Annotated in this window: 46 protein-coding genes and 2 pseudogenes (2 of these 48 only partly in view); 26 read left to right on the top strand and 22 right to left on the bottom strand. The window is 65.5% G+C overall.

Translation table 11 applies throughout. The annotated features are described in order from the left end of the window. Positions 1-574: the 5' portion of a hypothetical protein gene (locus tag Y958_RS31730; RefSeq protein WP_145727961.1), read on the bottom strand. It extends 572 nt beyond the left edge of the window; the window shows 574 of its 1,146 coding nt (coding positions 1-574); the start codon lies at positions 572-574; its stop codon lies off the left edge, out of view. A 1,340-nt stretch (positions 575-1,914) separates the two neighbouring features. Between Y958_RS31730 and Y958_RS29355 the strand changes: the two genes are divergently transcribed. Continuing rightward, positions 1,915-5,190: a glycosyltransferase family 9 protein gene (locus Y958_RS29355; RefSeq protein ID WP_186291662.1), complete on the top strand. Its 3,276-nt coding sequence runs from the start codon at positions 1,915-1,917 to the stop codon at positions 5,188-5,190. A 7-nt stretch (positions 5,191-5,197) separates the two neighbouring features. Then, positions 5,198-6,658, top strand: a complete 1,461-nt coding sequence (locus Y958_RS31725; RefSeq protein WP_145727960.1) for a hypothetical protein — start codon at positions 5,198-5,200, stop codon at positions 6,656-6,658. Here Y958_RS31725 and Y958_RS29340 read toward each other — a convergent pair. After that, on the bottom strand, positions 6,655-7,620 hold the full coding sequence (locus Y958_RS29340; RefSeq protein WP_088875466.1) for an IS481 family transposase: 966 nt from the start codon (positions 7,618-7,620) through the stop codon (positions 6,655-6,657). The two genes, Y958_RS31725 and Y958_RS29340, sit on opposite strands and share 4 nt — an antisense overlap. 223 nt (positions 7,621-7,843) lie before the next feature. Between Y958_RS29340 and Y958_RS31720 the strand changes: the two genes are divergently transcribed. Next, the gene (locus Y958_RS31720) at positions 7,844-8,950 is read left to right on the top strand and encodes a hypothetical protein (RefSeq protein ID WP_145727959.1); all 1,107 of its coding nucleotides are present in this window, start codon (positions 7,844-7,846) and stop codon (positions 8,948-8,950) included. On the opposite strand, the gene Y958_RS29335 is transcribed toward Y958_RS31720, so the two are convergent. From Y958_RS29335 to Y958_RS31715, 10 genes and pseudogenes are all read right to left on the bottom strand, one after another. Further along, a protein-coding gene (locus tag Y958_RS29335) for an IS630 family transposase (protein ID WP_088875465.1) occupies positions 8,902-9,962 on the bottom strand; the annotation gives its coding sequence in 2 pieces (ribosomal slippage) (positions 8,902-9,470 and positions 9,470-9,962; 1,062 coding nt in all). The genes Y958_RS31720 and Y958_RS29335 overlap by 49 nt on opposite strands. A 109-nt stretch (positions 9,963-10,071) precedes the next feature. After that, a protein-coding gene (locus tag Y958_RS29330) for an IS630 family transposase (protein ID WP_088875464.1) occupies positions 10,072-11,132 on the bottom strand; the annotation gives its coding sequence in 2 pieces (ribosomal slippage) (positions 10,072-10,640 and positions 10,640-11,132; 1,062 coding nt in all). Between the two features lie 400 nt (positions 11,133-11,532). After that, positions 11,533-12,720: an IS91 family transposase gene (locus Y958_RS29325; protein ID WP_088870551.1), complete on the bottom strand. Its 1,188-nt coding sequence runs from the start codon at positions 12,718-12,720 to the stop codon at positions 11,533-11,535. A 12-nt stretch (positions 12,721-12,732) separates the two neighbouring features. Then, complete coding sequence (locus Y958_RS29320; RefSeq protein WP_088870550.1) at positions 12,733-13,593, bottom strand: site-specific integrase; 861 nt, start codon at positions 13,591-13,593, stop codon at positions 12,733-12,735. A gap of 39 nt (positions 13,594-13,632) precedes the next feature. Further along, positions 13,633-14,238, bottom strand: a complete 606-nt coding sequence (locus Y958_RS29315; RefSeq protein ID WP_088870540.1) for a plasmid pRiA4b ORF-3 family protein — start codon at positions 14,236-14,238, stop codon at positions 13,633-13,635. Continuing rightward, the gene (gene tnpC, locus Y958_RS29310; RefSeq protein ID WP_088870541.1) at positions 14,235-15,881 is read right to left on the bottom strand and encodes an IS66 family transposase; all 1,647 of its coding nucleotides are present in this window, start codon (positions 15,879-15,881) and stop codon (positions 14,235-14,237) included. The genes Y958_RS29315 and tnpC overlap by 4 nt, the downstream gene beginning before the upstream one ends. A gap of 45 nt (positions 15,882-15,926) precedes the next feature. Further along, complete coding sequence (gene tnpB, locus Y958_RS29305; protein WP_088870542.1) at positions 15,927-16,274, bottom strand: IS66 family insertion sequence element accessory protein TnpB; 348 nt, start codon at positions 16,272-16,274, stop codon at positions 15,927-15,929. Beyond that, positions 16,271-16,705, bottom strand: a complete 435-nt coding sequence (tnpA, locus tag Y958_RS29300; RefSeq protein ID WP_088870543.1) for an IS66-like element accessory protein TnpA — start codon at positions 16,703-16,705, stop codon at positions 16,271-16,273. The genes tnpB and tnpA overlap by 4 nt, the downstream gene beginning before the upstream one ends. A 703-nt stretch (positions 16,706-17,408) precedes the next feature. Next, positions 17,409-18,464 (bottom strand): annotated as a pseudogene (locus tag Y958_RS29295) (IS5 family transposase); the annotation flags it as partial. Next, a pseudogene (locus Y958_RS31715) lies at positions 18,465-18,731 on the bottom strand (integrase core domain-containing protein); the annotation flags it as partial. 152 nt (positions 18,732-18,883) lie between these two features. Between Y958_RS31715 and cobW the strand changes: the two are divergent. The 6 genes from cobW (at position 18,884) to cobJ (ending at position 27,397) form a co-directional block, all read left to right on the top strand. Next, positions 18,884-19,933: a cobalamin biosynthesis protein CobW gene (gene cobW / locus Y958_RS29290; RefSeq protein ID WP_088875462.1), complete on the top strand. Its 1,050-nt coding sequence runs from the start codon at positions 18,884-18,886 to the stop codon at positions 19,931-19,933. A 154-nt stretch (positions 19,934-20,087) separates the two neighbouring features. Then, complete coding sequence (cobN, locus tag Y958_RS29285; RefSeq protein WP_088875461.1) at positions 20,088-23,777, top strand: cobaltochelatase subunit CobN; 3,690 nt, start codon at positions 20,088-20,090, stop codon at positions 23,775-23,777. Further along, positions 23,774-25,123 (top strand): precorrin-3B synthase, encoded by a 1,350-nt coding sequence (gene cobG, locus Y958_RS29280; RefSeq protein ID WP_088875460.1) that lies wholly within the window; start codon positions 23,774-23,776, stop codon positions 25,121-25,123. Before cobN ends, cobG begins: the two co-directional genes overlap by 4 nt. A gap of 14 nt (positions 25,124-25,137) precedes the next feature. Next, positions 25,138-25,803 (top strand): precorrin-8X methylmutase, encoded by a 666-nt coding sequence (locus Y958_RS29275; protein ID WP_088875459.1) that lies wholly within the window; start codon positions 25,138-25,140, stop codon positions 25,801-25,803. A gap of 5 nt (positions 25,804-25,808) precedes the next feature. Further along, on the top strand, positions 25,809-26,603 hold the full coding sequence (locus tag Y958_RS29270; protein ID WP_088875458.1) for a precorrin-2 C(20)-methyltransferase: 795 nt from the start codon (positions 25,809-25,811) through the stop codon (positions 26,601-26,603). Beyond that, on the top strand, positions 26,600-27,397 hold the full coding sequence (gene cobJ, locus Y958_RS29265; RefSeq protein WP_088875457.1) for a precorrin-3B C(17)-methyltransferase: 798 nt from the start codon (positions 26,600-26,602) through the stop codon (positions 27,395-27,397). The genes Y958_RS29270 and cobJ overlap by 4 nt, the downstream gene beginning before the upstream one ends. Here the strand turns inward: cobJ and Y958_RS29260 are convergent. Beyond that, positions 27,376-28,116 (bottom strand): cobalt-precorrin-6A reductase, encoded by a 741-nt coding sequence (locus Y958_RS29260; protein WP_088875456.1) that lies wholly within the window; start codon positions 28,114-28,116, stop codon positions 27,376-27,378. The two genes, cobJ and Y958_RS29260, sit on opposite strands and share 22 nt — an antisense overlap. Positions 28,117-28,145: 29 nt before the next feature. On the opposite strand from Y958_RS29260, the gene cbiE reads away from it, so the two are divergent. The 3 genes from cbiE to cobM are packed head-to-tail and all read left to right on the top strand — an operon-like array spanning position 28,146 to position 30,534. Then, complete coding sequence (cbiE, locus tag Y958_RS29255) at positions 28,146-29,384, top strand: precorrin-6y C5,15-methyltransferase (decarboxylating) subunit CbiE (protein ID WP_088875775.1); 1,239 nt, start codon at positions 28,146-28,148, stop codon at positions 29,382-29,384. Next, positions 29,381-29,776: a cobalamin biosynthesis protein gene (locus tag Y958_RS29250; protein ID WP_088875455.1), complete on the top strand. Its 396-nt coding sequence runs from the start codon at positions 29,381-29,383 to the stop codon at positions 29,774-29,776. The genes cbiE and Y958_RS29250 overlap by 4 nt, the downstream gene beginning before the upstream one ends. Further along, complete coding sequence (cobM, locus tag Y958_RS29245) at positions 29,773-30,534, top strand: precorrin-4 C(11)-methyltransferase (RefSeq protein ID WP_088875454.1); 762 nt, start codon at positions 29,773-29,775, stop codon at positions 30,532-30,534. The genes Y958_RS29250 and cobM overlap by 4 nt, the downstream gene beginning before the upstream one ends. Here the strand turns inward: cobM and Y958_RS29240 are convergent. Beyond that, a complete protein-coding gene (locus Y958_RS29240) occupies positions 30,513-31,655 on the bottom strand; it encodes a cobalt-precorrin-5B (C(1))-methyltransferase (protein ID WP_088875453.1) in 1,143 nt (380 codons plus the stop codon). The genes cobM and Y958_RS29240 overlap by 22 nt on opposite strands. Here Y958_RS29240 and cobA point away from each other — a divergent pair. Next, positions 31,654-32,442, top strand: a complete 789-nt coding sequence (cobA, locus tag Y958_RS29235) for a uroporphyrinogen-III C-methyltransferase (RefSeq protein WP_088875452.1) — start codon at positions 31,654-31,656, stop codon at positions 32,440-32,442. The genes Y958_RS29240 and cobA overlap by 2 nt on opposite strands. After that, complete coding sequence (locus Y958_RS29230) at positions 32,435-33,769, top strand: cobyrinic acid a,c-diamide synthase CobB (protein WP_088875451.1); 1,335 nt, start codon at positions 32,435-32,437, stop codon at positions 33,767-33,769. The genes cobA and Y958_RS29230 overlap by 8 nt, the downstream gene beginning before the upstream one ends. A gap of 268 nt (positions 33,770-34,037) precedes the next feature. Here Y958_RS29230 and Y958_RS29225 read toward each other — a convergent pair whose 3' ends face one another. After that, the gene (locus tag Y958_RS29225; RefSeq protein WP_244909748.1) at positions 34,038-34,451 is read right to left on the bottom strand and encodes a helix-turn-helix domain-containing protein; all 414 of its coding nucleotides are present in this window, start codon (positions 34,449-34,451) and stop codon (positions 34,038-34,040) included. Between Y958_RS29225 and Y958_RS29220 the strand changes: the two genes are divergently transcribed. The 10 genes from Y958_RS29220 (at position 34,450) to Y958_RS29175 (ending at position 43,432) form a co-directional block, all read left to right on the top strand. Beyond that, positions 34,450-34,803 carry a hypothetical protein gene (locus tag Y958_RS29220; protein WP_088875449.1) on the top strand — a complete coding sequence of 118 codons (354 nt, stop codon included), beginning with the start codon at positions 34,450-34,452 and terminating at the stop codon, positions 34,801-34,803. The two genes, Y958_RS29225 and Y958_RS29220, sit on opposite strands and share 2 nt — an antisense overlap. A 122-nt stretch (positions 34,804-34,925) precedes the next feature. Then, the gene (locus tag Y958_RS29215) at positions 34,926-35,333 is read left to right on the top strand and encodes a hypothetical protein (protein WP_145728005.1); all 408 of its coding nucleotides are present in this window, start codon (positions 34,926-34,928) and stop codon (positions 35,331-35,333) included. 134 nt (positions 35,334-35,467) lie between these two features. Next, entirely contained in the window at positions 35,468-36,274 is an 807-nt protein-coding gene (locus Y958_RS29210) for a metallophosphoesterase (protein WP_088875447.1), read from the top strand. A gap of 3 nt (positions 36,275-36,277) precedes the next feature. Then, on the top strand, positions 36,278-37,807 hold the full coding sequence (locus Y958_RS29205) for an AAA family ATPase (protein ID WP_088875446.1): 1,530 nt from the start codon (positions 36,278-36,280) through the stop codon (positions 37,805-37,807). A gap of 278 nt (positions 37,808-38,085) precedes the next feature. After that, positions 38,086-39,081: an NAD-dependent epimerase/dehydratase family protein gene (locus Y958_RS29200; protein WP_088875445.1), complete on the top strand. Its 996-nt coding sequence runs from the start codon at positions 38,086-38,088 to the stop codon at positions 39,079-39,081. Further along, positions 39,078-39,953: a glycosyltransferase gene (locus Y958_RS29195; protein WP_088875444.1), complete on the top strand. Its 876-nt coding sequence runs from the start codon at positions 39,078-39,080 to the stop codon at positions 39,951-39,953. Before Y958_RS29200 ends, Y958_RS29195 begins: the two co-directional genes overlap by 4 nt. A gap of 69 nt (positions 39,954-40,022) precedes the next feature. Beyond that, positions 40,023-41,246 (top strand): ISL3 family transposase, encoded by a 1,224-nt coding sequence (locus tag Y958_RS29190; RefSeq protein ID WP_088875443.1) that lies wholly within the window; start codon positions 40,023-40,025, stop codon positions 41,244-41,246. Beyond that, on the top strand, positions 41,243-41,551 hold the full coding sequence (locus Y958_RS29185; RefSeq protein WP_088875442.1) for a hypothetical protein: 309 nt from the start codon (positions 41,243-41,245) through the stop codon (positions 41,549-41,551). The genes Y958_RS29190 and Y958_RS29185 overlap by 4 nt, the downstream gene beginning before the upstream one ends. After that, positions 41,544-42,179 (top strand): hypothetical protein, encoded by a 636-nt coding sequence (locus Y958_RS29180; RefSeq protein WP_088875441.1) that lies wholly within the window; start codon positions 41,544-41,546, stop codon positions 42,177-42,179. The genes Y958_RS29185 and Y958_RS29180 overlap by 8 nt, the downstream gene beginning before the upstream one ends. Continuing rightward, positions 42,176-43,432: a glycosyltransferase gene (locus Y958_RS29175; RefSeq protein ID WP_088875440.1), complete on the top strand. Its 1,257-nt coding sequence runs from the start codon at positions 42,176-42,178 to the stop codon at positions 43,430-43,432. The genes Y958_RS29180 and Y958_RS29175 overlap by 4 nt, the downstream gene beginning before the upstream one ends. On the opposite strand, the gene Y958_RS31710 is transcribed toward Y958_RS29175, so the two are convergent. From Y958_RS31710 to Y958_RS33135, 5 genes are all read right to left on the bottom strand, one after another. Beyond that, positions 43,387-44,634, bottom strand: coding sequence for a hypothetical protein (locus tag Y958_RS31710; protein ID WP_145727911.1), 1,248 nt, complete (start codon positions 44,632-44,634; stop codon positions 43,387-43,389). The two genes, Y958_RS29175 and Y958_RS31710, sit on opposite strands and share 46 nt — an antisense overlap. Further along, positions 44,621-45,454, bottom strand: coding sequence for an MBL fold metallo-hydrolase (locus Y958_RS29165; RefSeq protein WP_088875438.1), 834 nt, complete (start codon positions 45,452-45,454; stop codon positions 44,621-44,623). The genes Y958_RS31710 and Y958_RS29165 overlap by 14 nt, the downstream gene beginning before the upstream one ends. Positions 45,455-45,456: 2 nt before the next feature. Beyond that, entirely contained in the window at positions 45,457-46,056 is a 600-nt protein-coding gene (locus Y958_RS32655; RefSeq protein WP_244909747.1) for a 3-oxoacyl-[acyl-carrier-protein] synthase III C-terminal domain-containing protein, read from the bottom strand. A gap of 541 nt (positions 46,057-46,597) precedes the next feature. After that, entirely contained in the window at positions 46,598-47,518 is a 921-nt protein-coding gene (locus tag Y958_RS29155; RefSeq protein WP_088875436.1) for a relaxase/mobilization nuclease domain-containing protein, read from the bottom strand. After that, positions 47,511-47,873 (bottom strand): plasmid mobilization protein, encoded by a 363-nt coding sequence (locus Y958_RS33135; RefSeq protein ID WP_425600700.1) that lies wholly within the window; start codon positions 47,871-47,873, stop codon positions 47,511-47,513. Before Y958_RS33135 ends, Y958_RS29155 begins: the two co-directional genes overlap by 8 nt. A 400-nt stretch (positions 47,874-48,273) precedes the next feature. On the opposite strand from Y958_RS33135, the gene Y958_RS29150 reads away from it, so the two are divergent. Then, on the top strand, positions 48,274-48,567 hold the full coding sequence (locus Y958_RS29150) for an MDR/zinc-dependent alcohol dehydrogenase-like family protein (protein WP_088875435.1): 294 nt from the start codon (positions 48,274-48,276) through the stop codon (positions 48,565-48,567). 34 nt (positions 48,568-48,601) lie between these two features. Then, positions 48,602-48,790, top strand: coding sequence for a hypothetical protein (locus tag Y958_RS31705; RefSeq protein WP_145727912.1), 189 nt, complete (start codon positions 48,602-48,604; stop codon positions 48,788-48,790). Positions 48,791-48,949: 159 nt separating this feature from the next. On the opposite strand, the gene Y958_RS29145 is transcribed toward Y958_RS31705, so the two are convergent. Together Y958_RS29145 and Y958_RS29140 are read right to left on the bottom strand one after the other, a co-directional pair. Continuing rightward, positions 48,950-49,231 carry a hypothetical protein gene (locus Y958_RS29145; RefSeq protein ID WP_088875434.1) on the bottom strand — a complete coding sequence of 94 codons (282 nt, stop codon included), beginning with the start codon at positions 49,229-49,231 and terminating at the stop codon, positions 48,950-48,952. Between the two features lie 331 nt (positions 49,232-49,562). Next, positions 49,563-57,671, bottom strand: the 3' end of a protein-coding gene (locus Y958_RS29140; protein WP_145727913.1) for a hypothetical protein. It continues 8,994 nt past the right edge of the window; the window shows 8,109 of its 17,103 coding nt (coding positions 8,995-17,103); the start codon falls outside the window, past its right edge — the gene reads right to left on this strand; its stop codon occupies positions 49,563-49,565.

The raw sequence follows: 57,671 nt of genomic DNA, 5'->3' as shown, positions 1-57,671 counted from the left end.
ATTCGCAGTCAGTTCCAATACTTTCAAAAGAATTGACCTCAAATAGATCTTGCCGATTTGGCTTATCAGGAAAAAAGTTATCCGGGATATATTTTTGATCTCGTATCTTCACGCTATTCTTAATATCAACCTGACCTCCAATCGAAACAGAAATCCAAAATAAGCAGATACTTAAGTTACGAAAATCCCCATGCCCGCTATCACTTGGCCGCGAGCCATCCGGATGGTATAGTCGAATTTCATTTTCAAGCCTATCACTCAACATGCCAGGGCCAATCGGCATCTCAAGTGTGCGTGACTCCAAGGAGTCGAGCTCAAAATTGCCAACTTCAAAATTGTTCACAAAGATCTTCAATCGCTGAATTGGCCGGTAGCGGTTAACAAAGCTGGCGATCCGGACTCGCAATGTGCCAGCGGCGGGAGCAGAAACGGAAGGAAGCATAATTATAGATTCATTGGCCACGGCCCAAACCCGGTCAGCCTCAATCCAGGACCACCCCTCGCGCAAGTGATCCTCGCAGCCGCTGCCGCGAGCGATTTTTATATCAAAGGTATTGGCCAATTGCGTAGCCATTGCATTTAATCCTTCGCTCGACAAGGCTCGTTGAATCAAAAATCTAATAGCGAACTAAAATTGCACGCGCATCCCGGAGTTTAGTCGCATACCTCACAGCGTTATGCCCCAGCCCCCCCCCCTGACGTCAACCTCCACAGTCGCGATGCCTGCAGAAGAATGGTCTGGGCGGCGGCCTCTAGCGTTTGCATTGATCACGTCCTGGAACAGGGAGTAACTGACAGGCGGCGATTGCGTCACCACTTACCTTCGCGCAAAAGGCATCGCGCAGCATAATAAGCACACGGCACTGCCCATGGTGGACAATGGTGTCATCGACGCCCCTCCGAAAGGGCTGGTTCTCGAAGACCATTTGTCTTGCGGAAGGGACATGATGTCGCGGCTCAAGTGCATTGGCAGTTACCTTGCCCACGTCTGATCCACCGGCAGCGCAATTGCCCTCAAAGGGCTAACCCTTCCGCGCCACCATTTTATAGATGGCCATCATAGTGCGTCGCACCAGATCAAGCCGAAGCGAAACCGAAATCGACCCGCCCACCCCGGCAGATGCTGGCCATCCACGTAGCGGACGCCCTGCCTGTTATTAGGCTCCTCGCCCAGGTTTCTTTATCGATTCCATTCAAGCCATGATATTTCTTAACACCATACATCGCAATATGATCCTATGGATTTGCCTCGGATATCATTGTCACGCCTGCCTTACCCCCTCGAACCGGAAAAGAGGGAGTCACATCCCGTTCATACTGGGCGCAGATAGACCCGAAGAGCGTCCTACGCCAATATGTGCTGGAGAAAAGCCTCACCCTTCGTTATTGTTAATTTTAGATGGCTTTTATGGGTTTACCATGATTGTTTTGGGTTATTTTATTGCGCTGCACATTTGTGGGAATTCTCGTAAAAGTGGCTCCAGCAATTAAGAACACAAGGGGAGCTTGAGCTGTAGAAAAAATGAGCCCCTGAGGTATCTGGGAACCCTGTCAGGCCATTATGCGCGTCGCGTTAAATTATTTATTCAGGGAATTAGTTAGAAAATGTCAGGAATCGACCAAAATACTTCTACCAATCTCGGAAAATTCCAACTTGAACGACACCCAGATCGGGAGGGTTGCCTTAATTACTATGGCGAAGTCGTTTCTGTTGGTGGCTGGGCCGTACTTCCGGATGGCCTGCATTCTTTTGATGTTTTCTACAACGAGGTTCTTTTAACCTCCATTAGGCCAAACGGAGAACGCAAGGATGTCCAGACGGCGTTCCCTCTCCTCCCAAATGCTCTAATTTCAGGTTTCAAAGCAGAGATCAGCCTTGCCGCCGTGCCGGCCGAAGCGCGTGACGGAGCCGTCTTGTCTTTCCGCATGCGGCGATCCGGCGAGATTCTGCACGAAGCGACAGTCACCCTAGTTAAGGGGTTGCCCACCGGGGAATTCCATCTGGACAACGCGCGGTTCGACAATGGGGTGCTGCAGACATCCACTACTAACATCCACCTAGTGGGCTGGGTGGTGGCACAGGAAGCGATCCGTTCCATCTCCGCCCACCTGGGTGACGACACGGTCATGCCTGTGCAGTTCGGCATTCCCCGCGCCGACGTCCTGGCTGTGCGCCGCACCAACCCCAACGGCCTGAACACCGGCTTTTCCCTGTTTATTCCGGAATTGCCGGAAGGAACCCTGGATCTGAAATTCCGGATCGAGCTGAAGACGGGCCACGTGTTGGAACGTGGCTATACGATGAAGGCGACGCGGTCGGCCGAGGATAATCGCGCGGCGTGCGCGCGCACCTACGCCGAACGCCGTTTCTGGGAACTGGTCGCCGCCCGCCGCATGGCCGGCGATGGTGAACGATCCCACCCGCCGGACACTGACACGCTGTGGGCGGTCGTCATTCTGCAGGCCGATCGCGCCGACGGCCAGTCGGTCGACACGGCCGCCGCCTTTGAGGCGACCTTGGCCTCGGTGCGGAAGGTCCATTCCGGCGGATGGCACATCCAAGCCCTAGTCCCGGCGGAGTTCAGCGAGGCGGGTGGTCCCGCCGACCGGATGGCGACCGACAAGGGCGATCTGGTTTATCGCGACACCACCCGCCTGCGGTCCCTGCTGGCCGGATTGGCCACACGGCGGACGGGGGCGACCTTCGTCAGCTTCCTGACGCCCGGGGAGACGCTGGACCGTATCGCGCCCGCGGTGCTGGCGGCCCATGGCTGCGGCGACGACATTGATCTGCTGTATTGGGATGAGCGGGCCACGATCGCCGGCCGGCCCAGCCTGTTGCGCAAGACGCCGGGCGCCCCCTTCATCACCGCCTTCCATATGAATTTCGTCGGCCGGGGATGGGCGGCGCGTCTGACCAAGGCCACCTTGGCCACCCTCGCCGCCGATGGGCTGGAGTTGTTCATCGCGGGCCATCCTCTGGACCGCTTCTACCATCAGCCCCAGCGCTGCCACCACGTAGCCGAATCCCTGTCCACCACCCTGTACGCCAGCGATCTGCGCGACCTGTCGCCAGTGGAGCGGGAGGCGCGGTCGCGCGTTCTGGCCGGCATCACCCCCCGTTATGGGGCCATCCTGCCGCTGGAACCTGGTACGGACTTCAAGGGCGCCGGGCCGGCACCCCTGCGGCTGGCGGCCGATCTGAAGGCAGCGCCCCCCCTGGTATCCATCATCATCCCCACCAAAGGTGTCCGGGGACGGGTATTCAAGTGCCTGGAAGATTTACGGTATCGCACCAGCTATAAGGCGATCGAGATCGTTGTCCTGGACCACATCGACTTCAAGCCGGAAACGTTGGACGACAAGAATCGCCTGCGGGACCTGGCGGATATCGTCATCCCGGTCGTCGGGCCATTCAACTGGTCGCGTTTCAACAACATGGCTACCGCCCTGTCCAGCGGCGACGTCTTCGTGTTTCTGAACGACGATGTCGAAGTGGTCGATGAGGATTGGATCGAGCAGTTGCTGGCCTATTTGAATCTGCCGGCCATCGGGGCTGTGGGGCCACGCCTGCTGCTGGCGGGCGGACGTATGGTGCAGTCGGCCGGCGTTTCCCTGATGAGCCACGCCGGCTGGGCGCGCAACGACTTCGCGTTCAGCACCGCCGACCACCCTCTGGCGACTAGCGTCAACCAAGTGCCGCGCAACTGCACCTCGCTGCTGGGCGCCGCCATTGCCGTGCCGCGCGACCTGTTCCTATCCATGGAAGGGTTCGAGGAAGGCCTGGCACTGACCTTCAACGACCTGGACTTCCACATGCGGTTGCGCGACCGCGGGCATCAGGTGGCGGTCGTTCCGCAGGCCGAATTGGTGCACCACGAGAAGACGTCGCGCGCCGAGTTGGTGGAAAGCGAGATGGAGCCCTTGTATTGGGAGCGATGGCGGGCACACCATGCCGCCGGCGACCCGTACTGGCACCCGGATCTGGAACGTGAAAGCGGCATTTACAAGGTGGATCCCGAACCGGTGGAGACTATCTGGTCCGCCGGGATTGCTGGCGTGCGCAGTGAGGTGCGGCGCATGCTGCTGCTACGCATGGATCATGTCGGTGACTTCGTTTTGACACTGCCCGCGTTCCGCCAACTCCGGAACGCCTTTCCCAAGGCCAGCATCGAGGTGGTGGTGGGGGCCTGGAATCGCGACCTCGCCGTCCAGTCCGGCCTGTTCGACGTGGTGCACGTTTTTAATTTGTATGCCGCGCGTTCCGGCGATGGCCGGGCCTTGGGGTCGGACGCCGCCGCGGGAGAGCTGTCGAACCTTTTCCACGGCCAATCTTATGATTTAGCTGTGGATTTCCGTGCCGACGGCGACACACGCTTCCTCCTGAAACATATTGCCGCGACCACCCGTGCAGGCTATTCACAGGGGGTCAGTTTCCCCTGGCTGGATGTCTCCGTGGAGTGGGAAGGCAATTTGCCGCAATGGCGGAAGAGCGCTAACGGCGCCGTGCAGATGCGGCGTCTGGTTTCGGCGCTGGAATTGGCCTTCCCCGAGGCGGAGACGACGTCGCCCTCCTTCTGGGGTGACGGTCAGCCGAAATCATTCGCCGGTGACGAACGCCGCCTCATCGTGCTCCATCCCTTCGCCGGCAACGATATCAAGATGTGGCCGGCCGCCCATTGGGCGGGCCTGGTCTCGATGATGGTGGCGGCGGGCTTCACGGTGGAAATCGTGGGGACGCCGGCGGAAAAGGCCGCCTATGCGACCATGGTCGACGACCTTGTGGCGGTGGGCGCGACGGACCGTATCGGGCAATTCACCTTGCCGGAGCTGGTCACTTACATCGGTGGTGCCGATTGCTTCGTGGGGTCGGACAGCGGACCCAAGCACATCGCGGCCTCTACCGGTATTCCGACGGTGGCGGTACAATCCGGGTTTGTGGATCCCGTCACCTGGTCTCCTTTCAACGCTTTGGGCGTCAGTGTTGTCAAACGCGTATCCTGCGCGCCCTGTTATTTGGATGATGTCCGACTGTGCGGCCGCAACCATGATTGCATGCGGAAGATCTTCCCGGCTCAGGTCTTCCGTCATGTGGCCTCGCTGAGTGGCCGCGGCCGTGCCGCCAGCCAACAGCCGGCCCGGACGCCCGTGACGCCGCCGGCCCGCCCGCGCCGATCCTTTGCCTCCTGAACCAACCATGACTACAACGAATTCGAGCAAGCGAAGGGACATCACCGTGACGACCGCCGGTACGACTCGGGCCAAAAAAAAAGTAATTGAAAGCACCACGGCGAAGTCCGCGCCCTCGCTGCAGGTGGTTGAGACGCTGACATCGGCCATAGGGTCGAAAGCCGGGAAGGCAAAGGTCGGCGCGCCCGTCGCACCTCCGGTTCAAACCGTCGCCACGCCGGCGCGGGCCACGGGCGCCAGGACGGCCAAGGCCGCTAAGTCCAAACGGGTCACCATAGCCGCCGCGGGTCGCGAAGAGAATATTCCCACCCCGCCATCGACCGCTCCGGTGGCTCCGGCGATCGGCCCGACGGAAACGCCCCCATCAGCCCTCCAAGGCAAAACCGCTGGTGGAACGACGAAACGGCTCCGCAAACCGAAGGCGCCCAAGGCCGAGGCCGCGCCGGTCACGGCACCGTCCGCTGACGCGCCGCCCACCTCATTGCCCGTGGCCGACGCCACGCCGGGAATGCCACTCGCGGCCGAGACTCCCACCACCAGTCATCAATGGCGTGATCTGCCGGATCTAGATTCATCCGCCTCCAACACGCCGTTCAAGAGCCAGCAAATTCGTAATCTCTGGAGCAACTTCCGCCGGTTGGATGAGTTTGCGAGCGGCTTAGTACTGGAAATCACCCAGTTGCGGCGTCAGTTGGACGCCACCGAGAATGGCCGCAGTTCGGATTCCCGCAAGGTACGGGAACTGCAGGCCGAGTTGGCCCTGCTGCGCGAACGTCCCGACCCCGCCGAGTTGAGCCGCGTCCGCGCGGAAGCTGAAACCTGGAAACAGAACTATCAAGCGGTGTTTTCACAGATCAACCAGCTGACCACCCAGGTCGAGGAGCTGCGCCAGAGCGCGACGGAGCTGGAATGGCTGCGGCGGGATCGAGCCACCCTTAGCGAAGCCTTCCAATCGATAACGGAAACGCTGGCCCAGGTGGCGGATGGCCTCGCCCCCTTGGGCCTGCCCGCCAAGAAGCTGAACGATGCGGATGGGGCAGAGCATTTCAGCAAGGCCGCGCAGGCCTTCTATCGCGTGTCAACAGCAGCCCTAACGTGCCCGCCTACACTGAACGTCGACCTTCGAATCGACCGCATAGTACCCTTTTATGAGACATCCGGCTTAGCGGGCGCCGTGGAAGAAGTCGAACTGAACGGCAACAATTATCAATGCACCGGATGGGCCACGACCCGCATGGTGCCCAACATTGCTTCGTTGGTGGCGGTGTTCGATGATACGGGCTGTCTTGGCTACAGCTACCCCGGCCAGCCTCGCCAGGACGTGGTAGCGGCGTTGACCGGTTGCAATCCCAATTGCGGATTCCGGGTCCCTCTGCTCCGTCATCCGAAGGGTCCCTTGCGGATCTTCCTGATTGTCCTGCTGGAGGGCAAGGCGCCGTTCGCGTTGATGTTGCCCTTCATCAACTAGGTGTTCGGTCCCAGGGATTGATGGTGCGGGTTTAGCCTGAACCGCTGGGGTTCAGCTGTCCATGATTTGCAGATGAATTCCCAGGGCGTCAGGCCTCGAAGCGTCTTGAGGCGCCTTGCAAAGTTGTAGGCGCCGACGAAGGCATTCAGATGCTGCTCGAACTGTTCATGGCTGTCGTAGTGGTAGCGTTTGACCGTAGCTTCCTTGATGGTTCGGTTCATGCGCTCGACCTGGCCGTTGGTCCAGGGATGTTTGATCTTGGTAAGCCGGTGTTCGATGCCATTCTCCTGGCACCGCCTGTCGAACATGTGCGTCACGTACCGGGCTGTCGGGCCATCGGCATATCGTGGCGGGAAGGTGAACTGGATCCCGTTGTCGGTCAGTACCGTGTGGATCGTGTAGGGGACAGCATCGATCAAGGCGACCAGGAAGGCGGAAGCGGATGAGCGCCCCGTCTTCCTGGCTATCTGCACGAAAGCAAATTTGCTTGTCCGATCAATGGCAACGTAAAGGTACAGCTTGCCTTCGGCTGTCCTGATCTCGGCGATATCGATGTGGAAATAGCCGATCGGGTAGGCTTTGAACTTCCGCTTGGCAGGCTTGTCGCCTTCCACCTCCGGCAGCCTGCTGATGCCGTGTCGCTGAAGACATCGGTGTAGGGAAGATCGGGTCAGATGGGGAATGGTCGGTTGCAGGGCATAGAGGCAGTCATCCAGTGGCAATAATGTATGGCGGCGGAAAGCGACGATTACCGCTTCCTCTTCCAGAGTCAGGACAGTGGATCTGGCTTCCCTTGGGCCAGTTGGCTGGTCCACCACATTATGCCGCCCCCGCCACTTGGCGACCGTCTTCTGATTGACCCCGTACCGGCTGGCCAGGGCCCTCAAGCTCTCTTGACTATGTTGTATCGCTCGACGCACTGCCTCTGTCGTGCGGGCGCAGCCGTGAAGTATCTGGCCCATAGTGCATCCCTCCATTCCTGTGAGGTCATTGCACCATCAATCCCTGGGACCGAACACCTAAACGAAGCTATAGTACAGCATCGCAGTTTTAGATGTGATTTTCGGTACGAACCTTGCTCATTGGATTGCATCCTCAAGGATCATAGATGCGGAACATGCGATTCAGATTACGACAATCTCATAGAAAATATATGGTTGGTAAACAGATAATTGGAATTGAATAATGACTCTTATTCTCGGATATACTTTTCACGATTCCCCTATCCTAATCGGAGACGTATTATTATCTAACGATGGATCATCCGATGAATTATTTAATACGCCAACTTACAACAACGTAAATATTTATATGAATAAGAGAAAAGCTCATGCCCATGTCACAGGCATGAAGCAGAAAGTAAATATCTTATCTGATAAATTGATAATTGCATGGGCCGGAAGTTACGTTCAGGCTCGGGCAGTGATGCGCGAGCTAAAAGAGTTTCACAAAAAAGGTGAAATAACACAGTTAAATATTATGGGATATATGGAAAAAATTCCACCAGAAGATTCTTGGAACTTGAGTCTCATTGGCTTCATCAGAGGAGAAACACATACATCCTATTTTTATAGGGATGCCATCCGATTGGAGCATAAATATCTATCAAACGTACTGATCGCTGGCAGTGGATTTCACCACATGGCCCAAATTCTTTCCGAATGTGAAATGCCCACAACCGCAGAAGAGTTGCAGATATTTGATAATAATTATATGGCTATGGCGACAATGAATGGGCTTTGGTTAGCGGCACAAGCAACTGGTATTGAAGTTATGACTGGAGAGAATTTTCTGGATCGATGGGGTGGCGCCATTAAAATTGCAATGTTTAATGCCGGAAAAGCCGCCAAGATTGGTAATATTTTATACACGTTCTGGGATTCAATAGATAATGGACAGAAAATAAAGCACCTTAAAATTCGCAATCACTTCATAAAGACCGAATATCAAGATGATATGCTCGTAACTCGAACACTTAGAGAATACGAAAGCACACCCACACCAAAATTTCAGGAAAAAATTTGCGCTATTCCACCAATTCTTAGCACTCGAATAAAAGGCGAAAGAATATCCGTATATAGACCATCTTTAAATTACGATTATATTTCAAGCACAATCATGCATTGGAAAGACAATCGGATAGAAAATGTTTTTAGCTCGGTTCATAAATTTGGAATATCTGAAAAACCAATTAGATTATCTCAGATTGGGGAAAATATCTCTATAATACCAACGAGCATTAATTACGAGCCATTGGCCCACTGTCGAAGTCCAATGGACATGATGCGGTAAGGCTGTTCGACGAGTTTGTTCCAGGCGTGGCAGCAGTGGTCGACGATGTCGCCATAGTTCTGGAAGACGCGATTTGAGAGCCAGTTGTCGCGCATGAACTGCCAGAGGTTTTCGACGGGGTTAAGTTCTGGGCAGCGGGGAGGCAAGGGCATGAGCGTGATGTTGTCCGGCACGATGAGTTCGTCCGAGTGATGCCACCCGGCCTGATCAAGGATGAGAACAGCCTGCGCGCCCGGCGCGACGTGGACGGCGATTTCCTGGAGATGGCGGTTCATCGCGGCGCTGTTGCAGCGGGGCATGACGATACCTGCCCCTTTGCCCTCGGCGGGGCAGATCGCACCGAAGATCCAAGCCGAGGCCCGGCGCTGATCCTTCGGGGCTGACGGCCTGGTGCCACGCTGGGCCCAGCGCCGGGTGAGTTGGGTCTGCTGACCGATCCGGGCCTCGTCCTGCCACCACACTTCTATCGGCGTTCCCGGCGGGAAGTGGCGCCGGATGCCCGCCAGACGGGTTGCGAAGGTTTTTTAAAATCAGTGATGTCTTCGGGCTTCTGACCACGATGGCGCGGCCGGGCCGAGAGCTTACGATAGCCCAGCGCGCGCAATTCGCGGCCAAGGGTGAAGCGCGTCACCGACACGCCGAACTCGTCCCACAACAACTGGGCCAGGTCGACAAGCCGCCAGCGCACGACCCCGTGTACGGCCGGAATTGGCCCGGCCTCGACGGCTGCGGCCAGGCGCGCGCGGTGCGTATCGTTCAGTAGCGATGCCTTGCCGGGCGCCTTGCGCGTTGCCAAGCCATCCGGGCCACCCGCGTTGAAACGAAGGACCCAGTCCCGCACGATCTGCAGCGTCACACCAGCCGTCCTGGCCGCTTCACCCCGGCTCCGCCCGTCGAGGATCTGCGCCAGGGCCAACAACCGCCGAACCTGATCGGCATCGCCGCACCGGCGGGCCAATTGGCGCAGAGCCGCTGCTGAATAATCCGAACGAACCTCGACTGCCGAACCCATCGCAAGCCTCCTCTTTGCTTGCTCTGGTGAATCAGAAAATCAGCCCGAAGGGAATCCCCCAGTGAGAGTCGCCATCAGCGCTCGCTGGTATAATACCAAAGAGCGTTGATTATGACCCATGGGCCCACTGCCGAAGTCCGATGGACATGATGCGGTATGGCTGTTCGACGAGTTTGTTCCATGCGTGGCAGCAGTGGTCGACGATGTCGTCATAGTTCTGGAAGATGCGATTTGAGAGCCAGTTGTCGCGGATGAACTGCCAGAGGTTTTCGACGGGGTTAAGTTCCGGGCAACGAGGCGGCAAAGGCATGAGCGTGATGTTGTCCGGGACGATGAGTTCGGCGGAGTGATGCCACCCCGCCTGATCAAGGATGAGGACGGCCTGCGCGCCGGGCGCGACGTGGACGGCGATTTCCTGGAGATGGCGGTTCATCGCAGCGGTGTTGCATCGGGGCATGACGATGCCGGCACCTTTGCCCTCGGCGGGGCAGATCGCACCGAAGATCCAAGCCGAGGCCCGGCGCTGATCCTTCGGGGCTGACGGCCTGGTGCCAAGCCTGGCCCAGCGCCGGGTGAGTTCGGTCTGCTGGCCGATCCGGGCTTCGTCCTGCCACCACACTTCTATTGGCGTTCCCGGCGGGAAGTGGCGCCGGATGCCCGCCAGGCGGGTTGCGAAGGTTTTTTAAAATCCGTGATGTCTTCGGGCTTCTGACCGCGATGGCGCGGCCGGGCCGAGAGCTTGCGGTAGCCCAACGCGCGCAATTCGCGGCCAAGGGTGAAGCGCGTCACCGACACGCCGAACTCGTCCCACAACAACTGGGCCAGATCGACAAGCCGCCAGCGAACGACGCCGTGTACGGCCGGAATGGGCCCGGCCTCGACGGCTGCGGCCAAGCGCGCGCGGTGCGTATCGTTCAGCAGCGATGCCTTGCCGGGCGCCTTGCGCGTTGCCAAGCCATCCGGGCCACCCGCATTGAAACGAAGGCCCCAGTCCCGCACGATTTGCAGCGTCACACCAGCCGTCCTGGCCGCTTCACCCCGGCTCCGACCGTCGAGGATCTGCGCCAGGGCCAACAACCGCCGAACCTGATCGCCATCGCCGCACCGGCGGGCCAATTGGCGCAGAGCCGCTGCTGAATAATCCGTACGAATCTCGACTGCCGAACCCATCGCAAGCCTCCTCTGTGCTTGCTCTGGTGAATCAGAAAATCAGCCCCATGGGAATCTGGAGGCTTCTGTGAGGTCGCGTTGCGCCGAGGGTGCTACCGGGGGCGACCGCGACCTCATTGAAGCCGGATTGAGCGAAGCCGCGGGATGACGGGCGCGGGCTATGGGGAAAGTGGCTTTGGGGCCTGGTTCGTGATGCCGATCCGGGCCCGTTGGAAGGGTTCTGATGGGGCTGGATTGACCGTAGGGCGCTCGTTGGCGGCCCACGGGCGAGGACTGGCGTCAGCTTTGCCGCTATTTTGAAGCCGGGAGCTGTCCGCGGTGGTGCGGCGGGTAAAACACCTCCGGCCGGCGCGCGGGGCTGCCGGGGTGGACGGCCGGGCGATGTTGGAATGTTGTCGGTTCATGAGGTGTCGTACCGGAGGGGCGGGCGATGGGGCCGAAGCGGCGGCAAGACGGCCAGGAGGATCATCGCGCCACCGCAGCACGGGCAGCGATCCAGCGGGGGGCTGGCCAATGGGGAGCGGTCGGTGGGTTCTTCGGCCACCGTTGGCGCCGGCGGTGGGACATCGAGGAGCTTGCGGCAAAGTGCCAGCTTTCCGGCCCGGTGACTGTTGGCGAGGAAGCCATAATGGCGGATGCGGTGGAAGCCATCCGGCACGGTGTGGAGCAGGAAGCGCCGGATGAACTCGAAGGATGCCAGGGTCATGACCTTGGCCTTGTCATGATGGCGATAATCCTTCCATCGGAATGTGACGTCTCTGCCGGTCATGGCGACCAAGCGGGTATTGGAGATGGCGACCCGATGGGTGTAGCGGCCCAGATAGGCCAGCACCTGGGCGGGGCCGCCGAAGGGCGGCTTGGCGTAGACGACCCATTCGACCCGCCGCAGGTCGCGCAAGCGGTGGTGGAAGGCGGCGGGCTCCGCCAGGGGGGCGAGGTCGCCGAAGAAGCCGAGGGTGCCGGCCTCGAACGCGGCGGCCAGCGCGTCGAGGAACAAGCGGCGGAACAGGCGGGAGAGCACGCGGACCGGCAGGAAGAAGCCGGGCCGGCATCCGACCCAGCGCGTGCCATCGATCGACGGTCCACCGCCGGGCACGACACAATGGACATGCGGATGGTGGTGAAGGGTCTGGCCCCAGGTGTGGAGCACGGCGACAAGCCCGATCTCGGCGCCCAGGTGCTTGGGATCAGCGGCGATGATGCGCAGGGTCTCGGCGGCGGCCTTGAACAGGATGGCATAGACCACCGCCTTGTTCTGGAACGCGATCTCCGCCACGGGTGCCGGCAGCGTGAACACGACGTGGAAGTAGGGTACCGGCAGCAGATCGGCCTGTCGTGCGGCAAGCCATTCCGCCCGCGCGGCGCCCTGGCACTTGGGACAATGCCGGTTGCGGCAGGAGTTGTAGGCGCACCGCACCAGGCCGCACTCCGGGCAAGCTTCGGCGTGGCCGCCCAGTGCCGCCGTGCGGCATGCCTCGATCGCACCCATCACCCGGCGCTCGACGCAGCCGAGGTGGCCATCGTGCGCCTGGCGATAGGCGTCGCCGTGGCGGCGGAAGACGTCCGCCACCTCCAGCCCGGCCGGCATGGCGATGCCGGCTCAGGCGGGAGGCACCACCTCCAGCTTCAGGCGGTCGAGCGGGCTCTCGGTGCGCCGGATGACGCTGTTGGAGACCTGGGTGTACCGCGCCGTGCTCGACAGGTTGCTGTGGCCCAGCAGGACCTGGATGATGCGGATGTCCGTGCCGTCCTCCAGCAAATGGGTGGCGAAGCTGTGCCGGAGCGTGTGGACCGTCACGCGCTTGGCCAGCCCGGCGGCGGCACAAGCCGAACGGCAGGCCGAATGGAGCACCTGCACGTCCATCGACCGGCTCCCGTCCCGGCCGGGAAACAGCCAATGACCGGGCCGGGCCAGGCGCCAATAGGTGCGCAGGATGCCCAGCAACTGCGCCGACAGCATGACGTGGCGGTCCTTGCCACCCTTGCCGTGCTCGACCCGGATGACCATCCGCCCACCGTCAATATCGCCGACCTTAAGGCTGACGGCCTCCGACGCCCGCAAGCCCGCCGCGTACGCCGTCGTCAACGCCGTCCGGCTCTTCAGGCTCGGCACCGCTTCCAGGAAACGCACCACTTCGTCCGCGCTCAGCACCACCGGCAGCTTGCGTGGCTCGCGCGCGTACGGGATGCGTTCGGGCAGATCGCCATACCCCAGCGTCACGCCATAGAAGAACCGCAGGGCGCACACCGTCTGGTTCAACGCCGGCCACGATATCCCCGTGGCGACCAGATGGACCTGGAAAGCACGGACGTCCTCAAGACCAAGGCGGTCCGGCGACCGCCCAAAATACCGGCTGAACTTCGCCACGGCATGCACGTAGGATCGTTGCGTCGCCGGCGACAGATTACGGACCGTCATGTCCTCGATCATGCGGCGACGTAGAGGGCTCAACTCGGCCATCGCGGAACCTCCGTAAGCGTCAGCGGATCGGCGAGCAGTTCAAGGGTTGACGGCCTTCTTCATTCTTGAAGCGCTGGCGATCCGCTTAAGAGTAATGCGGATCTGCTCTTCATCGATATCGTCGGGGTCGTAGGGGCCGCCGTACCAGTCGAGGGCTTCCTTCTTCTTTTTGCTGCCTCTGCCCTTGTCGGGCCCGGCGATGTCATCGAGGAAGTCGTAGTAGCCGGGAACTCCGCCGCAATCCTCGGGCGGGCAGCGCCGCTCGCCACCAAGGAACTGGGGATAGGGCTGGTCCGGCTGAGCGGCCTCGACGCGCTCGATGATGATCTGGTGTTCCCAGTTGTCGCCCATGTCGTAGACGTAGCCGAACGTCTCGACACCGGCATCGAGCAACTTTTGTAGCTTGATCGTGCTGGCGCGCTTGATAGTGCGCCCCCAGTCCATGCCATCGGGATCGGGAAGGCCGTAGGTGGCCCCCTCGACCTCGAACTCCCACAGATGGTAGTCGAGCCAGCCCATGGCGGCCTGGATGATCTTGTGGAGCGCCGCGAGGCTGGTGGTGCCGCGCACGGCAACGCGGCGCCAGACCAGGGGTTCGGTATGGAGCAGTTCGATGCGCAGGATGGCAAGGGTGTCGGCGGTCATGCCGCGAGTTTGTCAGCCCGGCGCATCCAGTTCCAGGGCAGAAGTTCGGCCAGCCGGTTGATCGGATGCCCCTTGGCCATGCGGTCCAGGACATCCGCCAGATAGGCCTCGGGGTCGAGCCCGTTCAGCTTCGCCGTCTCCAGGACGGAGTAGAGGAGTGCCGCCCGGTCGCCGCCCGCCTCGGAGCCCAGGAACAGGAAGTTCTTCCTGGTGATTGCGATGCCGCGCAGGGAGCGTTCGGCGGGGTTGTTGTCGATGGCGATACGGCCATCGGCGACATAGAGGGTGAGCGCCTCCCAGCGGTTCAGCGCATACCCGATCGCCTTGCCCAGCGTGTTCTTGGCCGACAGGCGCCGTTGCTGCGCCTCCAGCCATGGCTTGAGGTCGTCGAGGATGGGAACGGCGAGTTGCCGCCGGGCGTCCCGGCGCTGTTCAGCCGACAGGCCGGTGATCGCGGCCTCGACCTCGTAGAGCCGCCCGATCCGGCGCAAGGCCTCCTCGGCGATGGGTGACCTGGTCTTCTCGTACTGGTCGTAGAGATGCCGCCGCGCATGCGCCCAGCAGGCAGCATGAACGATGCCCGATGGGATGATGCCGGGCTGGACCAGGCTCGATGGCCGGGTCAGTGCCTCATAACCCGTATAGGCGTCCGCCTGGATCACCCCGCTGAACCCGGAGAGATGCTCACGGGGCCGTTCGCCCTTGCGATCCGGGCTGAAACGATAGAACGCCGCTGGCGCACGCTCCCCGCACCAGGGCCGCTCATCGACCAGGTAGGTCCAAAGCCGACCGAGCCGGGTCTGGCCGTTGCCGGGGGCCAGCACCTTGATCGGCGTGTCGTCGGTGTGGATGACTGGCGCCGCCATTACATGGGCACCGATCAGACCGGCCAGGGGGGCCACCCACCAGGCGGCATGGCCGACCCAATCGGCCAAGGTCGCGCGCTCGATCGCGATGCCCTCGCGCGCCAGGATCGCCGACTGCCGGTAGAGCGGCAGCCCGTCCAGGTACTTCGACACCACGACATTGGCCAGCAGGCCGGGCCCGGGGCGGCCCTTCTCCACCGGCAGGTCTGGGGCAGGCGCCTGGAGGATGACCTCGCACGCCCGGCAGGAGAGCTTCGGCCGGATGTGGCGGATCACCTTGAGGCGGGCCGGGATCTTCTCCAGCACCTCGGTCACGTCCTCGCCCAGCTTGGAGAAATGCGTGCCGCCGCAGCCGGGGCAGACGTCACCGGGGGAATGGACGACCTCCTCCCGCGGCAGATGCTCCGGCAAGGGATGGCGCACCGGATGGCGCTGGTCCCGCTGGCGCCGTTCCGGGGCCGCGTTCCCGGCATCCAGCGACGGCGCCGTCCGGGCGGCTTCGCCTTCCTCCAGGTCTTCCAGCATCAGTTCCAGTTGCGCGATCTGCCGGTCGAGCTTCTCCGATGAGCGGCCGAACTGCATCCGGCGGAGCTTGGCCAGTTGGGCCTTGTACTGCTCGATCAGGAGGCGCGCGCCAGTCAGTTCCGCCCGCGCCGTGGCCAGTTCGGCCTCGCGTTCGGCGAGCCGGGCACGGAGCTCGGCGATCTCTGCGGCGGCGGCGGTCATGGGGCGGATTCTACCCGAAAACGCCGCCGTCGGCAGCGTGGTGGACAGCATCCGAGTCACTATGACGCGCCGGGGGCCGCACGGGACCGAGCGCGCTCAGCAGGCCGCGTCCGGCTGCCAGGTTCGCACCGGCGTCCGCCAATCGATCCCTTCCAGCAGCATGGAAACCTGGGCGGCGGTAAGCGCGACCGAGCCCTCCCGGGCCTGTGGCCAGACGAACCGGCCACGCTCCAGCCGCTTGGAGAACAGGCAGAGGCCCTGGCCGTCCCACCATAAAATCTTGATCAGGTCACCCCGCCGCCCCCGGAAGGCGTAAAGCGCGCCGTCGTGGGGATCAAGCCTCAGCATCGTCTGCACCTGAGCGGCCAGGCTGTCGAACCCACGGCGCATGTCGGTCGCGCCGCACGCCAGGTAGAGGCGGACATTGCCCGGAAGGCCGATCACGACAATGCCGCCAAAACCCGGCGCAAGGCCGCCTCACCGACATCGCCGGTGATCCGCAGGCGCACGCCGGTCGGCAGCTCGACCTCGACCACGCCGACGGCAACGGGCGTCTGCTCCGCCACTTCAGGTACGACAGCCGGTGCGGGCAACGCCGCATCGGCAACAACCGAGACCGGCACGAACCCCGTCAGCTCACCCGACCGGAACTGCTTGCGCCACGTCGATAGCTGACCGGTGCTGATACCGTGCATGCGGCACGTCAGGCTCGGCGACGACCCCGGCGCCACGCTCTGCGCCAGAACCCGCAGCTTCTCTTCGGTACTCCAGCGCCGCCGACGCTCCGGCCCGCTCAAAACTTCGCCGTGCAACTCCGAAGCGCTCGTATGAGCACTTCGAAGCGCCTCCTTGCCGATCACCGTCACGTCATCCATGCGTCCACCACTCAAGCCGAGCGGCAAGCATGCCCATCAATAACGCCATGGGAAGGCGGGGCTGCGCTGACGCTTACGAACCTCCTGTCTGTGGATTGGGCTTCGACAACCGCAATCCTCAGACCGGAGGCCTCATACGCCAACAGCGGCGCCATTCCCGCGACAGCGGGTTCGTTCAATCCCCTTAGCGAGAGTCGCCATCAGCGCTCGTTGGTATAAGTATGTCGAAGCAATGGTACGCCCACATGGGCGAATTTCTCTTCAGGAATCTTCACCAAAATTTCGAATTTTTGTCAACAAAAGTCAGAGACATTTCCGATGATGAAGTAGACGCCATTAATAATTCACGAAATAACAACAACGAAACGCAACAATTAGCTTTCAACCTATTGACGGCACCGTCCACGATCTCGGGTCGTCACTGCCGGGGTGCTGCGCAGTCCAGTCGATACAAGCCATTAAGCAGTACCGAGCCAAAGCTTCAGCACGTTCGCGCCCAGACTCCCAGTCATGGAATGGTTTACTATCCGGCTTTCCTTTCTTGTGATTTTTACGTCCATGCATCGTCGCATTGCGGGCGTGGTCGTAAATTTCCTCGACCGCCTTCTGCGCTGTTTGGGTTCCCCGCATCCAAAGCGCCTTGTCAGCATCAACGTCAAGTTGGACTTTAATTAGTCATCTGTGAAGAATGGCGCTGATTGGCTCAATTGGAGCTGATCAGCGCCATTTTGCTTTGGGTTTGGAGGAGCTGGAAGAGGGCACGCCAAAGGTCTTTGAACCACCTAATGAGGAGGTGGAAGTTGAAGCCGGCGGCGGCGAGGACGGCGTTGATGCGGTCGCCGCTGCGTCCCTTGAGGTAGTTTCGTCCCATGCGGTGCTCGGCCTTGAGATGGCCGATGATGGGCTCGATGGCGGCCCTGCGTTTCATCTCCCGCTTGATGGCGGCGGTGGTTCTGCGGACCTGGCCAGTGATCCAGACCTTGAACTTGTTGGGATGGTTGTGCCCGCGATAGCCCTTGTCGACGTGGACCCGGTCTGGATCGCGCCCGGTGTTGGCCTTGATGTCGGCGACGGCCTTGGCGAGGGTGTGTCCGTCGAAGGGGTTGCCGTGGATGGCCTGGGCGTGGAGGACAAAGAGCCCTCCCTTGGGCTTGGTGATGGGGACGGCGACGCTTACCTTGCAACCGAACTCGTAAGGGGCGCGGGCCTTGCCTTTGCCGATGCATTCGACCTCGGGGGCATGGAGGGAATAGACCTTTTGCCCGCGCTGGCGCTGGGTCTGCATGCTGATCTTGATGGCCAAGTCGCATAAAGGGGCGTAGCGGGCTAGGAGGGCCGGAGCCTTGACGCCCCCCTTGGCGGCGATCTTGCGGTTGATGTCGCGGATGAGGCGGCCCAGGCGGGTGCGCAGGAACTTCAGTTGGCGATTGGCCTGCTTGTGCTGGTGGGCGTGGGTGTAGCGGCCGACCATGATGGCGGCCTTCTTGGCCACGCGCAGATAGCTCTGGCGCAGCGTGATGCCATTGTCCTTGGCGAAGGCGACCAGCTTCTCGATGGCCTTGTGGGTCAGGCGGGCGTCGGTGGGGTGGGCGATGGCCTTGGGCTGGACGGTGGTGTCCACCGCCACGCGCGCCAGGTCCTTGGTGCTGAGCGCGCCGGTGGCCTGGGCCACCCGCAGGCTCTCCTGGATCAGCGCCGCCAGCCGCTCCTCGCCCAGACGCTGGCGCCAGCGGGACATCGACGACCGGTCGAAGGGCATTGCAAAGTTGTAGGCGCCGACCAAGGCGTTCAGATGCTGCTCGAACTGTTCATGGCTGTCGTAGTTGTAGCGTTTGACCGTGGCTTCCTTGATGGTTCGGTTCATGCGCTCGACCTGGCCGTTGGTCCAGGGATGCCTGATCTTGGTAAGGCGGCGTTCGATGCCATTCTCCTGGCATCGCCTGTCGAACATGTGCGTCACGTACCGGGCCGTCGGGCCATCGGCATATCGTGGCGGGAAGGTGAACTGGATCACTTTGTCGCTCAGTCCCCTGATGCTTCGCGATGAAGGCCAACCTTATAGACTACCCTTCGCGAAGCATTCCCTCAGGTAGACATATGATTTTATCGCCTCTTCTCTTTTTGTTCAAAGTTTCGCAGCATCCACTTCCGTCCCTTAGGTACCTGAAAGACACGCCCATGTCCGCGCCCACGCCCAAAATCCCCGCCACCGTCATCACCGGCTTCCTCGGTGCCGGCAAGACCACGCTGATCCGTGGCCTGGTGCAAAACCCAGGCGGCCGCAAGCTGGCGCTGATCATCAACGAGTTCGGCGACGTCGGTGTGGACGGCGCGGTGCTCAAGGGCTGCGGCGACGCGGCCTGCCCGGAGGATCGGGTGATCGAACTGGCCAACGGCTGCCTGTGCTGCACCGTGGCGGATGATTTCGTGCCGGCGCTGGAAATGCTGCTGAACCGCGCCGATCCGCCGGACCACATTATCATCGAGACCAGCGGCCTGGCCCTGCCCAAGCCGCTGGTGCGCGCCTTCACCTGGCCGGCGGTGCGTTCGCGCGTCACGGTGGACGGCGTGGTGGCGGTGGTGGCGGCCGATGCCGTGGCCGAAGGCCGCTTCGCCCCGGATGCGGAGGCGCTGGCGCGGCAGAAGGCCGCCATGGAGGCCGGCGACGCCACCGTGGAGCATGAAACCCCGGTGCAGGAGGTGTTCGAGGATCAGGTATTGTGCGCTGACCTCATCCTGGTCAGCAAGACCGACCTGGTGGACGAGGCCGGGCTGGCCGCCGTGGCCGACACGGTGAAGGCCCTGCGGCCCACCGCCCCGCCCCTGGTGCGCGTGGCCCATGGCGATGTCGACCCCAATGTGCTGCTGGGCCTGTCGGCCGCGGCGGAGGCCGACCTGGACGCCCGCGTCAGCCATCACGACAACGAGGAAGATCACGACCACGATGACTTCACCAGCTTTGTCGCCGAATTGCCGTCCCAGGCCGATCCGGAGGCCCTGGTCCGCCGGCTGGGCGATGTCACCCAGCGCTTCGGCATCCTGCGCCTGAAGGGCTTCATCGATGTGCCGGGCAAGCCCATGCGCCTGCTGGTGCAGGGTGTGGGCCCCCGCATCCAGACCAGCTACGATCGGCTGTGGGGGCCGGACGAGGCACGGCGCAGCCGCCTGGTGGTGATCGGTGAGACGGGCCTGGACAGGGCGGCCATCGAGGCGGCGCTGGCCGCCTGATTGGCCGCGCGGACGAGGCGTGGACGCAAAGCGGTGCCCTGCCCAATCCCGCTGTTGACCCATCCCGCTGTTGAATTGACGGCGTATAGGGGCTAGAGCGGCATAAAGCTCGCTTTTCGTCGTTCAGTGTCGTCACACGGGTTCCGCCCCTCCCATGCACCTGTTGCCCACCCAGGCCGAGGATCTGCTGGCGTCCCCCCAAGCCGAGGATTTGGGGCAGACGCCGGCAGAGTGCGTGTTGCTGTCCTTTTCCGACAGTGACCTGTCGGCGGGGGCCGCCGCCTACCACGCCGTGGGTAATGTTCCCTGGCGGCCCACGCTGCGCCTGGCCAATCTGATGCGCCTGGGGCATCCCCTATCCGTCGATATGTATGTCGAGGCGGTGGTATCGCGCGCCCGTTTGGTGGTGCTGCGCCTGAACGGTGGCGCCGGCTACTGGCGCTATGGGCTGGAGCAGGTGGCGGAGACCTGCCGGGCCCGGGGTATCGCCCTGGCCGTGGTGCCCGGGGAGGCCAAGGCGGATCCCAGCCTGGATGCCGCCGGCACCGTGGATCCTGCCGCCGCCCGCCGGCTGTGGCGCTGCTTCGTGGAAGGCGGGCCCGAGAACACGGTCCGGTTCCTGGCCGAGTCCGCCCAATTGCTGGGACGGCAGCCGCCCGCCGACCTGCTGGCGGGCGAGCCCCTGCCCCTGCCTCGCTATGGCCGTCATGAAGGCTGGCGGCCGTCGGCACCCGTCGCGGGACCAGCGGCGGCGCTGGTTTTCTACCGATCGCACCTGCAGGCCGGCAATCTGGCGGCGCTTCACGCCTTGGCCGACGCCCTGGCCCGGCGTGGCCTGGCGCCTCACCTCTATTACGTGGCCAGCCTGAAGGAAGGCCCGGCTGCGCAATGGCTGGCGGCCCAACTGGCGGCCCTGCAGCCGGCCGTGGTCCTGAACGCCACCGGATTTTCCGCGCGCCAGGGTCCGGAGGATGCGTCGCCCCTGGACGCCCCCGGTGTGCCGGTGCTGCAGGCCGTGCTGTCCACGGGCACGGAGGTACTGTGGGAAAAGGCGCGCGCCGGCTTGGGTCCCGCAGATCTGGCCATGACCGTGGTGCTGCCGGAGATGGACGGCCGCCTACAGGGCCCCGCCATCGCCTTCAAGGCGGCCGCCGACTGGGATGCCGCCCTGGAATACGCCCCGGCCTTGAGCCGTCCCCGTGCCGACCGGGTGGACGCGCTGGCCGACAAGGCGGCTGCCTGGGCCCGTCTGGCCGCCACCCCACCGGCGGGACGACGCGTGGCCCTGGTGCTGTCCGACTATCCGGCCCGCGGCGGCACCGGCCTGGCGCTGGGCCTGGACACGCCGGCCAGCACCCTGGCCATGCTGGCGGCTCTGACCGGCGCCGGCTATGGGGTGGCGGACAAGCCGGCCGACGGCGCCGCCCTGATGACCGCCCTGCGCCGACCCCTGGATGGCGCCGCGCCGGGCCTGAGCCTCACAGAGTACACCCGGCTTATGGATGTCTCGGCGCTGGCCGCCATCACCGACCGCTGGGGCCCACCCTCGGCCGACCCTCTGGCGCATGACGGCGCCCTGCGCTTTCGTGTCCAGGCTTGCGGCAATGTGCTGGTGGCGGTCCAGCCCAGCCGGGGACATGGCGCTATCGACAGCACCGCCCACCATGACCCCGATACCCCGCCCAGCCACGGCTATGCCGCTTTTCACCTGTGGCTGCGCCATGTGATAGATATCCATGCCCTGGTGCAGGTGGGCGCCCATGGCACGCTGGAATGGCTGCCGGGCAAGGCCGTGGCGCTGTCGGCCGACTGCTGGCCGGAGCGGCTGGCCGGCCCCCTGCCCGTCCTCTACCCCTACATCGCCACCAACCCCGGCGAGGGCGTACAGGCCCGCCGCCGCCTGGGCGCCGTGCTGGTGGGGCACCTGCCGCCGCCGCCTGTGCCGGCGGGGCTGCACGGCGATTTGGCGGCCCTGGAGCAAGCGCTGGACGAATACGCCCAGGCGCAGAGCCTGGACCCGCGCCGCCTGCCCACCCTGCGGGCCCGCATCCGCGACCTGGCCTGGGAGGCCGGCGTCACCCGAGACCTGAATCTGCCGACCGATCTGGCCACGGGGAACCTTCCCGACGAGGCCCTGGCCCGGCTGGACGCCCATCTTTGCGACATCAAGGAGATGCAAATCCGCGATGGGCTGCATGTCTTCGGGGCGGCGCCGGTCGACGGCGCCCAGGCCGCCTTCCTGGCCGCCATGGCGCGCTTCCCCCGCCGTGATCAGCCATCCATGACCGAGGCGTTGGCCCGCGACCTAGGCCTGGCCGGCACGCTGGAGGACCTTTTCACAGGCGACGCCGCAGCGCCCTGGCCCCATCCCCTGCCGGCCCTGCTGGCGGAGCGGACGGGCACCGGTCCGTCCGTTGGGCGGGTGCGGGCGGCGCTGGATGGCCTGGTGCGGGAGCTGGTGTCAGGCCAGATCGTTCCGTATCCGGAATGGCAAAGAGCCGCAGCCGTCCTGGCCACTCTGCGGGCCGAGGCGGCGCCCCCGTTGGCGGCCAGCGGCCCGGCGGAGATGGCCGCCCTGCTGGCCGGCCTGGATGGCCGCTTCGTCGCCCCAGGCCCCGGTGGGTCGCCCGCGCGCGGCCGGGCCGACGTGTTGCCCACCGGCCGCAACCTTTACGCCATCGACCCCCGCGCCGTGCCCACGCCCACCGCCTGGGCCTTGGGCTGGAAGGGGGCGGATGCCGTGCTGACGCGCCATCTGCAGGACCAAGGCGACTGGCCGCGCCAACTGGTGGTGGATTGCTGGGGCAGCCCCACCCTGCGCACCGGCGGGGAAGAGCTGGCCCAGGCCCTGGCCCTGATGGGCGTACGTCCTATGTGGGAGGCCGGCAGCGGCCGGGTGATGGGCGTGGAGGTGTTGCCGGCTACCGTGCTGGGCCGGCCGCGCGTGGATGTGACCCTGCGCATCTCCGGCCTGTTCCGCGATATGTTCCCGGCGCAGCTGGCCCTGTTCGACCAGGCGGCGCGCAAGGTCGCCGGGTTGGACGAGCCGGACGCGGTCAACCCTCTGGCCACCGCCGTGCGGGCCGACCGCGACGCCCTGGTGGCCGGTGGCATGGATACGGCGGAGGCTGGCCGCCAGGCGACGGCCCGCGTCTACGGCGCCGCCCCCGGCGGCTACGGCACCGGCCTGGCACAACCGCTGGCCACCGGCGACTGGCAGGCCCGCGACCAGCTGGGCGCCGCTTATCTCGACACCGGCTGCCATGCCTATGGCCTGGACCTGGACGGCGTGGCCTTGCCCGCCCTGTTCCGCCGCCGCGTGGGCCTGGCCGACGCTTTGGTCCATATCCAGGACCAACGCGAAACCGACGTACTGGACAATGATGGCATGACCCAGTTTGAGGGCGGGTTCGCCGCCGCCGCCGGCCTGTTGGGCAGCGATCCCGTCCTCTATCATGTCGACAGCGCCGAGCCGGAGCGCATCACGCCCCGCACCATGGCGGAGGAGGCCGCCCGCGTGGTGCGCGGCCGCGCCGCCAACCCACGCTGGATCGATGGCCAGCGCCGCCATGGCCACAGCGGGGCCGCCAACCTGGCCCGCACGGTGGATGGCGCCGTGGCCCTGGCGGCGCTGACGGGCGCCGTGCGATCGCACCAGGTGGACAGCCTCTATGATGCCTATGTGGCGGACAGCGAAACCTGGGCCTTCCTGTCGGACAGCAACCCCGACGCCGCCCGCCAAATCCTGGACCGGTTCCAAGAGGCTTTGCGGCGCGGCCTATGGCATCCCCGGCGCAATTCCACGCCTGAGGATCTAACCCGCCTGCGGGAGGAATTGGCATGAATGCCCCCATCAATCCGCCGCGTGTGCGGGGCGCCTGCCCCGGCGCGCTGGTACCCATGGCGGTGGCCGACGGCCTGCTGGTGCGCCTGCGTATTCCCGGCGGCAGGCTGCCGGGGCCAACGGCAGCGGCAATCTGCGGCCTGGCGGAGCGCCACGGCAATGGCCTGGTGGATCTGAGCCAACGGGCCAATCTGCAGATCCGCGGCGTGACCGAGGCGGCACTGCCCGCCCTGACCGACGCCTTGCGCGAGCTGGGCCTGGTCAACGGCGATCCGGCAGCGGAGAGGGTGCGCAATGTGCTGTGCAGCCCCACCTGCGGCCTGGACCCGGCGTGCGCGCCCGTACGCGCCCTGGCCCAGGCGCTGGACGCCGCCTTGGCCGATAGTCCCGACCTGTGGGCCGCGCTGCCGGCCAAGTTCAGTTTCGTCCTGAACGGTGGTGGTCAAGCGCCCCTGGCCGATACCGTGGCCGATATCCGCTTCGACGCCCTGCCCGGCACCGGCCTGTTCCGCGTGGCGGTGGGCGGAGATCAGACCGGCGCCACGCCGCTGGGTGTCTGCGCCGCCGACGCGGTGGTGGACACCGCCCTTACCCTGGCCCGCGCCTATGTCCGCCTCTCGAACGGCCGCTACCGGCGCCTGGCCGCCCTGGTGGCGGCGGAGGGCACGGCCGGGCTCGCCGGCCATGTCCCCCTGACCCCGACGCCCGCCGACATCAGCCTGCCTGGCCTGCGCCTTGAGCGGGTGCTGGGGGCGCACGCTGGCTGGATGGGCCTCGCCTTTCCCTTCGGCGGCATGAGCATTCAATGGCTGGCGCTCGTCGCGCATATGACGCCGGCCCTGCGCCTGACACCCTGGCGCGCCGTGCTGCTGGAAGGCGGCGGCAGTGACCTGGTTGAACTCTTTCAGCCCACAGGATTATTCATCCTGGCACCCGAGGACCCCCGCCTGGCGCTGTCGGCCTGCAGTGGTCGCGGTGCCTGTGATTCAGGACTGACGGACGCGCGCGGCGACGCCCTGGCGCTGGCCCGGGTCGCCCCCCGCCTGCTGGCGCGCGGGCATATCCATGTCTCGGCCTGCGCCAAGGGCTGCGCCCACCCCGCGTCGGCGCTGGTCACGCTGACGGCACGGGGCCATCAGGCTTATGATGTCGGCCTGCTGGCCCCCGCCGGCGGGGCGGCGCAATGGCGTGGCGTGACGCCGGCCCGCGCGACATCGCTGGTGGCGGCGCTGGAAGCTGTCTATACCCACCGGATGCGGGCGGATGAGGATCCGGCCGCCTTCATCACCCGCCTGGGTGGGCCGGCCGAACTGGCCACCCTGGTCGAGGCCACTGTCGTCGCGTAGAGGAAGCCGCCCCCGTGTCCAGTCCCGAGCCCCATAGCCGAGGCGAGCCCCCGCAGTACGATTACATCCGCGATGGCGCCGCCATCTACGCCCGGTCGTTCGCCATCATCCGGGAAGAGGCCAGGCTGGACCATCTGCCAGAGGATCTGCGCGCCGTGGCCGTGCGCATCATCCATGCGGCGGGTCTGGTCGAGACGGCCGAGCACCTGCTGTTCTCATCCGACGTGGGGGCGGCCGCCCGCGCGGCCCTGCGCAGCGGCGCGCCCATCCTGTGCGACGCCCAGATGGTGGCGCACGGCGTCACCCGCGCCCGCCTGCCTGCCGATAACGCCGTCATCTGCACCCTGACCGACCCCACCGTGCCCGCCCTGGCGCAGAACCTCGCCACCACCCGCTCCGCCGCGGCTCTGGAACTGTGGCGGCCCCATCTGGCGGGGGCGGTGGTGGCCATCGGCAACGCGCCCACCGCCCTGTTCCACCTGCTGGAGATGATCGCGGCCGGCGCCCCCCGTCCCGCCGCCATCCTGGGCTTCCCCGTGGGCTTCGTCGGGGCGGCGGAGAGCAAGGACGCGCTGGCGGCCAACCCCTGGGGCCTGCCCTATCTGGCCGTGGCGGGCCGACGGGGCGGCAGCGCCATGGCGGCGGCGGCGGTCAACGCCCTGGCCTCGGACCGGGAATGAGCGCCATGACCGACATCGCTTCCAGCGCTTTGGGGCCCGGCACCCTCTACGGCATCGGCACCGGCCCTGGTGACCCCGAGCTGATGACGTTGAAGGCGGTGCGCCTGCTGCGCGCCTGCCCGGTGGTGGCCTATTTCGCCAAGCGTGGCGGCCCCGGCCAGGCCCGGCGCATCGCCGCAAGCCATCTGGACGGCACCCATGAGGAGGTGCCCATGGTCTATCCCGTCACCACCGAACTGCCGCCGGACAGCCCCGCCTATGCCGCCGCCATCGAGGGCTTCTTCGATGAACAGGCGGAGCGGTTGGCGGCCCTGCTGGCCGCCGGCAAATCCGTGGCGGTGCTGAACGAGGGCGACCCGTTCTTTTACGGGTCCTACATGCACCTGCATCTGCGCCTGGCACACCGCTTCCGGGTGGAGGTGGTACCGGGCGTGCCCTCCATCCTGGGCTGTGCGGCGCAGCTGCCCATTCCCCTGACCATCCGCGACGACGTGCTGTCAGTCATCCCCGGCACGCTGGGCGAGGTGGAGCTGGCCGCTGCCCTCAGCCGCGCCGATGCCGCCGCCGTCATGAAGCTGGGCGGCAACCTGCCCAAGGTGCGCCGGGTGATCGAAAGCCTGGGCCTGACCCACCGGGCTTGGTATGTGGAGCGCGGCACGACCGAGACCCAGCGGGTGCACCCCCTGGCCGAGGCGCCCGACGTCGCCCCTTACTTCGCCATGATTCTGATCCCCGGCCAGGGCAAGCGCGGCGACGTGCTGACCGCCCCCCAGGCGGCCAAGTCCGAGGTGGCGGAATGAGCACCCTCGGTTCGCTGACCGTCGTCGGCCTGGGCCCCGGCCCCGACCGGTGGCTGACGCCGGAGGTGGCGGACGTGCTGGCCAGCGCCACCGACCTGGTGGGCTACGGCCCCTATCTGGATCGCATTCCGCAGAGCTTCCACCGCCGCCACGGCTCCGACAACCGGGTGGAGCTGTCGCGCGCCCGTCTGGCGCTGGACCTGGCGGTATCGGGCCGCAAGGTGGCCCTGGTGTCGGGCGGCGACCCCGGCGTCTTCGCCATGGCATCGGCCCTGTTCGAGGCGCTGGAATCCGGCGACGACCCCGCCTGGGCCGGGGTGCCGGTACGGGTTTGCCCCGGCGTGTCCGCCATGCTGGCGGCCGCCGCGCGGGTGGGCGCGCCGCTGGGGCACGACTTCTGCGTACTGTCCCTGTCGGACAACCTGAAACCCTGGGAGGTGGTGCTGAAACGCCTGCGCCTGGCGGCGGAGGCCGACTTCGTCATCGCGCTCTACAACCCTATCTCCAAGGCCCGGCCTTGGCAGCTGGGTGCGGCGCTGGACACCCTGCGTACCATGAAGGATCCGGGAACACCGGTGGTGCTGGCCCGCGCCGTGGGCCGCCATGATGAGGATGTGACCATCACCACCCTGGCCGACTGCGACCCGGCCACGGCCGACATGCGCACCCTGGTGCTGATCGGATCCAGCCAGACCCGGCTGCTGCCGCGCAAGGGCGGCGGCAAAGGGAGCGACAACCTGGGCGACGTCTGGGTCTACACACCGCGCAGCTATTATGCGGCGGAGGTGCCGTGAGCGGCCAGCCAGTCGACGGCGTCGGATGCGGTGTAGAGCCGGGGTGCCGTTCCGGCCACCGGCCGGTCGACCATGACCACGGGCAGGCCCAAGGATCGTGCGGCTTGCAGCTTGGCCGCCGTGGCATTGCCGCCGCTGTTCTTGGTGACCAGCGTGCCAACGGCGTGGGCGCGCATCAGATGCATTTCCCCCGCTGCCGTGTAGGGGCCCCGGTCCAGCACCAGAGTGGCACCGGCCGGCAGGACATCCGGCGGGTCCACCGCGCGCACCAGGAACCGCCGATCCATGGCCAGGAAGGGTTCCAGCTCCTGCCGCCCCACGGTAAGGAAGACGGTATCGGGCAGGCCGGCAAGCGCCTGGGCGGCGGCGGCCATGGTCGGCACCCGGCGCCAGTCGTCACCCGCGCCAGCCGTCCAGGGGGGGCGGGTCAGCACGGCCAGGGGCACGCCGGCGGCGGCGCAGGCTGCCTCGGCATTGGCGCTGATTTGGTCGGCGAAGGGGTGGGTGGCGTCGATGACGGCCCGCACGCCCTCCGCCCGCAGATAATCCGCCAGGCCCGCAATACCGCCGAAGCCACCGATGCGGGTGGGCAAGGGCTGCGGTGCCGGGTCGCGCGTGCGGCCGGCCAGCGACAGCGTGGCCTGGAAACGGGCGTCACCCACCAGCAGGCCCGCCAGTTGTCGCGCCTCCGTCGTGCCGCCCAGGACCAATATCCGCATCGCCCCAACCCCGTTCTCGTGTGCCGGCCATGACTAGCACCGGCACCCCCTGGCTGACCATTCCCTGGCTAACCATCGTCGGCATTGGCGAGGATGGATGGGAGGGCCTGTCGCCGGCCGCCCGCGCCGCCGTGACCGGATCCTGCCTGCTGATCGGCGGTACCCGCCACTTGGCCCTGGTGCCGGAGACGGCGGGGCAGGAGCGCCTGGCCTGGTCCAGCCCGCTCAGCGACGCCTTCCCCACCCTGCTGGCCCGACGCGGCCAGGCGGTGACCGTGCTGGCCAGTGGTGATCCGCAGTGGTTCGGCATCGGCGCCACGCTGGCCCGCCTGGTGCCGCCGGCGGAGACCCGTGTGCTTCCAGCGCCCGGCGCCTTCACCCTGGCGGCCGCCCGCCTGGGCTGGGGCCTGCAGGATGTCGCCTGCCTGTCACTACACGGCCGCCCGCTGGAGGCCGTGATCCCCTACCTGTTCCCCGGGGCCCGCCTGCTGCTGTTGAGCTGGGACGGCACCACGCCGGCCAAGCTGGCGGCCCTGCTGCGCGAGCGCGGCTTCGGCCCCAGCACGCTCAAGGTGCTTGAGGCCATGGGCGGCCCTCGCGAGCGGCTGAGCGACGCCCCGGCTGACGCCTGGCCGGACGGCGATACAGAAGACCTGAACACCATCGCGCTGACCTGCGCCATCACCCCCGGCGCCCGGGTGCTGCCGCGCAGCCCGGGATTGCCCGACGACTGGTTCCAGCACGACGGCAAGATCACCAAGCGCGAGGTGCGCGCCGTGGCCCTATCGCACCTGGCCCCCGGGCGCGGGGAAATGCTGTGGGACGTAGGGGCCGGCTCCGGCTCCATCGCCATCGAATGGCTGCTGGCCGACCCGGCCAACCGCGCCGTGGCGGTGGAGGACAGGGCCGACCGCATGGCCGCCATCCGCGCCAACGCCTTGGCCTTCGGCGTGCCCAACCTGGACTTTCGCGAGGGCGCCGCCCCAGATGCGCTGGCGGATCTGCCCCAGCCGGATGCCGTCTTCATCGGTGGCGGCCTGACGGGTGCCGGCGTAGTGGAGGCGTGCTGGCGAGCCCTGCGCCCGGGTGGCCGGCTGGTCGCCACGGCCGTGACGCTTGAGACGGAGGCCGCACTTTCCCATTGGCACACCGCGCTGGGCGGGTCGCTGACGCGGCTGTCGGTAGAGCGCGCTGTGCCCCTAGGGAGTTTCCGGGGGTGGCGGCCGCAAATGCCCGTCACCCTGTGGCGAGCGGACAAGCCGCTATGACAACCGCTGTCGGAATCGGTTGCCGCCGGGGCGTAGAGGCGGCGGAAATCCTCGATCTGCTGGCCCGGGCCTGGTCTCGCCTGGGCTGGAGCGTCGCGCCCGCCGGCCTTACCCTCAACACCCTGGCCCGCAAGGTTAAGGAGCCGGGTCTGGTCCAGGCCGCGGCCACGCTGGGCCTGCCGTTGTTGGGCCTGGAGGAAGAGGCCTTGCGTACCGTCACCACGCCCAGCCCCAGTGCCGCCCCTGGCCACGACCTGCCCCCGGTGGCGGAAGCGGCGGCGCTGGCCGCCTGTGGCGCCCCGCAGAATCCGAACGCCCGCCTGATCCTGGCCCGCATTCAGGGACCGTCCAGCACCTGCGCCGTGGCCTGTTCCGAAGGCATCCTCTCATGACCGTGCATTTCATCGGCGCCGGTCCCGGCGCGCCCGACCTACTGACCCTGCGCGGCCGCGACCTGATCGCCCGCTGCCCCGTTTGCCTTTATGCCGGGTCACTGGTCCCGGCCGCCGTGCTGGCCCATGCCCCGGCGGATGCTCGCATCGTCGATACCGCCCCGCTGTCGCTGGCGGAGATCGTGGCCGAGTTCCAGGCGGCGCATGCGGCGGGCCAGGACATCGCCCGTCTGCATTCCGGCGACCTGTCGGTCTACAGCGCCCTGGGCGAGCAGCTGAGGGCCCTGAAGGATCTGGGCATCCCCTACACCATCACCCCCGGCGTGCCGGCCTTCGCCGCCGCCGCCGCCGCCCTGGGCCGCGAACTGACCCTGCCGGAGGTCAGCCAGACCCTGGTCATCACCCGCACCGGCGGCCGGGCGTCGGCCATGCCGGCCAATGAGACGTTGGAGGTGCTGGGCCAGTCCGGCGCCACGCTGGCCATCCACCTGTCCATCCATGTCATCGACGACGTGGTGGCGCGCCTGACGCCGCTGTACGGCGCGGACTGCCCGGCGGCGGTGGTCTATCGCGCCTCCTGGCCCGAGGAGCGGGTGTTGCGCGGCACCCTGGCGGACATTGGCGCCCAAGTGAGTGCCAACCCCATAGAGCGCACGGCCCTGATCCTGGTGGGCAAGACGCTGGGGACGGAGGATTTTCGCGCCAGCGCGCTTTACGACGCCGGCTATCAGCGCCGCTATCGCGGGAGGGGGGAGTGAGCCTGGCCCACGCCACCGGCCTGCCCGATGATACCGCCCTGACGGTCGATGACGATCACGTCGACGGTGATGGGCGCGTCCTCCAGCACCCGCAGCGCCACGGCGCGGGCCATCTCCGCCACCCGGTCCGCCACGGGCAGGCTGGCGGCGTCGGCCAGCTGCAGCACCTCGAGCGCCGTATTGGCGCCGCGTGCTTTGGCCACCAGATCGGGTGTGGCGCCCAAGTCGGCCAGCACGCCGGCCAGCCAGTCCAGGTCCACCGCGTGACGCTTGGAATGCAAATCCATCAGGCCCTGGGCCAGCTTGCCCAGCTTGGCGAAGCCGCCGGCGATGGTCAGGTGTGGCACGGGATGGCGGCGCAGGTATTTCAGCGTGCCGCCGGCGAAGTCGCCCATGTCCAGCAGCGCCTGTTCCGGCAGGCCGTAGTGGCGGGTCACCGCCGCCTCCGACGTGCGGCCGGTGCAGGCGGCGACATGGGGCAGGCCGGCCGCCCGGGCCACGTCCACGCCGCGATGGATGCTGGCGATCCAGGCGCCGCAGGAATAGGGCACGACGATGCCGGTGGTACCCAGCACCGACAGGCCGCCGATGATGCCCAGACGCGCGTTCATGGTGCGCCGGGCCAGCACCTCGCCATTGTCGATGCCGATTTCCACCACCAGGTCCGGCGCCCGCCCGGCGGCCTGGGCCACGGCGGTGACCGCCTCGCGGATCATGGCGCGGGGCACGGGGTTGATGGCGGGCTCGCCCACCGGCAGCGGCAGGCCGGGCAAGGTCACGGTGCCGACACCGGGCCCGGCGCGGAAGGTGACGCCGCTGCCCCCCGCCCCCGCCGTGACGCGCGCCCGCACCAGGGCGCCATGGGTCACGTCAGGATCGTCGCCCGCGTCCTTGATCACGCCCGCCTCGGCCCAGCCGTCACCACGCTCGGTGACGGCCAGGGCGAAGGCCGGACGCTGTCCGCCGGGCAGGGTGATGGTCACCGGGTCCGGGAAGTCACCGCCGAACAAAGCCGTCGTGGCCGCCGCCGCCGCCGCCGTGGCGCAGGCGCCGGTGGTCCAGCCGGGGCGCAGCGCGCGCCCTTCCGTCCCCTCCGTATCGATATCGCCGTCCACGTCCATGACTGACCTGACCCTACCGACCTTGGCCTTTCCCGATTTCCAGCCCGGCAGCGTCTGGCTGGTGGGTGCCGGACCGGGCGATCCCGGCCTGCTGACGCTGCTGGCCCTGCATGCTCTACGCCAGGCGGACCATATCGTCTACGACGCGCTGGTGGACGAGCGCATACTGGACATGGCCAACCCCGCCGCCGTGAAGGAATTCGCCGGCAAGCGCGGCGGCCGCCCGTCGCCGGCGCAGGAGGATATCAGCCTGCGCCTGGTGGACCTGGGACGGCAAGGCCTGCGCGTGCTGCGGCTGAAGGCGGGCGACCCCTTCGTCTTCGGCCGTGGGGGTGAGGAGGCACTGGCCCTGGTGGCCGCCGGCCTGCCCTTCCGCGTGGTGCCAGGCATCACCGCCGGGCTGGCGGGCCCCGCCTATGCCGGCATTCCCGCCACCCACCGCACCGCCAACCAAGCCGTGATCCTGGTGACCGGCCAGTCGGCGGGTGACGGGCCGGACTGGGCGGCCCTGGCCGCCACCAAGGCCCCCTTGATCCTGTACATGGCGTGGCGCGGTTTGGGTGGCATCGCCACGGCGCTCATGGAGGGCGGCTTGGCGGCCGACACCGCCGTGGCCGTCATCTGCGACGCCACCACGCCGCGCCAAAAGGTGATGACCTGCACACTGGCCCGCTGCGCCCAGGCGCTGGCGGACAGCGGCTTGGCACCACCCGCCATCATCGTCATCGGCGCCATCGCGGAGTTGCACGCCACCCTCGACTGGCTGGGGGTGGCGTCCCATGACTGAGCGCGTTGCCCCGGGCCTCATCATCGCCTCACCCGCCTCGGGTTCCGGCAAAACCACCCTGACCCTGGGCCTGCTGGCGGCCTTCCGCGCCCGGGGGCTGGACGTGCGCGCCGCCAAGTCGGGGCCGGATTACATCGATCCCGCCTTCCATGCCGCCGCTTGCGGCCACCCCAGCCTGAACCTGGACAGCTGGGCCATGGAACCGGCCCTGGTCGATGGCTTGGCGGCCCAGGCCGCCAACGGGGGGGAACTGCTGATCTGCGAGGCCCTGATGGGCCTGTTCGACGGCGTGGCCCGGGTGGGCGCCTGGGGCAACGGCGCCACGGCCGACCTCGCGGCCCGCACCGGCTGGCCCGTGGTGCTGGTGATGGACGGGCGCGGGGCGTCGCAATCGGTGGCGGCCGTGGTGAAGGGCTTCGCCACCTATCGCGATGACGTGCGCCTAGTCGGCGTGGTGCTAAACAATATCGCCAGCCCCCGCCACCGCAGCCTGATCGAGGGCGCCATCGACGCCCTGGGCATTCCGGTGCTGGGCGCCCTGCCCCGCACCCCCGGCCACGCCCTGCCGGAGCGCCACCTGGGCCTGGTGCAAGCATCGGAAACCGATGCCCTGGCCGAGCGGCTTTCCACCCTGGGCGCCTGGGTGGAAAGCCATGTCGATCTGGACCGCCTGGCGGCCCTGGCCGTGCCCTACGCGCCGGCCGTCAACGGTAGCCCCCCGGCGGCCCTGCCGTCGCCGGGGCAGCGAATCGCCCTGGCCAGCGACGCGGCCTTCAGCTTCGTCTATCCCCACGTCCTGGCCGGCTGGCGGGCGGCGGGGGCGGAGGTGCTGCCCTTCTCCCCCTTGGCCGACCAAGCGCCCGATGCCGGCGCCGACGCGGTGGTGCTGCCCGGCGGCTACCCCGAACTGCACGCCGGCCGCCTGGCAGCGGCGGGGACCTTCAAGGCCGGGATGCAGCACCTGGCCACCCAGGGCGCGTCCATATTCGGGGAATGCGGTGGCTATATGACCCTGGGCGAGGTACTGGTGGATGCCGAAGGCCAGGCGCATGAGATGCTGGGCCTGCTGTCCGTCCGGACCAGCTTCGCCAAGCGCAAGCTGCACCTGGGCTACCGCCTGGTCACCACCCTGAGCGACATGGCCCTGGGCCCGGCCGGCAGCCGCTTCCGCGGCCATGAGTTCCATTACGCCAGCGTCCTGGCCCCCGGCACCGATGCGCCCCTGCTGACCGCCAAGGCCGCCGACGGTACCGACTTGGGGCCCCTGGGCAGCCGACGGGGCAGCGTGGCGGGGTCATTCCTGCACCTGATCGCGCGGGAAGGATGACGTGTTGCACGTCGACTTGAGCTTGCTTCCCCTTCGGCGCGAATGAATACATTTGTCTTCAGGGCCCAAAGCAAAATGGCCCTGACGCTAGATCAATGCGCTACCGAGCAGGCATCCGCATCCAGCGCCACCTGGAAATGGCCCGCGTTGTCGATGGCGAAGTGAGCAATATTCTTCCCAACGTATGCGAGTTTAGTAACGGGGTTTATTTCTTCAGGACGTAGGAAAGCAATACGTCCAAAGGAACCATTGAGACGCTGACCATTCCTTAATGCCCACCGCGCTTCCGCTCCGGCAGGATGGGATCCTCGGTTCCGGTGGCATCCGCCTGATCGACCTGAAGTCCAATCAGAAGTTCAGAAGGATGTACGCTCAGACCGCGTGCCAAATCGACGATCATCGCCAGGCTGGGGTTCCACTTCCCCCGCTCCAAGTCCGACAGATATGTCACGTCCATTCCCGCTCTGAAGGCGAGCTCCTCCTGCGTGAGGCCCCGTTCTCGACGCCTTCCCCTCAATAGCTTCCCAAACTGAACCCGGATGTCTTCCATCCGGGCAAAACACGCTGTTGCATTGCACGTCGCCATGGGATATATACCAAGTATCGGATATATCCGAATAGCGTTGCACCAATCATCGGCTTCGCTCGTTGCGTGCCTTCCTCCAACGGAATCACCCATCATGGCCGCCTTCCTCCGCACCACCGCCCGTCTCACCGTGATCGCCAGCGTCGGCCTGCTGCTGACCGCCTGCGGCGACAACAACCCGGTGCTGGGCAAATGGGAGATGTCCAAGGCGGCCACGAAAGAGCAGCAGGACGCGGCCATCTTCGGTGAAACAGTCGAGTTCACCGCGGGCGCCATGGTCCCTAGCAATGGCTTTCCCGCCGTCCCGGTGAGCTACAAGCACGACGGCGACACTTGGTTCATCGTCACAGCCGATGGTCACAGCATCACCGCCCACCGCACCAAGAACGACCTGACGCTCGAGGTCCCGATGCTCGGTTCCGTCCCCTTCGTCAAAGCCAAAGGCTAGGCAGTCGCCAAGGCGGCTGCCGTATTCCCCGCCCCCGGCCCCAGCCGGCGGCCCGCCTGGATTTGCGGCTTGAAAGCCCGTCCGGCCCGGCCGCCGTGCGCCCCGACAGACGTAGGTGCATCATGAGATCAGTGACTGGAAGACTCAGCCTTCTTGGCAATGGCATCGTTGCGGGAAAGTTCAGCAAGTACTCCGTGGTGAAGATCGGCGACACTGTCCTGAACAATATTCATATCGCGGAATCGCTGGATAGCTTCCTCAACGTCCACGCCCAAGGCGATACGACCATTTATTGGAACGGAAACTGGCTGAGTGGCCGACAGATCCGGGCGATCAGGACACCCTCCGGCGACCTGTACTACCTCAAGAGGTCCATTCTCTTCGTCACGTTCTTCGTTGTTTTCGGCATCCTGACTATCCCCATCCTGGGGTTTGGCCTCCTGCTACTGCCGGCCCTCCTCGCCGACTTCAACTATTGCCTCGCCGCTACCGAGTTCAAGGCCCAGGGCGGTATCCCGATCCCACTCTGACCGCCGGATAAAGGAATATCATCATGACCATGCGCGCCAAAACCAAACGTCCGCCGGTGGCCATAGCCACGGCTTAAGCGCGCCTGGGCTCCAACTGGCCTGGGCACTGCCCCAGGCCAGTTCCGGAGCCCATCATGGTCCGTGTTGCCCTTTTTTCCGACCTTCACCTCGATTCCGCCCCCTGGACACCACCCACCGACCTGCAGGCCGATATCGTCGTCCTGGCTGGTGATCTGAACGTCAAGGCCCGTGGCCTGCCCTGGCCCGACGCCAGGGCCATGTTCGGCTGCGACCATGTCCTGGCCGTAGCCGGCAACCACGACGTCTTCGGCAGCAGCATCGATGATGGCATGGATAGGCTGCGGACCAGGCTGGCCAGCCAGGGCGTGACCTTGCTGGAACGCGACGAGGCCGTCGTTCACGGTATCCGGTTCCTGGGTTGTACCCTGTGGACCGATGTCCGGCTGTTCGCCGGTGCCGACGACCGCCTGGTCAGGGCCGATGCCGCGATGCTGGTCGGCGACGCCTACAGCCCCCACATGCGGGATTATCGGCAGATCAGAGTAGCCGGGGGCGGCTACCGCCGCCTGCGTCCCTTGGACACGGCCACCCTCCACCACCAGTCGGTGGATTGGTTGGAAGGCCGGCTGGCCGCCCCTCACAACGGTCCCACCGTCGTGGTCACTCACCACGCTCCATCCGCCCGGTGCCTGCCGGCCTGGGCGCAGCAGGACCGGTGGTCCTGTGCCTACGCGAGTCACCTGGACTGGCTGGTGGAGCGGTACCAACCGGACGGCTGGTGCTACGGCCACATCCACGACCCGCCACCCAACCTCGCCATCGGCCGGACGCCCCTGTGGACGAACCCCCGCGGCCATGGCGACAGCATTCACGACCACAACCCCTCTTTCGATCCCTACGGCTTGCAACAGGAGTTCTGAAACATGGACAATCTTGACTGCCTCACCATCGCCGATGTGGAGCGTTTGCTCGACGCGGCCCCCGCCCACCCCGTCCTGCCCATCGACGTAGAGTTCGCCCGTCGGATGATCCTGGACACGATCCTGGGCACGGACATGGACCTGCAACTGGGCGGCACCCAGAGCGGCGACCACCAGGTCATCCCCGATGCCCAGACCGCCGCGCTGCTGTTGGTACCGAGCGTTGACTGGCTCCAGCCGGTGCGGGCGGCCCTCCGCCACCTGCTGAACAACCGGGCGGCCGACGACACTGTCGACCACACCGACGACCCGTGGATGGTGCCGGAAAGCCCCGGCCCCCTTTCGTGGAATACCGCAGGTGCTGCGGTGACGGACGCCTGGCAGCGGGGACGAAGCGTGGTCGGGGTGGCTTTCTCAGCCGACGACCTGCCCCTCGAGTTCTGGTGCTTGCCGAGGCGCGGGCAGGCCCGGTTGCCGGGGCCGACAAACCTGCAGGTCATGCAATTCATCGACGACCGGACGGGACAGTGGCCCAGTTTTTCCTGGGAACTGCTACCGGACCCCTTCGCCAGCCAGGTGGTCCCCGGCGACCTGGCACTGGGGTGGTACGACGGGATCACAGCCGACGATTGGCTGGCTGCGGTCCGTAAGTCCCTTGCCACACGGGCGAGTTTTCAGCGGGGAATGCAGGCGGCCACCGAAGCGCCGCCGGCACCTGAGGTTCAAGGACCTCCGGCGGGGCCGACGCTGGATCAACTGGCGGGAATGGATGAAGCGGTGGCCTGGGGGCGTCAGTTGGCCGAGGACCTGGCCGACTACCGCGCGGGCCGGATCGGGTGGGATGCGGTTGAGCACGGCGTCGTTTTGGCCGGCCCGCCGGGTACGGGAAAGACCACGTTCGCGGCAGCCCTGGCGCGCAGTTGCGGCGTGCCCCTGATCCTCGGCTCCCACGCCAGCTGGCAAGCGGCGGGACACCAGGGTGAGATGCTGAAGACCATGAACGCCACCTTCGCCGAGGCTGCCGAGGCTAGCCCCTGCATCCTGTTCATTGATGAGATCGACGGCTTCACCAGCCGTACGGCCAGCTCTAACGGGTACAACAGCACCTATCAGCGCCAGATCGTCAACGCCTTGCTGGAGCACTTGGACGGCGTGGCCGGTCGGCCGGGAGTGGTCGTCATCGGGGCCACCAACATGCCGGAGGTGGTGGAACCGGCCCTGCTGCGGCCCGGCCGCCTGGAACGGGTGATCACCATCCCGGTACCGGACACAGCGGCGCTGATCGGCATCTTCCGGCACCACCTGGGGACGGACCTGCCCGGTGCCGACCTCTTCCAGGTGGCGGCCATTGCCGCCGCCGGCGGTGCCACGGGGGCCCATGTGACACAGTGGGTCCGGGGGGCGAGGCGGGCCGCCAGGAAGGCGCGGCGGTGCATGCGCTTGGGTGACCTGATGCAGCAGTTGGCGTCGCTGGACGCGGCGACTGATGAAACCGCGATCGCGATCCTCGTCCCCATCGGCGGAATGCAGTGACCCCCCCACGAACATGTCAAGACAGCCTGCGGATGCCCGAAGGGCACCGCAGGCGGGATGCTAGGCGCCGCGCTCGCAACGGTCGGCAAGGCGATGCGACTCAGTGACCTAGTAAGGTAGGTATACCACCTCCCTGTCCAAACCTGCTTCAGCTTCGAGGTACGCCTGACACTGATCCCAAAACACAAAGATTAGCTCACCATGAAAATCAGCGCGCAATACTTCAAGTACTTGTTTAACCGTGATAGCTCTTTATTCTTTCCGGCCTGGAATCCCTCATGAACGCGGATCAAAAGATGGCGAAAGCCGGCAGGGTATTGATTACGGGCACCAGCGGTTTTCTGGGAGGTGCCTTGGGAAGGCACCTACGCGGTTTGGGCTGGGAAGTCACCGGGCTCAGCAGGAGCGCCGCACGGTCAGGCAGCGTAGATCACCAGATCCTGCATGACCTTTCCCGCCCGCTCCCCCCCGACCTGCCGCGGCACGACGTCGTCATTCACGCGGCTGCATTGGCATCTCCTTGGGCACCGCCCGCTGCCTATCAGGCGAATATTCTCGATGCAACGGCACATTTGCTCCGGTACGTCCAAGATAAAGAAACAAGCCAGTTCATCTTCATCTCTACGACCGCCGTCTTTTATATATTGGGCGATCAATTCGACCTGACGGAGGACAGCCCTTTCCCGACGCTCCCCGCAAACCTGTATGCCGCAGCGAAAAGGGAGGCGGAAAGATTGGTCCTAACGCAACGATCAGACGCGCTTATATTACGGCCCCGCGCCATATATGGACCCGGCGACACCGTCCTGTTTCCTCGCATTCTACGCGCCGCCGCCAAGGGGATGCTTCCCCGCATCGTCCGTCCCGATGGCGGCACGGCCGTTGCCGACATGGTCTATATCGGCAATCTTGTGCATGCCATCGAACGGTCGATTACACTGAGGATCAGCGGAACCATAAATATCACCGATGCCTCACCTCAGGAAACGGACAGGTTGCTTGGCTCTGTGCTTTCGAGGCTCGGTTATCCACCACCACGCCTGCGTATCCCGGTGGCGGCTGCGATGAGGGCGGCTCGTGTGGCGGAACAGATTTCAGCCCGGCTGCTCGGTTGGCGGGAACCACCGATCACGCGCTTTGGCGTCTCCGCCGTAGCACATTCCAAGACCTTTGACGTGACGCGCATGCTGTCCCTGCTTGGCCCACCGCCCTTTACGCCGGAGCAGGGCTTCGACGCTTTCATTGACTGGCAAAAAGCCGGGGCGGTGCCATGAACGGCGCCAGCTGGTTTGGCATTCTGGCTGCCGCTTATGCGGTGCTGAATCTGATACGGCTGCTTCTGGCCCTATCGGAGCGGCGACGTCAGCAAGCGACCATCCCTTCGCAGCAAACGGAACAAGCAGTCACCGTGTTGCAACCCATCCTGGGGGGCGACCCCGCCTTGACCGATTGTCTAGTGGCAAACTTGCGCCATGCTGGCGGCGCACGCTACGTCTGGCTGCTGGATAACGAGGATGCCGCTGGACAAGCCGCCGCCAGCAAAGCCATGGCACAGGCAATCGCGGCGGGAATCAACGCCAACTTGTACCTGGATGTGGCGCCAGCTCCACCGCGCGGCCTAAATCCCAAAGTCGTCAAGCTGGCCCGTGGCCTGTTGAAGGTGGAAACACCTTTTGTCGCCGTTCTGGATGACGACACCGCACTTCCGCATCATGCGCTGGACCGGGCCGTGGGCTTGGCAGAACCGGGGACCTTAGTCACGGGACTGCCGTTCTATGCCGCGCGCAGCAACAATTGGTCCCGCTTGGTCACCGGCTTCGTCAATGCCAACGCCATGCTTACCTATCTTCCTGCGGCCCGGTTAGGCCTGTCGCGGACCGTCAACGGCATGTTCACACTGATGCGGACCGACGATCTGCACCGGTTAGGAGGCTTCACCGCCATTGAGCATGAAGTCACTGACGATTACGCCCTGGCCCGGCTCTTCCGAAACGGTGGCGGGCAGGTGGTCCAGACAGATCTGCCCGTTACCGTCATCACGAGCGTCGATGGCGCTTCGCACTATTTCAGCCTGATGCGGCGCTGGATGGTATTCGCCCGGTTGTACCTGATGGAAAATTTTGGTTCATCGCGGATTAGCGGGTAGAGGCGGACAACGGCGCGTTCTGACAGACTGGTAGTCGCCAAACATCACAGACTGCCAGGGGGTGCGCCGTTGCCCGATAGAGAAGCTACGTCATGTCTCGTTGGGTGGGAAGGCTACCGGATTGAGACAGTGGAACGCCGCGCGGGTGAGCAGCCGGCGGTTTGGATATATCTTGGCCGACCGTCCTGTTCGCCGATGATCTGCGACGGTTGTGGCCAGGCGAGCGAGCGTGTTCACGACATTGAGATGCGAGTTGTCCGGGACCTTCCGATCCTGGATGCGGCGACGTGGATATCGGTGCCGCGCCGGCGTGTTCTGTGCGGGCAGTGCGGCCCTCGGCTGGAACGACTGGATTGGCTGGAGCGCCATGCCCGGGTGACCCGGCGTTTGGCGGAGAGCGTGGTCCGCCTCTGCCGTGCCCTTCCGGTGAAGCAGGTGGCCGCGTTCTTCGGGCTGGACTGGCACACGGTCAAGGAGATCGACAAACGTGCGTTGCAACGATCCCTCGATCCGGTAGACCTCAGCGGGATCAGCGTGTTGGCGATGGATGAGTTCGCCATCCAGCGCGGCCACCGCTATGCCACGGTGGTAATCGAGCCCCACACCCGGCGGGTGTTATGGGTTGGCCGCGAGCGTTCGCGCGAAGGCATCCGTCCCTTCTTCGACCTGTTGGGGGAGGAAGGCTGCCGCTGCATCAAGGCCGTGGCCATGGACATGAACGCCGCCTACGCCAATGAGGTGCGTGCGCGTTGTCCACAAGCCGAGATCGTCTACGATCTGTTCCACGTCGTCGCCAAATACGGCCATGACGTCATCGACCGCGTCCGGGTCGACGAAGCCAACCGGCTGCGCGACGACAAGAAAGCCCGCAAGGTGATCAAGACTGCCCGGTGGCTGCTGCTGCGCAACCGGGAAAACCTGAAACGCGTCCAGGACGGCGTGCATCTGGATGAACTGCTCGCTGCCAATCAGGCGCTCATGACCGTCTATGTCATGAAAGATGAACTCAAGCAGCTATGGCGCCAGCCTTCTACCCAGGCCGCCCGCACCGCTTGGCAGGCCTGGTTCGACAAGGCCATTGCCAGTGGCATCGACCCGCTGGTCCGCTTCGCCGGAAAATTGGCCGTCTACCTCCAAGGCATCGTCGCCAGCGCCGCATGGCCACTCAACACCAGCATCCTCGAAGGCATCAACAATCGCATCAAGGTCATCAAGCGCATGGCCTACGGCTATCGCGATGACGCCTACTTCTTCCTCAAAATCAGAGCCGCATTCCCCGGGGTTCCGCGATGAACCAAAATTTTTCCGTCCCCCTGCTTGTCCTGGTGCTGTTGCCGGGGATCTTGGCGTTGCCGCTATTGCTAACTGGGGTCATGATCGGTCCGGGTGCCATGCTGGCGGCGCTGCTTCTGTTGGGAACAAAGGCGGTGGCGGCGAGGAGGCTGCGCGGCGGTGGTCCCTTGGCCGACCTGCCGTTCGACGTAGCCGGTGAATTGCTGATGCCACTGCACGCGATGGCAGGCGGCTTCAGAAGCAGCCACATCCGGTGGCGCGGCCGCCGCATGGTGCTAAGCGGCAAGCGGATTACCGATGGTTGACGCCTATCGCCGGCACCTAGCCGGGCTGCCCGAGGAAGGGTTCCTGTTGCCACGGGTGGCGCGCCGGCTTTGCCTGTTGACGGGACAGAGTTGCTTCCGGTCCAGCCTGCTCCCCGCCGACAAGCATGATTTCCTCGCGGCGGTGGCTTCGGCCGGGGTGGAGGTCGTGCAGGCCGGATTCCCTTGGCACCGGCAATTCACCGTGCCCGCCCCGCCGCCGCCGCTCGTGGTCGCCAGCCTGCGCAACGCCCAGCAATGGCTGTGGGCCCGCAGCGACGCGGCCTATCAGGCCGCACTGGCCGCGGTCATCGGCATGTTGCTGGATCGGACGCACGAACGACTGTTTCTGGTTACAGGAAGTTGCGGCATCGACCTGCTGGCGACCGTCTTGCCGCGCCTACCACTGGGGCCTGAAATCCATGTGGCCGCATTGGGTCCAGCCGGCCGCTCGCCCCCTGTAGACCGGCTTTCTGGCCTGCTCGTACTGCAGGGCCGTCGGGATGGGTGGAGCCGGCACCTGTGGCGCGGCGTAGTGCATGCCAACCCCGATTGCGGCCATCTGGACTATTATCGGAACCGGGATGCCATGGCCATGACCCGCGCCTTCCTGGAGAAAGCGAACCGATGACCCGGCCGCGCATCGTCTTCGTAGCCCCGCCCTTCGCGGGCCATCTCTACCCCCTTCTGGAACTGGCCATGGCAGCGCAGGCGGCGGGGTACCGGGTCGAGGTCATAACGGGTGCCGCCAAGCTGCCAAGCGTCACAGCTTCCGGCTTGACGGCATCGGCACTGCCCTGCTTGTCTGGCGTCTCCCTGGAGCGGATTGTCGATACGAATCGCGCTGTTGGCGGCAACCCACTGCGCTTGCTGAAACAGTTGCGGGCCAGCCTTGAAGTGGCCGTGGCTGCACGCGATCAGTTACTGGCACTATGGCGGGTGGCACCGCCAGATCTGGTTGTAGCGGACTCCGTCGCCGTCTCCGCCGGCCTCGCAGCACAGGCGCTGGGGATCGGTTGGATCACGACGATCGCTACCCCGTTCACCATCGAAAACCGGCGCGGCGTTCCCTGCTACATGGGAGGGTGGACGGAGGGTTCCGGACTTGGCCATCGCCTGCGCGACGCTGCGGGGCGAATACTCACTCGCATGGCGAAGCGTGGAATGGCCCTCGCCGTATCCGACCTTCTGTCGGCATTGGGAAGCGGTGTCTATCGCGAGGATGGTACCGAGGCTTGCTATTCACCCCGGTCCATCCTGGGCTTTGGCCTGACAGAACTGGAGTTCAACCGTGACTGGCCTCTCCACTTTCAAATGATCGGGCCTGTGTTCGCCAACCCCGAGGTGGAGTCACCGGCACCGCCTCTGGCCAGCGGCCGGCCGAACGTGCTGGTCAGTCTCGGAACCCACCTGCCATGGGCTAAAAAGACTTTGGCCGCGGACATGGCGTGGTTCGCCGCACAGCGGCCGGATCTGCATTTCGTCGCCACACTGGGCCATCCGGAGAGGATGGACGAAGCAGCGATCTATTTGGCCCGCAATGCGGTGATGGTGCCTTTCCTGTCGTATCGGACGCACCTCGGTTGTTTTGACGCCGTCATCCACCACGGCGGAGCCGGCATTTCTTATGCAGCGATTTCCCTGGGGCGGCCCGCCATCGTCGTGCCCCACGATTACGACCAGTTCGACTATGCGGCCCGCATCGTCGCCAAGGGTGCGGGCCTACGGGTCCGGCGCTTGCGCAGCCCTGAAATGCTGGCGGCCCTGGATGGGATCATGGCGCCGGATACCTGCCCCGGCTTGTCGGCCCTGGCGGCCGCCGCGGCAGGCTATGATCCTCACGCGGCGTTTCTTGAGGTCGTGGACAGCATGACGGGTGGCTGAAGGCGGGAAAGCAGGGGGGCAGTACCCGGTGGTGACAGGCGCAGGGTACGGCGGAACTTTGCTGTCAATGGGAGGGATGGCAGCGTCCGGCGTGTCACCGCCATTCCCGAGAGCTCGTACAGCAGACGCATCGCGCGGGCCGCTTGCGGGCCAGGCACGGCATGGGGCAGTTCAAGGGCGAGTATTCCCCTGTCCGTCTGCGTGACGCGAAACCAGGACCCGGCCAAAGCCGGCGACAGGACGGCGTTGATGTCCTGCGGGAGCAGCAACCGGTCCTGTGGATCTATCGGGTAATCGGCCAACCGCCCCTCGATACCGGCCACCGAAGGCAGCGCCGATCCACAGGGGCAAGGGCCGGATGCCTCCATCGCGACATCGTCTGTGCGGTACCGCACCATCCGCTGTGGCCCGTCACGGACCAGATCAGTGATGATCGGCACAAACCTGTCTGGTGCGCCTTCGATCGGCGATCGTTCCACCCGCACCAAGTCGGTGTTGAAATGCAGCCTACCATATGAACAGGCGGCCGCGAAAAACCCCTCCGCCGCCTGATAGACTTGGCGGACGGGGGCGGCGAAGGCATCGGCGAGCAGGGCCGCATCGTCGGGCCACAGGGGTTCACCACCGGTGACCACCAGCCCTACTGGAAACCGACGGCGAAAGCCGCCGGCCTCCACGATGCGTCGCAATGCGGACGGCGGCCCGACCACAATACCCGGCCGGGCTTCCTCAAGCGCCCTGGCGCACCCCTCGGCCCCCAGCGACAGCGAAATATGGGTCGTCCGCCCGCCAGTCTGGTGATAGAGCTGGCTGTCGTGGCACAGCAGGATAGCGGCCCGGCCGCGCAGCAACAGCGCTGGCGGCAGCACACGAGCCAGGAAACTGCCCAGCCATCGCGCGCGGTCGCGTTCGCTGGTGATGAAGACGCCCGGCTCACCTGTTGTGCCAGTGGACAAACCGAAGCTAAGACCGCGATGGCCGGTATCGCCACCCTCCGCTTCCAGCTGCGCCAAGGCGCGGGCCTGATGCAGGCCAAGTGCAAGAGCGTTGTGACGAGCAAAATCGGCGCGATAGTCTTCCTGACCGATCACCGGCCGGGCGACAAATTCCGGCAACCCCCGTTCGGCACGCGCCAATAGGGCCGGACAGCGTTCTAGCAGTTTGGCGCGAAGAAACGCCGTAGCGACATCAGCAAAGTTCATGGCGTAAGGCTGCGATAGCCTCCCCGCAATGGGACGGCACGATGCAAAGGTCCGGCTGCAGCAGCGACAGATCGTGCAGGGCGTGGAGCGTGCGGCGATAGGCCGGATAGTCGGCGACGAAAGCCCTGGCCGGCGCCATCGGCTCCAGCCGCTCACGGATACAGACCGACAGCCAAGCAGCATCGGCCGCCAGCAGCACCTCCCTCCCGTTCTGCGCCGTCAGCAGCAGACCGATATGACCGGGCGCGTGGCCTGGCAGCGGGATTGCGATCAGACTGCCGTCGCCCAACAGGTCCGCACCCGTCGGAAGGCCTGCCAGCGACCGGGACGCCGACCGGCAGGATTCGACCGTACGTGTCCGCCCTTCCAGGCTAATGGGAAATAGGTCGCTGATCAGGCCCAGACGCGCCCGGCAACGCCAGCTGCCGGTCCGCATGCCGCTCAGTACCTCGGCAGAGGTGAAGACAGCGGCACCCGGGAAATCCACCAACCCGCCAGCATGGTCCGGATGTAGATGTGACAAGATGATGCCGCGGACGTCACCCCTATCAATGCCAGCCGCCGCCAACTGATGGCAGCAGGCTTCGCCCGCCGTCAGACGATAGGGAAGCAGGCGCCGGTAAGCGCGCGCGACTGGATCGCGCGACCGGGACAGCCCCTCACCGTAACCCGTGTCGAACAGGAACACGCCCTCCACGGGGTGGATGATGCAGGCCACCAACGCGGGAAACCGCGCGACCGCCAGGCTCGCTCGGCCCGTTACCATGCAGGCCGGATGCCGGCAGCTTCCCACTTCCATCAGATCGACATGCACCCGCATGATCAAAACCGGAACACCATGGCGCCCATGCCGAAGCCCGCGGCCGTGCCAACCATCAATCCCAATTGGCCGCGCCGCAACAGTCGGCTTGTTACGGCCTCATGCAGTGCCGTAGGCAGGGAGGCGCTGACCTGGGTTGCCAGGATATCGACCATGGGCGGACCGTCTGGCCCCAGCCAGTTCCGTAGGAATTTGAGGCCCTGCCGGCTGGCTTGGTGCGGGATGACACAAGCGATGTCCCGTATCCCCACCCCTGCTTGGCTCAGCACGCGCTCGATGAAACCCGGCAGATGCGTCATGGCCAACCGCACCAGCCCAACGCCATCCATACGGAACAGATAGTCACGCAGCGATGGTGGCGGCAGGAGCGGATTGAAGCGTGAACCGCCAGCGCGGATTTCACACAGGTCACCCCCAATGGGATGGGTTTCGAGGGCAATCGCCAAAATGGCGGACGCGCCGTCGGATGGGGTAAGAATCGCTGCGGCGGCCCCGTCACCAAAAAGGGGCGCCGTCGTACGGTCAGTACGATCCAACCCCAGCCTTGCAAGATCAGTGGCGACAACGGCAGCGCCATGCGACTGACCGGTGGCAATGGCCATGGCCGCTCCCTCGACGGCTTGGAGGAAACCCAGGCACGAGGCATTGATGTCGTAGGCGGCGACTGGCCTTCCAAGAGACAGCCGCGCGGCTGTCAGTGCCGCTGTGGTTGGTATCGGCTGTTCGGACATAATGGACGCGACTATAAGCCGATCAACGGAATCTAGTCCTGTTGGAAGCCCATCGGTCGCCATTCCGATAGCTGCAGCCGCCATCATTGACGCCGTTTCCTCCACTCCCGCGCAGTACCGCCGGTTCACGCCACTTGCCCGCGCGGTTGTACCCCGCCGCAATCCCCACTCGATATCGAACGTTTCAGATGGCTCTACAGCTTGCGGCAGATAGATGCCCGTGGCGGCGATCGCAACATTAAGATAGTGCAAGAGCATGCCCCAGCAACAATTAAAACACAAATTGTCAATAATTAAACGCCACTGAGGTCAAATCACAAGAAATATAGGGCATTTCTAGTCCCGACCTTTCGCAATACCGCACGGACTACATCAAAATAGGCCATGCTTTTCCTTTATTTCGACCCGTCAATTATTCAAATTCCAGGCCATCCATTGGCCTCCTTGATTTGTTCCCCTCGGCCACCTCGGCAGTGCGATTGAAACAGGCGATGATCACCTCGTAATCTCGCGAGAGGTCGTAGCTTAGCCCTCTCTTCACCAAGTTGTTAGCGCTGAAACCCCGACCGAGATGACGACCTTGCACGGCCACACCTTCCAACGCAAATGATAGCCCATTTAAACCAAGATGATCGGGAGAAAGCCTGACACGGACTTCGATATCTTTCTGCCACAAAAAGTGGACAAAATCTGTAAATGTAGTCGCGCCGCGATCCAAGGCCTGCTTCACGGCCGCAGCGATCTCCAGGCGGTGGAGACGTCCCTTTTTTCGGGCTTTCTCAATGTCACCGCGATTGACCGTAGGTAATTGAAGCAAAGCGTTCTCAGGTTCCAATAAATGGGAAGACCGAACCCATCGTAGATCATACTTGCGCTCAATTTCCCGGACAAAACGCTCACCGCGCAAATAGTCCCAACCATCTGGGACGACTGAACCATCAGGATTGACCCTACTGGCGGCCACATGAATGTGGTCATCATCAGGGCCGTCGTGCCGGAAAATTGTAAATGCCTGGAAATTCATACCCATTGCCCAGTGACATCCAATCTCCGCCCACTCACCGTCAGTTAACCGACGCTCGCTCCATGCCATCGATTGATCAACACTGCCCCTTGGAACACTAAGGCTACAATGCGCAACGCTCTTGCCAAGGCTAAGCCGAAGTTGATTAAGCGCGTGATATTCGGCAGCCATTGCGCGAACATCAGTACTCACAATAGACCCACCGACAATAGCTACCCTGCCGCGCGGTCGGCCGGTATGATCAAACTCTCCCATCAGGTAATCCAGAAGGCCACGCATGCTGGTGCCCTTGGTGATTTTCTCAATCATCCAAGCCTCTTCCCGGGCCGCCGCCAAGTAGTGCAGTGCGGACCTCACACAGCAGTGATTGGTGCCCTGTCAGAAGTTGTTTTAGCCCTTCCCGGTCGAGGTCACCTGTCTCGCGGACTTGGTATCCTATCTGATTGAGGCTCATGGTCAGCCTAAGAAGAGCCTGATACATACGAATATTCTCAATGGGTGGGACTTCTCTCAGGTGCCGGGACATCGCCGCCCGCCGAATGAAGTCCCCGAGCGGAATTCCAGCCGCCGCAGCTCGGACCTGAACGATTAACCGTTCATCCGCTGAGAGCCAAACGGTGATCTTCTTACGCAGGGCATTGGGACTTTTTAGGGGGCGTGCCATGATCCTTCTCAGCCTTCCATCACTGTGCCGACCGTCGGGCCAGAGCGGGCCAACCAAACGATAGGGACGCGCGTCGCGTCCACGTCATCAGCATATGGGTGAGGTGGTGGAATGGCGGCCAAGAATTTTTTGATCATTTACCTATGTCCTGTGCCCGGCGGCTCCCGGTAGGTGGGGTGACCGCTAAACCCTGTACCTCCACCTCAACAACGGTGCGCCAAAGGCTGGCCGATTTGTGAAAGGGCACGCGCTTGGCCGCGGCGTACCACTACGAGCCTGCGGAAAACATGGCTCGCTAAAGGAGCTAAAGGAGCTAAAGGAGCTATGAGATGGCGGCCGTATCCCCGACCTTCGAAGTGCAATGCGAGCCATCCCAGCGTAGCGCCGACGGCTCATCGGATTGAGGCACGACCTGGCCAACCTGCAGCCGGGCGAGACGGTCCTGATCCATCGCGTGGCGTGGGCTCAGCCGCCGTGTAGTTGGCCGGGGCGGTCGGCGCCCCGAATCCTGACCACGATAGATGGCGCCATCGCTGGCGGGGTGCTTGCACTGGAAACCGACGTCACCATCGCCTACAAGACGGAGGATTTCGCCAGCGCCGTCGCCGGGACGATGGAGGGCTGGGATATGGAGGTCATCATCGGCGCACATACCTATAAGCGCAAAATCCAGTCCCTAAGCCATGGAGGCTGACTGGTGCAGGCGGGCCTCACAGGCGGAGCGGAGGGTGCCATCCTTCCCCTTGGTTCTGGTGCTGTACCGCCACCTGCGCATCATCGGCACGCCCATGAAATTCCACCCGCAGAAGGTAAAACATGCCACGTTCCACCGCTACGGCGGGGTGTGGCTAGCGACCTTCGGCGACGGCGCGGTGCGCCTGTTGATCAACAGCACCTGGCCGCCGAGATCTTGTTAATCGGCGTAATCAATTAACCCACCTGATTTCAATAGAATCAAACAGATACCGTGCCGATCTGCATCCAAACTGCATGCCGATTAGCACCGACACGACCTTGATATGGGACCAAGTCCCCCGGGGCAAGCCGGCCCAAGGCACGTCAGAGGGGCGGCCGGGTCAGCCCGCCACGCGGATGCGCTTGGCGATACCGGTGGTGCTTTGGTTGAGCATCTGCTCCTCCAGGGCCACGCGGCCGCCGTTGGCCTGGACCACGTCGGCGCCCACCACCTGGTCGATGGTGTAAGCGGCACCCTTGATCAGCACGTCCGGCATCACCTCGGTGATCAGCGCCAGGGGCCTGTCGTCCTCGAACAGGGCGACTGCATCGACCGAGCCGGAAGCCGCCAGCACGATGGCCCGCGACCGTTCATTCTGGATGGGCCGCTCCGGCCCCTTCATCCGTCAGGTCAAGGTCGGACGCAACGACCCGTGACCCTCCGGCTCAGGCAAGGAATACAAACGCTGCTGCGGTGCAAACTGAACCGTCAACCGCTAACTCGGTGAGGGACGCGCATCGCTTACAGTACGTGGTGGTCATGGCGCCATCCATAACGATGTCCAGCGGGACATCATCGCCTGGCATCCCGCCGATGCCGGGGAAAGCGGCATCCACACCACCAGTTCATTCACGGACGACTCCATCGGTGCGGGACACCGACTGCAAATCCGGCCGGCCAAGGAGCAAGTCCGACCTGCCCCTCGGCCGTGATCACCGTGCTGTACCGCCTGATCAGAAGCTCCAGCTGGCGCGCAGGACGCCGCCGTGGCTCTGGTAGTCGTGGCGGTACTCGCCGTTGTACTCCAGGCGCAGGCTGAAGGTTTCGCTCTGCTGCAGGGTGGCGCCCAGGTTGACGGCCAAGCCGTCGGTGTTGACCCGGCCGGTGGTGCTGGCGAAGGCCACGCCGGCCAGCACGCCCGTGGTCGGGATGGGCCCATCCTTGAAGTCGTGCACCCAGGCCACCCGCAGGTCCGGCGACAGCAGGCCGACGCCCGTGTTCCACTGCGTGTCCACCTTCAGCCCCAGCTCCTGGGTGACGGCATTGGTGCCGAGGACATCCACCTTCAGGTTGGCCGGACCCGCGTCGTGTTCCTGGTAGGCATGGTTCACCAGGCGCACGAAGCGCAGGCTGTACTGCGGCGTGAAGGTGAACGCCCCCTGCTGCGGCAGGTCATAGCCCACCGTCACCTTGCCCAGATACTGCTCCCCGCCATAGTTGGCATTGGCGCGGGCCCCCAGGAACTGGATGACGCGGCGCTGGTCGTAGTGGTTGTAGCCCCAGCCCACCTGGCCTTCGACTGACAGGCGCTGATCCGCCCAGTCGGGCCGCCAGACGCTGTAGGCCGTCAGCTGGTAGCTGCCCACCCGCGTCAGGCTGCCCGCCATGACGCCCTGGCCCACCGAGGCGCTGTTGATCCAGCTGAACGCCAGGCCCGCCATGACCTCGTCGCTGGCGAACCAGTCGGCACCCAGCACCAGGCCGCTGCTGCTGGCGCGGTAGCCCGCCGCCTCCGTCGTCGTGCCGCGCAGCACGCCGGCGCCCACGACCTCGCCCCAGATCACCCCCTCGCGACCGTTGGAGCCCGCGGCCATGCCCTTCTCGCTGCCGTCCATCAGGCTGGCCACCGTCTCCTGGTGCTGGCTGATGGCCGTCGTCGTCGGCGTCACCGAGGTCGCCGTCAGCTGCGGCGTCAGCTGGCTGGGCGACAGCTGCGCCACCGCCACCTGCTTGGCCGCCGGCGTCAGCGTCGCCAGCGGCGCCAGCACCTGCTGCGTGAACGCCGCCAGCTGCGGGTTGGTGGTGATGCTGTTGCCGGCCAAGGCGGCGATCTGATCCAGCGCGGCACCTGTCCCCACCGCCGCACCGCCCTGGGCGTTGCCCACCGCCGTGTAGTTGGTGGCCTTGCCCGCCACCTTCACCACCAGCTGGGTGGTGCTGCCCACCGTCACCAGGTCGCTGGTCACGGTGTAGCCCGTGGCCGTGAAGTCCACACCGCTGAGGCTCAGGCCATTGCCCGAGGCGATGGTGTAGGTGCCGGCCTGCAACGCCCCGGCCCCGCTGCCCACGCCCAGCAGCAGCACCGAGCCGCCGGTGAAGGCCGCGGCACCACTCACCGCCAGGTTGCCGTAGCTGCTCTGCGACGTCACGCCGATGGCCAGCGTGCCCGCCGACTGGCTGTAGCTGCCGGTGATGTTGATGGCGCTGTTCACCAGCAGGGTCGCCCCGCTGTTGAACACCGTGTGGCTGCCGACGGTGATGTGGTCGTTCAGCAGCTGCACGCCGCCGGTGAAGCGCACGTTGCTGCCGGTGTTGCTGATCGTGCCGATGGCGCCGTTGAACCCGGTCAGGGTGCCCGGGGCCGTGGCGCTGCCGCCGTTGATGATCAGGTCGCCGGTCGACAGGTTGGTGATGTTGCCGGCCAGCGCCCCGCTGTTGGCCAAGGTGCCCAAGGTACCGGTCGAGGCGATGTACAGCGCCGTGGGGCTGGCCACCGTGCCGGTGTTGTTAAGGGTATCCAGGCTGGCGCCGATATAGTCGTTGGCGGCCGCCGCCAGCAGGTTGCTGCCGCTGATCACGGCATTGGCACTGAGGCCGGTGATGCCGCTGGTGACCGTGGCCCCGGCGTAGTTGGAGCCCGTGCCACCCTGGATCAGGGTGACGCTGTCGCCCGCCAGGTAGTTGCCCACCGCGCTGACACCGGCATTGACCACGCCGCCCGCCACGGTGGCCGTACCGCTGACGGTCAGCACATGGCCGCCGGCGGCCAGCGTGCCGCTGCTCTGGCTGAAGTTGCCCGTGATACCGACGTTACTGGCCAGCGAGAGGCTGGCGCCGGCGTTGCTGACCGTGTGCGTCGCCACGTTGATGGCGTCGCCCAGGCTGACCGCACCGGACGCGAACACCACGTTGGCGCCCGTGTTGGTGATGGTGCCGCCGCTGAAGCGGCCCACCGCGCCGTTGCCGCCGCCGTTGATCGTCAGATCGTGGGTGCTGGTGTTGACCACATTGCCGCTGATGGTGCCGCTGTTGGCCAGGTTGCCCAGGGTGCCCGTGCCGGCGATGTACAGCGCCGTGGCGCCGCCGGCCGTGTTGGCCAGGGTACCCGTGACGTTCAGCGTGGCCAGGCTGGCGCCGATGTAGTCGTTGCCCGCCACGGCCAGCAGGTTGCCGCCGCTGACCGAGCCCTTGGCGTCCAGGCCCGTCAGGCCGCTGGTGACCACAGCCCCGGTGTAGGACGAGCCCGCCCCGCCCTGGATCATGGTGACGCTGTCGCCCACGAAGTAGTTGCCCACGCCGGAGACGCCGGCGCTGACCGTGCCGCCGCTGACCAGCGCCGGGCCGCTGACGCTCAGCACATGGCCGCCCACGTTCAGGCTGCCCGCGCTCTGGGCATAGGTGCCGTTGACGCCAACGTCCGTGGTCAGCGCGATGGCCGCCCCGATGTTGCTGACCGTGTGCGTGCCGCCCACGTCGATCGCGTCGCCCAGGCTGACGTTGCCCGAGGCGAAGACCACGTTGGCACCGGTGTTGCGGATGGTCCCGCCGGTGAACGCGCCCACCACGGTGCCGCTGCCGCCGGTGATGGTCAGGTCCCGCGCCGAGACGTTGGTGATGTTGCCGCTGACGACACCGCTGTTGGCCAGGGCGCCCAGGGTACCGGTCGAGGCGATGTACAGCGCCGTGGCGCCGCCGGCCGTATTGGCCAGGGTACCCGTGACGTTCAGCACGGCCAGGCTGGCGCCGATGTAGTCGTTGCCCGCCACGGCCAGCAGGTTGCTGCCGCTGGCAGCACCCGTGGCGTCCAGGCCCGTCAGGCCGCTGACCACCGTGGCGCCGGTGTAGGTCGAGCCATTGCCGCCCCGGATCAGGGTGACGCTGTCGCCCACCAGGTAGTTGGCCGTCCCGGTCATCCCGGCATCGACCACGCCGCCTGTCACCTGGGCGGCCCCGCTGACGCTCAAGCTGTGGCCCGCGACGGCCAGCGTGCCTGCCGTCTGGCTGTAGTTGCCCGTCACCGCCACGTCGCCAGCCAGCGTCAGGCTGGCGCCCGTGTTGGCTACCGTGTGCCCTGTCACGTCGATGGCATCGCCCAGGCTGACCGCACCCGACGCCAAGGTCAGGTTGCTCAGGCTGTTGCGGATGGTGCCGCCGCTGAAGCTGCCCACGGCACCATTGCTGCCGCCCACGATGACCAGGTCATTGGCGCTGGCGTTGACCACGTTGCCGATGAGGACACCGCTGTTGGCCAGCGTGCCCAGGCTGCCGGCGCTGGTGATCAGCACCGCCGTGGCGGCGTTGATCGTGCCGGTGTTGGTCAGCGTCCCCAGCGTGCCACTGACATAGTCGCTGAGCAGCGTCAGCAGCAGGTCGGTGGCGGCCCCGTTGGCGCCCGTGCCCAGCGTGGCGCTGAAGCCCGTGGCCGCGGCACTGAGGCCGCTGGTGGTCAAGGACCCGCCCACCTCGGCGATGGTGTAGCTCTGGCCGGCGATCAGGTTGCTGCCCGAGAGCGCCGTCACCGCCACCGTGCCGCCGGTGAAGGCGGCGTTGCCGCTGACCAGCAGCTCACCCGCCGTGCCGCTGCCGATGCCCATGGCCAAGGTGCCCGCCGATTGGCTGTAGTTGCCCGTCACGCTGATGGCGTTGGTCAGCAGCACGTTGGCGCCGCTGTTCACCAGCGTGCCCGTGCCGACGGTCACCTGGTCGTTCAGCACCAGGTTGCCCGACGCCAGTTCCACATTCGCCAGCGTGCTGGTGATGGTGCCGATGCCGCCGGTCCCCGTCAGGGTGCCGGTGACCGTGCCGGTGCCGCCCGTAAACACCAGGGCGTTGGCGCTGGTGTTCACGATGCTGCCCGCGATGGTGCCGCTGTTGGCGATGGTGCCGATGCTGCCCTGGTTGTACAGGGCGGTGACGCCGGCGATGGTGCCGCTGTTGCTGATGGCGCCGATGGTGCCGGCGATGCTGTTGTGCAGCCCCTGGCCAGAGACGGTGTCGGTGGCGCTGATGACGCCGCTGTTGTCGATGCTGGCGATGGTGCCGCTGTTGTACAGGCCGTAGGCGACGCTGCTGATGGTGCCGCCCTGGTTGATGACGGCGCCGATGGTGCCCTGGTTGTTCAGGCCGGCGGCATTCACCTCCGGCGCGTCCTTCAGGGTGCCGGTGTTTAGCACCGTGCCGATGCTGCCCTGGTTCCACAGGCCCACCCGGCCCGTGGCCGTGCCGCTGTTGTCCACCAGGCCGATGGTGCCCCGGTTGCGGATACCATAGAGCTCACCATCCAGCACGCCGCTGTTCACCAGCGTACCCAGGCTGCCCAGGGTGCCGATATAGGCCGCCGTGACCACACCGCTGATCGTGCCCGTGTTGTTCAGGCTGGCCAGCGTACCGCCGATGTAGTCGTTGGCTGCCGCCAGCACCAGGTCGATGTTGGACCCCAGGGTGGTGGTGTCCGCCGCCAGGCTCAAGCCGCTGATGCCCGACAGGACATCCACGCCGGTATAGCTGGACCCCGCCCCGCCCTGCACCAGGATCACGCCCGTGGACGCGCCCACGATGTAGTTGCCGACGCTGTCCAGGGTGGTGCTGACCACGCCGCCACCGATGCTGGCCACGCCACTGACCATCAGGGCGTTGCTGCCCAGCGCCAGGGTGCCACTGGCCTGGCTGTAGTTGCCTGTGATGCTGACCGTGGTGGCCAGGCTCACGGTGGCGCCGCTGTTCACCACCGTGTGGCTGCCAACATTGACGATGCTGTCGCCCAGCACCTGGGTGTTGCCCACGGTGCCGCCCGCGAACACCACGTTGCTGGCCATGTTGCTGATGCTGCCGCCTGTCAGCGTGCCGGCCAAGGTGCCGTTGCCCGCGATGACCAGGTCGCCGGCGGACAGGTTGACGATGTTGCCCTGGATGGTGCCGCTGTTGACGATGGTGCCCAGGGTGGCATTGGCGGCATTGTACAGCGCGGTCACGCCGCCGGCCGCCAGGCCGGTGTTCACCAGGGTGCCAATGCTGCCCTGGTTGTCGATGGCGGCGTTGGTGCCGGTCAGGATACCGCTGTTGGACAGGATGCCGACGCTGCCCGTGGCCGCCACATAGACCGCGTTGTTGGCGCTCAGCGTGCCCGTGTTGCTCAGCGTCCCCAGCGCCGCGCCGACATAGTCGTTCACGCCGACGACGTAGAGGTTGTTGCCGCCCACACTGCCGGTCAGTTCCAGCCCCGCCACGCCGCTGTCATAGCTCAGGCCGGTGTAACTGGAACCGGTGCCGCCGACCACCGCGGCCGGGAAGCCGCCCTGGCCCGCCAGCACGTTGAGCGTGCCCGGTGCGCCGGTGATGGCCAGGGTGCCGCCGGTCATGACCGCGGCGCCGCTGACCGACAGCGCGCCATTGCCGTAGGCCTCCACCAGGGTGCCGGAGGACTGGCTGAAGTTGCCCAGGACGGCGATGCCGTTGCCCAGCCGCAGCGACGCCCCGCTGTTGACCAGCGTGCCACTGCCAACGGTGACCTGGTCGTTCAGGAACAGGTTGCCGCCCCCCAGGACCACGTTGGCCAGCGTGCTGGTGATCGTGCCCTGGGTGCTGAGCGTGCCGGCCAGCGTGCCCGTCAGGCTGCCCACCACCGTGCCTGCGCCGCCGGTGACGGTCAGGGCATTGGTCGAGGCGTTGACGATGCCGCCCTGGATCACGCCGCTGTTGGCCAGCGTGCCCAGGCTGCCCGTACCGGCGATGTAGACCGCCGTGATGACGCCGCTGATCGTCCCGCTGTTGTCCACCAGGCCGAGGATGCCCTGGTTGTTGACGCCAAAGGCGGCACCGGCCAGCAGGCCGCTGTTGGCCAAGGTGCCCAAGCTACCCAGGGTGGCGATGTAGGCCGCCGTGACCACGCCGGTGATGGTGCCGCTGTTACCCAAGCTGCCCAGCGTGCCGCCGATGTAGTCGTTGGCCGCCGCGACCACCAGGTCGACGTTGGAGCCGATGGTGTCCACGCCGGCGGCGATGGTCAGGCCGCTGACGCCGGAGGTCAGGCTGACCCCGGTGTAGCTGGAGCCCGCCCCGCCCTGGATCAGGATGGCGCCGTTGCTGCCCCCCACCACGTAGTTCTGCGCCGCGTCCACGCTGGCGGTGATGACCCCGCCGCTCACATTGGCGACACCGCTGACGAACAGGTGGTTGGTCGACAGGGCCAGCGTGCCCGTGGCCTGGCTGTAGTTGCCGGTGATGCTGAGGTCGCCGCCCAAGGCCAGGCTGGCGCCGCTGTTCACCACCGTGTGGCTGCCGACGTTGAGGGCGTCATTGACCACCTGGGTGCCGCCGGCGAACACCACGTTGCTGGCAGTGTTGCTGATGCTGCCACCCGTCAGCGTGCCGCCACCGCCCGCGATGACCAGGTCGGTCGCCGACAGGTTGACGATGTTGCCGTTGATGATGCCAGCGTTGGCGATGGTGCCCAGCGTGGCACCGGCGCCGTTGTACAAGGCGTAGTTGCCGCCGGAGATGACACCCATGTTCAGCAGCGTGCCGATCACGCCGGTGTTGCGCACACCCGTGGCCGAGCCCGTGATGCTGCCCACCACGGCGGTGAGGCTGCCGGTGGGGAAGAGGGCGTTCGCCAGGCCCAGGACGGTGCCCGAGTTGTTGAGGCCGATGCTGCCGGTGATCGCGCCGGCGTTGACCAGGGTGCCGACCACGCCGGCATTGCTCAGGCCCGTGGCCGAGCCGTTGATGCTGCCGATGAACGTGGTCAGGCTGTCGGTGGCGAAGACGAAGTTCTGGATGAAGCCGATGGTGCCGGTGTTGTTGATGCCGATGCTGCCGGTGACCTGGTTGGCGTTGACCAGGCCGCCGATGCTGCCGGCGTTGGTGATGCCCGCGGTCACCCCGGTGATGGTTCCGGCGTTGCCCAGGCTGTACATCGAGCCCTGGTTGTCGACCGCCGCCCCGGTGGTGCCGACGATGGTGGCGTAGCTGACCAGTGTGCCGATGCTGCCGGCGTTGGTGATACCCACCGCGCCCTGCAGCAGACCCACTGTGCCATAGCTCGTCGTCGTGCCCGTGCCGGTCAGGGTGCCGATGGTGATGGTGCCGATGCTGCCCAGGTTGTTCAGGGCGGCATTGGCACCCAGCAGCGTGCCGGTGTTGGTGAGGCTGCCCAGCGTCCCCGTCGCCGACACGTAGACGGCGTTGTTGGCGCTGATCGTGCCGGTGTTGTTCAAGCTGCCCAGCACCGTGCCGATATAATCGTTCAGGCCGGCCAGGTACAGGCTGTTGCCGCCAACCGAACCCGTGACCTCCATGCCCGTCACGTCGGAGCTGTAGCTGAGACCGGTGTACCCAGAACCCACACCGCCGGTCACCAAGACGACCGTGCCGCCCACGCCCGCCAGCATGTTCAGCGTGCCGGGCACGCCGGTGACGGCGATGGTGCCGCCCGTCAGCACCGCCGCACCCGTGACCGACAGGCGGTTGCCATAGGCCATCATCAGCGCGCCCGCCGATTGGCCGTAGTTGCCGGTGACGTTGAGAAGGGTGTTGAGCACCACGGACGCGCCGCTGTTGACCAGGGTACCGGCGCCGACGTTGACGTCGTCGTTCAGCAGCAGGCCACCGGAGGCCAGCACCACGTTGGACAGGGTGTTGGTGATGAGCCCCTTGCCCGACTGGCCGGTGAAGGTGCCGACGGTGCCGCCCGCGCCGCCGGTGATGGTCAGCGCGTTGGCGCTGGCGTTGACGATGTCGCCCTGGATCACCCCGCTGTTGGCCAGGGCGCCCAGGCTGCCCGTGCTGGCGATGTACAGGGCCGTGGCGCCGCTGAGCGTGCCGGTGTTGTTGATGCTGCCCAG

Source organism: Nitrospirillum viridazoti CBAmc (genome assembly GCF_000730165.1).
Taxonomy (GTDB): Bacteria; Pseudomonadota; Alphaproteobacteria; order Azospirillales; family Azospirillaceae; genus Nitrospirillum; species Nitrospirillum viridazoti.
Note: the sequence above shows the minus strand (reverse complement) of the source record. Positions and strands in the feature narration are given on the sequence as shown.

Excerpts from the sequence above, each read along its gene's own strand:
- Y958_RS29240 (WP_088875453.1), bottom strand. The coding sequence starts at position 31,655 with ATGGACGTGGACGGCGATATCGATACGGAGGGGACGGAAGGGCGCGCG.
- Y958_RS29325 (WP_088870551.1), bottom strand. The coding sequence starts at position 12,720 with ATGCCGGCCGGGCTGGAGGTGGCGGACGTCTTCCGCCGCCACGGCGAC.
- Y958_RS29175 (WP_088875440.1), top strand. The coding sequence starts at position 42,176 with ATGACCCGGCCGCGCATCGTCTTCGTAGCCCCGCCCTTCGCGGGCCAT.
- Y958_RS29260 (WP_088875456.1), bottom strand. The coding sequence starts at position 28,116 with ATGCGGATATTGGTCCTGGGCGGCACGACGGAGGCGCGACAACTGGCG.
- cobG (WP_088875460.1), top strand. The coding sequence starts at position 23,774 with ATGAATGCCCCCATCAATCCGCCGCGTGTGCGGGGCGCCTGCCCCGGC.
- Y958_RS29180 (WP_088875441.1), top strand. The coding sequence starts at position 41,544 with ATGGTTGACGCCTATCGCCGGCACCTAGCCGGGCTGCCCGAGGAAGGG.
- Y958_RS29195 (WP_088875444.1), top strand. The coding sequence starts at position 39,078 with ATGAACGGCGCCAGCTGGTTTGGCATTCTGGCTGCCGCTTATGCGGTG.
- Y958_RS29205 (WP_088875446.1), top strand. The coding sequence starts at position 36,278 with ATGGACAATCTTGACTGCCTCACCATCGCCGATGTGGAGCGTTTGCTC.
- Y958_RS29165 (WP_088875438.1), bottom strand. The coding sequence starts at position 45,454 with ATGCGGGTGCATGTCGATCTGATGGAAGTGGGAAGCTGCCGGCATCCG.
- Y958_RS29250 (WP_088875455.1), top strand. The coding sequence starts at position 29,381 with ATGACAACCGCTGTCGGAATCGGTTGCCGCCGGGGCGTAGAGGCGGCG.
- cbiE (WP_088875775.1), top strand. The coding sequence starts at position 28,146 with ATGACTAGCACCGGCACCCCCTGGCTGACCATTCCCTGGCTAACCATC.
- cobA (WP_088875452.1), top strand. The coding sequence starts at position 31,654 with ATGACTGACCTGACCCTACCGACCTTGGCCTTTCCCGATTTCCAGCCC.
- tnpC (WP_088870541.1), bottom strand. The coding sequence starts at position 15,881 with ATGCTGTCCACCACGCTGCCGACGGCGGCGTTTTCGGGTAGAATCCGC.
- Y958_RS29315 (WP_088870540.1), bottom strand. The coding sequence starts at position 14,238 with ATGACCGCCGACACCCTTGCCATCCTGCGCATCGAACTGCTCCATACC.
- cobM (WP_088875454.1), top strand. The coding sequence starts at position 29,773 with ATGACCGTGCATTTCATCGGCGCCGGTCCCGGCGCGCCCGACCTACTG.
- Y958_RS31710 (WP_145727911.1), bottom strand. The coding sequence starts at position 44,634 with ATGAACTTTGCTGATGTCGCTACGGCGTTTCTTCGCGCCAAACTGCTA.
- Y958_RS29215 (WP_145728005.1), top strand. The coding sequence starts at position 34,926 with ATGAGATCAGTGACTGGAAGACTCAGCCTTCTTGGCAATGGCATCGTT.
- Y958_RS29320 (WP_088870550.1), bottom strand. The coding sequence starts at position 13,593 with ATGGCCGAGTTGAGCCCTCTACGTCGCCGCATGATCGAGGACATGACG.
- Y958_RS29225 (WP_244909748.1), bottom strand. The coding sequence starts at position 34,451 with ATGATGGGTGATTCCGTTGGAGGAAGGCACGCAACGAGCGAAGCCGAT.
- Y958_RS29145 (WP_088875434.1), bottom strand. The coding sequence starts at position 49,231 with ATGAAGGGGCCGGAGCGGCCCATCCAGAATGAACGGTCGCGGGCCATC.
- Y958_RS29200 (WP_088875445.1), top strand. The coding sequence starts at position 38,086 with ATGAACGCGGATCAAAAGATGGCGAAAGCCGGCAGGGTATTGATTACG.
- Y958_RS29210 (WP_088875447.1), top strand. The coding sequence starts at position 35,468 with ATGGTCCGTGTTGCCCTTTTTTCCGACCTTCACCTCGATTCCGCCCCC.
- cobN (WP_088875461.1), top strand. The coding sequence starts at position 20,088 with ATGCACCTGTTGCCCACCCAGGCCGAGGATCTGCTGGCGTCCCCCCAA.
- Y958_RS31720 (WP_145727959.1), top strand. The coding sequence starts at position 7,844 with ATGACTCTTATTCTCGGATATACTTTTCACGATTCCCCTATCCTAATC.
- Y958_RS33135 (WP_425600700.1), bottom strand. The coding sequence starts at position 47,873 with ATGGCACGCCCCCTAAAAAGTCCCAATGCCCTGCGTAAGAAGATCACC.
- Y958_RS29155 (WP_088875436.1), bottom strand. The coding sequence starts at position 47,518 with ATGATTGAGAAAATCACCAAGGGCACCAGCATGCGTGGCCTTCTGGAT.
- tnpA (WP_088870543.1), bottom strand. The coding sequence starts at position 16,705 with ATGGATGACGTGACGGTGATCGGCAAGGAGGCGCTTCGAAGTGCTCAT.
- Y958_RS29185 (WP_088875442.1), top strand. The coding sequence starts at position 41,243 with ATGAACCAAAATTTTTCCGTCCCCCTGCTTGTCCTGGTGCTGTTGCCG.
- cobW (WP_088875462.1), top strand. The coding sequence starts at position 18,884 with ATGTCCGCGCCCACGCCCAAAATCCCCGCCACCGTCATCACCGGCTTC.
- Y958_RS29340 (WP_088875466.1), bottom strand. The coding sequence starts at position 7,620 with ATGGGCCAGATACTTCACGGCTGCGCCCGCACGACAGAGGCAGTGCGT.
- Y958_RS32655 (WP_244909747.1), bottom strand. The coding sequence starts at position 46,056 with ATGGCCATTGCCACCGGTCAGTCGCATGGCGCTGCCGTTGTCGCCACT.
- Y958_RS29230 (WP_088875451.1), top strand. The coding sequence starts at position 32,435 with ATGACTGAGCGCGTTGCCCCGGGCCTCATCATCGCCTCACCCGCCTCG.
- Y958_RS29220 (WP_088875449.1), top strand. The coding sequence starts at position 34,450 with ATGGCCGCCTTCCTCCGCACCACCGCCCGTCTCACCGTGATCGCCAGC.
- Y958_RS31725 (WP_145727960.1), top strand. The coding sequence starts at position 5,198 with ATGACTACAACGAATTCGAGCAAGCGAAGGGACATCACCGTGACGACC.
- cobJ (WP_088875457.1), top strand. The coding sequence starts at position 26,600 with ATGAGCACCCTCGGTTCGCTGACCGTCGTCGGCCTGGGCCCCGGCCCC.
- Y958_RS29270 (WP_088875458.1), top strand. The coding sequence starts at position 25,809 with ATGACCGACATCGCTTCCAGCGCTTTGGGGCCCGGCACCCTCTACGGC.